Raw genomic sequence first — 53,607 nt, forward strand, 5'->3', positions numbered from 1 at the left:
CGTCGCCGCGCGGCCCGGGTCGGTAAGCGGTGCGTCAGACGCGGCGGCGCTTCGGCGGACGGCAGCCGTTGTGCGCGATCGGCGTCACGTCGCGGATCGAAGTGATGTTGAAGCCGACGGCAGCCAGCGCGCGCAGCGCCGATTCCCGACCCGAACCCGGGCCCTGCACTTCGACTTCAAGCGTCTTCACGCCGTGTTCCTGGGCTTTCTTGCCCGCGTCCTCGGCGGCCATCTGGGCGGCGTAGGGCGTCGACTTGCGCGAGCCCTTGAAGCCCATGGTGCCGGCCGACGACCACGAGATCGCATTGCCCTGCACGTCCGAGATCAGGATCTTGGTGTTGTTGAAGGACGAGTTCACATGCGCCACGCCAGCGGCGATGTTTTTCCGTTCCTTGCGCTTAACGCGGGTTTTATCACGAGCCATTGCTGATCCCTCCCCTTACTTCTTCTTGCCGGCGATCGGCTTCGCCGGGCCCTTGCGGGTGCGGGCGTTGGTGTGGGTGCGCTGGCCGCGAACCGGCAGGTTCTTGCGGTGACGCAGGCCGCGGTAGCAGCCGAGGTCCATCAGGCGCTTGATGTTCATCGAGACTTCGCGACGCAGGTCGCCCTCGACGGTCAGGTTGGCGTCGATGTATTCACGGATCGCCAGAACTTCGGCATCCGACAGGTCGTTGACGCGACGGGTCGCGTCGATGCCGACGGCGTCGATGATGGCCTGGGCGTTCTGGGCGCCGATGCCGTGGATGTATTGAAGCGCGATCGGAACCCGCTTCCCGGTGGGGATGTTGACGCCAGCGATACGTGCCACGCGTATGTCCTTTTCGTTGCGACTCCGTAGCGCCGGAGCCTTTTTTCACAACTGCGGCCCGGCGGGCGAGACGCCCCGGGCCACAACGGTCTGACTTGATTCGAAGAAAGCGAAATTCAGCAAATCAAGACGATTCTCTTGCGAGACGCCGTGACCTAGAGGGATTCCCGCCGAAGGTCAAGGCGTGTCGCGGCAGCTCGCCGCCGCGACATCGGGTCGCCCCTCCGGAGCACCCGGCGCATCGCGTCCCGTGGCCGCGCCGGCCCCTGCACCGGCGCCCGGCCGGGGCTCAGTCGGCGCTCAGTCGGTGGTTCAGCCGACCGAGGCCTCGGCCGCCTGGTCGAGCACGTTGGCGATCGACTTCGCGACGCTCTCGATCGGGGCCAGCCCGTCGACCGTGAACAGGTCGCCCAAGGCGTAGTAGTAGCCGATCAGCGGCGAGGTGCTCTTGTAATACGCGCGCAGCCGGTCGGCGAAGACGGCGGCGTTGTCGTCGGCGCGCACCGGCTTGCCCGCGGCCAGCGCCTCGGCGGCGCGGCCCTCGATGCGCGAGATCAGCGCCGCGTCGTCGACGACGAGCTGGATCACCGCATCCAGCCGCTGGCCGGTCCGCGCCAGAAGCTCGCCCAGCGCATCCGCCTGCGGCAGCGTGCGCGGGAAGCCGTCGAAGATGAAGCCGTTGCCGCCGGCCGTGGCCAGCTTCTCCTCGATCAGGCCGATGACGATCTCGTCGGTGACAAGCTCGCCCCGGTCCATGACCTCGGCCACGCGCCGGCCCATCTCGGTGCCCGAGGTCTTGGCCTCGCGCAGCATGTCGCCGGTCGAGAGCTGGACCATGCCCCGCTCGGCCACCAGGCGGGCGGCCTGGGTGCCCTTGCCGGCACCGGGAGGACCGAGGAGGATGATGTTCGGCATAGTCTTAACCTTATGTCAGCGCCGGGCCGGAGCCTTGCGCGGCCCCTTCGACGATTTACGCCCGCGGAGCTGGGACTTTTCAATCAGCCCTTCGTACTGGTGCGCCAGCAGATGGGACTGCACCTGGTTGATCGTGTCCATCGTCACCGAGACCACGATCAGCACCGATGTACCGCCGAAGTAGAAGGGAATCGCCAGCTGGTGACGCAGGATCTCGGGCAGGATGCAGACCAGCGCGAGATAGCCCGAACCGAGCACAAGGATCCGGTTGACGACGTATTCGAGGTATTCCTCGGTCCGCTTGCCCGGGCGGATGCCGGGAATGAAGCCGCCCTGGTTCTTCAGGTTGTCGGCCACGTCATCGGTCTTGAACGCCACGTTCGCCGTGTAGAAATACGCGAAGAACACGATCATCAGCACGAAGAACAGCAGGTAGAGCGGCTGGCCCGGGCCCATGTAGGCCAGGATCGTCGACATCACCGGGCCGGTCGCGCCGCCCGAGAAGGTCGAGATCGTGGTCGGCAGCAGCAGGAGCGACGAGGCGAAGATCGCCGGGATCACGCCCGCCGGGTTCACCTTGATCGGCAGGTGCGACGAGCCGCCGTCATAGACCTTCATGCCCACCTGGCGGCGGGGATACTGGATGTGGATCTTGCGCAGCGCGCGTTCCATGAACACGACGAAGGCCACCACCGCGATCACCATCACCAGCACGCCGATGATGACGGCGGGCGAGATCGTGCCCGAGCGGCCCTGGCTGAGGAACCGCGCCAGCGCCGAAGGGATCTCGGCGACGATGCCGACGAAGATGATCAGCGAGATGCCGTTGCCGATGCCGCGGGCGGTGATCTGTTCGCCCAGCCACATCAGGAACATCGTGCCGCCGACCAGCGTGATCACCACGGTGGCCTGGAAGAAGATCCCCGGCTCGTGCGCCAGGCTGCCGGCCTCGAGGCTGCGCGCAAGGCCATAGGCCTGGAACAGCGCCAGCGCCACGGTGGCATAGCGGGTGTACTGGTTGATCTTCTTGCGGCCCGCCTCGCCTTCCTTCTTCAGGTTTTCGAGCGAGGGTACCAGCGAGGTCAGCAGCTGCACGATGATCGAGGCCGAGATGTACGGCATGATCCCGAGCGCGAAGATCCCCATCCGGCCCAGCGCGCCGCCGGTGAACATCGACAGGATGCCCCCGAGGCCAGAGGCGGCGCTGTCCATGAACTGGCGCAGCGCACCACCGTCGATCCCCGGAACCGGGATATAGGTGCCCAGCCGGTAGACGATCAGCAGACCGACCGTGAAGAAGATGCGTTGGCGAAGATCGGTCGCCTTCCCGAGCGCGCCCCAGCTGAGGTTCGCGGCCATTTGCTCTGCGGCAGATGCCATGTGCGGTCTCTTCTCAAGCAACAGCGCCGCCAGACCGTGTCACGGTCGGCGGCGCCTGGAATAACACGGTGTCTGTGTAAGCGGCCTTGCGGCCGCCCACAACGACTTATTCCGCCGCAGCCGCGACCGGGGCGGCGGTGGTGAGCTTGCCACCCGCCTTCGCGACCGCTTCCACCGCCGAGGCCGAGGCGCCGGTGACGGTGATGTTCAGCTTCGAGGTGACCTCGCCCTTGTTCAGGACGCGGATGCCGTCACGCTTGTGGCCGGTGACGCCCGCGGCGACCAGCAGGTCCTCGGTGATCTCGGCCGAGATGTCGAGCTTGCCGGCGGCGACGAACTTCTCGATCAGGCCGAGGTTGATCACCGCGTATTCCTTGCGGTTCGGCTTCGAGAAGCCACGCTTGGGCAGGCGGCGGTACAGCGGCATCTGGCCGCCTTCGTAGCCGCCGAGCGCCACGCCCGAACGCGAGGTCTGGCCCTTGATACCGCGGCCGGCGGTCTTGCCCTTGCCCGAGCCGGGACCACGGGCGACGCGCTTCTTCTTGCGCGAGGAGCCGGGATTGTCGCGAAGTTCGTGAAGTTTCATGTCGCTTCTCCTTGGCCGGAAATCCCCCCGCAAGCGACAGAGGGGGACACGCGGCATATGTGATGATTCATGACCCCGCGCGGGGCCACCGGGGGCCTATAGCGGCAGGCGGTGCGGCAATCAAGCGGAACCTCATGTGCCGGACGGCTCGCGATCGGGCGGACGCCGGGGCTCTGCCCCGGACCCCGGGATATTTCGGCAAAGTCGAAAATGGGCCGGAGGTGCCGGAGGCGCCTTTAACGGAAAAGGGCGCCACTGCTGCGGCGCCCTCCCCTGTTCAGCCAGAGCGGTGAGGCTCAGGCCTTTTCTTCGATGATCACGACCATGTGGGGGATCGAGTTCACCATGCCGCGGACGGCGGGGGTGTCTTCGAGTTCACGGGTCTTGTGCATCTTGTTCAGGCCGAGACCCTTGAGGGTCGCGAGCTGCTTGGCGGGGCGACGGATCGGCGAGCCGATCTGCTTGACGACGATGGTTGCCATGTCTGCCTCTCCTTACGCTTCGACCGTTTCGGCTTCGGCACGACGCAGGATGTCGGCCACCTTCTTGCCGCGGCGTTGCGCGACCTGACGGGGCGAGGTTTCCAGCTTCAGACCGTCCATGGTGGCGCGGATCATGTTGTAGGGGTTCTGCGAGCCGAGCGACTTGGCGACCACGTCGTGGACGCCCAGCATCTCGAAGACGGCGCGCATCGGACCACCGGCGATGATCCCGGTACCGGCCGGGGCGGCACGCATCACGACGCGGCCCGCGCCGTGGCGGCCTTCCATGTCGTGGTGCAGGGTGCGGGCGTCCTTCAGCGGCACGCGCACGAGCGAGCGCTTGGCCTGCTCGGTCGCCTTGCGGATCGCTTCCGGCACTTCCTTGGCCTTGCCCTTGCCGAAGCCGACGCGGCCACGCTGGTCACCGACGACCACGAGCGCGGCGAAGCCGAAGCGCTTGCCGCCCTTCACGGTCTTCGAGACGCGGTTGATCGCGACGAGACGTTCGGCGAATTCCGGGGTTTCCTCGCGCTCGGCGCGGCGGTCCCGGCGGTTTTCACGTTCAGCCATTGAGGCCTCCGTATCTTGGGCATCTTAAGCGGCCCGTTGGATCAATCCAGGTGACGGCCCGAAGGCACTGTCCCGGATCATCGAGGGGCGCCTCCGGCAGACCCGGCCGCGCCCCTGCAAAAGGGTGCGCGGCGCCCCGGTCGGGGGCACCGCGCGATGGATCAGAACTTCAGGCCGCCTTCACGGGCGGCATCGGCCAGCGCCTTGATCTTCCCGTGGAACAGGAAGCCGCCGCGGTCGAAGTAGCACTCTTCGATCCCGGCCTTCTTGGCACGCTCGGCGATCGCCGCGCCGATCTTGGCGGCGGCTTCGACGTTGTTCTTGCCGACAACGCCCAGATCCTTCTCGAGCGACGAGGCGGCCGCGATGGTCACGCCCTTCACGTCGTCGATCAGCTGGACGCTGATGTTCTTGGACGAGCGGTGCACGCTGAGGCGCGCGCGGCCGTCGGCCAGTTTCTTCAGTTTGTTCCGAACGCGCAGGCGGCGCTTGAGGAACAGATCGCGTTTCGTGTTCGCCATTGTCGCAGCCCTTACTTCTTCTTGCCTTCCTTGCGGAAGATGAACTCGCCCTTGTAGCGGATCCCTTTGCCCTTGTAGGGCTCGGGACGGCGCCAGTCGCGGATGTTCGCGGCCACCTGGCCGACTTCCTGCTGGTCGATGCCCTCGATGACGATCTCGGTCTGCTTCGGGGTCGTGATGGTCACGCCCTTCGGCACGTCGAAGTTCACTTCATGCGAGTAGCCGAGCGAGAGTTTCAGGACGTTGCCGGCCATGGCGGCGCGGTAGCCGACGCCCTGGATTTCCAGCTCTTTCTTGAAACCGGTGGTCACGCCGGTGGCCAGGTTCTCGACCATCGAACGCGCCATGCCCCATTGCTGGCGGGCGCGCTTCGAGGTGCCGCGCGGCGTCACGGTGATCGCGCCGTCTTCCTGGGCGAGCGTGACGTCGTCGGTCGCGGTGAACGAGCGGGTGCCTTTCGGACCCTTCACCTCGATGGTCTGGCCGGAGATCGTCGCGGTCACGCCCTTGGGCAGTGCGACGGGTTTCTTGCCGATACGAGACATGAGACCCTCCTCAGAACACGGTGCACAGCACTTCGCCACCGACGTTGGCGGAGCGAGCGTGTGCATCGGACATGACGCCTTTCGGCGTGGAGACGATCGAGACACCGAGACCGTTGCGCGGCGACGGCAGGTCCTTGACGGACATGTAGACGCGGCGGCCGGGCTTGGACACGCGCTTGAGTTCGCGGATCACCGGGGTGCCTTCGAAGTACTTGAGGCTGATCTCGAGCTCCGGGTGGCCGTCAACGGTCACCGGCTCGTAGCCGCGGATGTAACCCTCGTCCTTCAGCACGTCCAGCACCCAGGCGCGAAGCTTGGAGGCGGGGGTGCGGCAGGTCGACTTGCCCCGGAGCTGTGCGTTCCGGATGCGGGTCAGCATATCGCCGAGCGGATCGTTCAACTGCATTGTGCGATCTCCTTACCAGCTCGACTTGACCATGCCCGGGATCTGGCCGAACGAGGCCAGTTCGCGCAGCATGATCCGCGACAGTTTCAGCTTGCGGTAGTAGGCGTGCGGCCGGCCGGTCAGCTGGCAGCGGTTGTGCAGACGGACGGCCGACGAGTTGCGCGGCATCTCGGCCAGCTTCAGAGTCGCCTTGAAACGCTCTTCCATCGGCTTCGACTGGTCTTCGATGACGGCCTTGAGCGAGGCGCGCTTGGCAGCGTAACGCTTCACCAGCTTCGCGCGCTTCTTCTCGCGTTCGACCATGGAAACTTTAGCCATTGGTTTTCCCTTCCCGCGATCAGCTGTTGAAGGGCATGCTGAATTGCTTCAGCAGCGCCTTCGCTTCCGCGTCGGTTTTCGCGGTGGTGCAGATGATGATGTCCATGCCGAGAACTTCGTCGACCTTGTCGAAGTCGATCTCGGGGAACACGATGTGCTCTTTCAGGCCGAAGGCGTAGTTGCCACGGCCATCGAACGAGGTGCCCTTGACGCCGCGGAAGTCGCGGACGCGCGGCAGGGCGATCGTGATCAGGCGGTCGAGGAATTCATACATCTGGTCGCCACGAAGGGTGACCTTGCAGCCCAGCGGCATCTCTTCACGGACGCGGAAGCCGGCGATCGACTTCTTGGCCTTGGTGATGACAGCCTTCTGACCGGCGATGAGCGTCAGCTCTTCGGCGGCCTGCTTGACCTTCTTGGTGTCCTTGACGGCTTCGCCGACGCCCATGTTCAGCACGATCTTGTCGAGCTTCGGGATCATCATCTCGTTCTTGTACGAGAATTCTTCCTTCAGCGCGGCGCGGATCGTCTCTTTGTAGAGCGTCTTGAAGCGCGGGGTATAGGTCGCGGTGTCCAGCATCAGATCACGTCCCCGGTGGTCTTGGCGAAACGCACCTTCTTGCCGTCTTCCATGCGGAAGCCGACGCGGGTGGCCTTGCCGTTGGCGTCGATGAGCGCGAGGTTCGACAGGTCGATCGGCATCGCCTTCGGCGTGCGGCCGCCCTGGGTCGTCTGCGTCTGGCGCTGGTGGCGGATGGCGATGTTCACGCCTTCCACGACGGCCTTGCCGTCCTTCGGGGACACCGAAGCGATCTCGCCCTGCTTGCCCTTGTCCTTGCCGGTCAGGACGACGACCTTGTCACCTTTGCGGAGCTTGGCAGCCATCACAGCACCTCCGGGGCGAGCGAGATGATCTTCATGAAGTTCTTCGCGCGCAGTTCGCGAACGACCGGCCCGAAGATACGGGTGCCGACCGGTTCGCCCTGGTTGTTCAGGATGACGGCGGCGTTGCGGTCGAAGCGGATGGCGGTGCCATCTTCGCGACGGACTTCCTTGGCGGTGCGAACGACGACGGCCTTGCGGACGTCACCCTTCTTCACGCGGCCGCGCGGAATGGCTTCCTTGACCGACACCACAATGATGTCGCCCACGGAGGCATACCGACGGTGCGAGCCACCCAGGACCTTGATGCACTGAACTCGGCGAGCGCCGGAGTTGTCAGCGACATCCAGATTGGTCTGCATCTGGATCATGGAGTTACTCCCGACCTTTGGAGACGCCTCTCACAGACTTCGGCGCCCCAGGGTTTCGATTAGAGACCGGACCTTTCGGCCGGTGTCCGCTCAGGCCTCAGGCCTGCTCGGTCACCACGGTCCAGCGTTTCGACTTCGAGATCGGCGCGCATTCGATGATGCGCACGGTGTCGCCGACCTTGAACGTGTTGTTCTCGTCGTGGGCACGGTACTTCTTGGTCACGCGCACGGTCTTCTTCATGACCGGGTGCGGGAAGCGGCGCTCGACCAGGACGGTGATCGTCTGCTCGTTCTTGTCCGAGGTGACGGTGCCTTGCAGGATACGACGGGGCATGTGTCAGCTCCTCAGTTCGCGACGGCCGCGGCGGCGGCCTTCTGGTTGAGAACGGTCTTGATGCGCGCGACGTCGCGACGCACCACGCGCATCCGCGCGGTGTTCTCGAGCTGGCCCGTCGCCTGCTGGAAGCGCAGGTTGAAGGCTTCTTTCTTGAGCGCGAGCAGCTCGTCACGGAGCTGGTCGGGGGTCTTGGACCCGAGTTCCTTGGCGTTCATGGCGCCTTTTCCTTTCGACATCACCAGAAGGCCCCTCGCAATTGAGGTCGGGTGACCTTCGGCCTGGTGGACAACACACGAGCGAATCCCCGGACGGAGCCCGGGCATCGCAGGATGCGCCCCTATAGAGGCCTCTCCCCCGCTGGGCAAGGGAAACTTGGCCCCCGCCGCCGGATTTCGCCCCGGATCTCATCCCGGGCCTCACCCCGGGTCCGGCGCCGGGGTCACTGCCGCAACGGACAGGGGCCGGGCCGTCCCGCAAGACGCCCCGGCCCCGTTTCAGGCTTGGCCCCGTTTCAGGCGCGGCCCTTTGTCAGGCGCGCACCAGCTTCTCGTAGGCCGCGGCGGTGTCGCGGGTCAGCTGGCCCACCTCGAAGGTGTACGGACCGATCTGGCCGACCGGGGTCACCTCGGCTGCGGTGCCGGTCAGCCAGCACTGCTCGAAGCCTTCCAGCTCGTCCGGCATGATGTGGCGCTCATGCACGGTGACGCCCTGCTCGCGCAGCATCGCGATGACGGTCTGGCGGGTGATGCCGTTCAGGAAGGCGTCCGCCAGCGGCGTGTGCACCTCGCCGCCCTTGACGAAGAAGATGTTCGCGCCGGTGCATTCGGCGACATAGCCGCGATAGTCCATGAACAGCGCGTCCGAGAAGCCCTTGGCCTCGGCCGCGTGCTTGGACATGGTGCAGATCATGTAAAGGCCGGCGGCCTTCGCCGCGGTCGGGATCGTCTCGGGCGAGGGACGCTTCCACTTCGCGATGTCGATCTTCGCGCCCTTCATCTTGGCATCGCCGTAATAGGCGCCCCACTCCCAGCCGGCGACCGCCAGCCGCACCGGGTTGCGCGCCGCCGAGACGCCCATGTCCTCGCCCGCGCCGCGCCAGGCCACCGCGCGCACATAGGCGTCGGTCCAGCCGTTCGCCTTCAGCATCGCGTACTTGGCTTCCTCGATCTGCTCGACCGAATAGGGGATCTCCATGTCCAGCAGCTCGGCCGACTTGCGCAGGCGGATCGAATGCTCGACGCCCTTGAAGATCTTGCCGTTGTAGCAGCGTTCGCCCTCGAACACGCTCGAGGCGTAGTGCAGCGCATGCGTCAGGATGTGCACCTTCGCGTCGCGCCACTCCACCAGCTTGCCATCCATCCAGATCTTGCCGTCGCGATCGTCGTAAGCCCCGGCCATCTCGTCACTCCTTTGCGGGTCCCGCCCGCCTGATCTCTCGCCGGAACCCCCGGCGATTTTCGAAAATTACCGCAATGCCGGCCACGAGGGACACAAAATTGCGTAAATCATGGCCGGGAGCTAACGTTTGATTCTTGGAAAGTCAACATCGCTGACATAAAATCCGCCGCGACGAAAAGAAACGTGAAGAGGGGGGAGAGCCTTGGCACGCACCATCACGGCAGCGCCGTCACCGGGCGGCGAGAACCTGCTGTTCCTGACCGACGAGCAGCTGCGCAAGGGAATCGAGGCGATGTTCTTCGCCTATCGCGGCTTCACCGCCGATCCCGACCGGATTCTCGAGACCCGTGGCTATGGCCGCGCCCATCACCGGGCGCTGCATTTCATCCACCGCGACCAGGGCCAGACGGTGACCAACCTGCTGGCGATGCTGGGGGTGACCAAGCAGTCGCTGAACCGGGTGCTGCGCACCCTGGTCGAGGACGGCCTGGTCGAGGCCCGCGTCGGCCGGCGCGACAAGCGCGAGCGCAACCTGTTCCTGACCGAGGCCGGCGAGAGCTTCGAGCGCGAGCTGTCCGAGGCGCAGCGCGCCCGGATGCGCGCGGCCTACCGCACCGCGGGCCCGGCGGCGGTGGCGGGGTTCCGTCAGGTCCTCGAGGCGATGATGGACCCGGACCTCCGGCGCTATTATCAATCTATGAAGGACGGCGCGAAGGACCCGGGCGGCCCCGGGACGGCACGGTAGACGGCAGGACAGACGAGAGATGACGGGCGACACCCACCTTCTGGTCGTGGATGACGACGAGCGGATCCGGGGACTTCTGCAGAAGTTCCTCGCCCGCAACGGCTTCATGGTGACCGCGGCGCGCGACGCGGCGCATGCCCGCCGGATCCTCGCCGGGCTGGAATTCGACCTGCTGGTGCTGGACGTGATGATGCCGGGCGAGGACGGCGTCAGCCTGACGCGCGACCTGCGTCGGACGCTGACGGTGCCGATCCTGCTGCTGACCGCGCGGGGCGAGACCTCGGAGCGGATCGAAGGGCTGGAGGCCGGCGCGGACGACTACCTCGCCAAGCCGTTCGAGCCCAAGGAGCTGCTGCTGCGGATCAACGCGATCCTGCGCCGCGCGCCGACGCCGGTCGAGGCGGGGCCGAAATTCATCCATCTCGGCCCGGTGCGCTACGACCTTGGCCGCGGCGAGCTGTGGCATGGCGAAAGCCTGATCCGCCTGACCGCGACCGAGGCGGCGCTGATGCGGATCTTCGCCAGCAAGGTCGGCGAGCCGATCAGCCGCCAGACCCTGGTCGAGGAGCTGGGCCGCGACAAGGGTTCGGCCGCCGAGACCGCGCAGGAGCGCGCCGTCGACGTGCAGATCACCCGCCTGCGCCGCAAGATCGAGGGCGACCCGCGCGAGCCGCGCTATCTGCAGACGGTGCGCGGCGCCGGCTACATGCTGATGCCGGAATAGAGACCGCCCGCGGGCTGGCCTTGCCTGCGCCGCGGCGCTATACGGGCCCGACGCGTGAAGCCCGAGGGAGCCCCCGATGGAAGACATTGCCGCGATGAGCTTCGAAGAGGCGATGAAGGCGCTCGAGCAGGTGGTGGGCCAGCTCGAACGCGGCGACGTGCCGCTCGAGGCCTCGATCGGCCTGTACGAGCGCGGCGCCGCGCTCAAGGCCCATTGCGAGGCCAAGCTGAAGGCCGCCGAGGAGAAGGTCGCCAAGATCACCCTCGGCGCCGACGGCAAGCCCGACGGCCTGTCGCCGGTGGAAGGTCTCTGAGGCCGCCCGCGCGATGGAATTCGAGACCCGGCTGTCCGACACTGCCGCCGAGATCGGCGCGGCGCTTTCGCGGTGCCTCGACGGGCGTGACGACGCGCCGGTGATCGCGGCGATGCGCTACGCGCTCGAGGGCGGCAAGCGCCTGCGCGGCTTCCTCGTGCTGGAAACCGCGGCGCTGCACGGGATCGACCGCGCCGCGGCGATGCCCGCGGCGATGGCGGTCGAGGCGCTGCACGCCTACAGCCTCGTGCACGACGACCTGCCCTGCATGGACGACGACGACCTGCGCCGCGGCCGGCCCACGGTGCATGTCGCCTGGGACGAGGCGACGGCGGTGCTGGCCGGCGATGCGCTGCAGACCCTCGCCTTCGAACTCTGCACCGACCCGCGGCTGGGCCCGGCCGAGGCGCGCGTCGCGCTGGTCGCGGCTCTGGCCCGCGCCAGCGGCGCCGAGGGCATGGTGCTGGGCCAGGCGCTCGACATCGCGGCCGAGACCGTGCTGGCGCGCGAGGGCCGCACCCTGACCCTGCCCGAGATCACCCGCCTGCAGGCCGGCAAGACCGGCGCGCTGATCGGCTTCGCGGCCGAGGCGGGCGCGATCCTGGCCGGCGCCGACCGCGCCCCCTTCGCGGCCTATGCCGCGGCGCTGGGGCTTGCCTTCCAGATCGCCGACGACATCTTGGATGTCGAAGGGGATGCGCAGACCGCCGGCAAGCGCGTCGGCAAGGATGCCGCGGCGGGCAAGGCCACCTTCGTCTCGCTGCTCGGGCTCGACGGCGCGCGCGCCCGGGCCGCGGCGCTGGCGGACGAGGCCTGCGCCGCGCTGGCCCCCTACGCCGAGCGGGCCGAACCGCTGCGGGCCGCGGCCCGCTTTGCCATTGCCCGCAAGGCCTGACCGGCCGGCGCGACGAACGGAAAGGACCGCCTCGATGGGCGAGCGACCGAAGACCCCGACCCTCGACCGGGTCACCCTGCCCTCGGACCTCAGGGCGCTGTCGGACCGCGAGCTGAAGGTGCTGGCCGACGAGCTGCGCGCCGAGACGATCAGCGCGGTCTCGGAGACCGGCGGTCACCTGGGCGCGGGCCTCGGCGTGGTCGAGCTGACGGTCGCGATCCATGCCGTCTTCGACACGCCGCGCGACAAGCTGATCTGGGACGTCGGCCACCAGTGCTATCCGCACAAGATCCTGACCGGCCGGCGCGACCGCATCCGCACGCTGCGCACCGAAAACGGCCTGTCGGGCTTCACCAAGCGCTCGGAAAGCCCCTACGACCCGTTCGGCGCCGCCCACAGCTCGACCTCGATCTCGGCCGCGCTCGGCTTCACCATGGCGCGCGAACTGGGGGCGGACCCGGGCGACGCGATCGCGGTCATCGGCGACGGCTCGATGTCGGCGGGCATGGCCTTCGAGGCGATGAACAACGCGGGCCACCTGCAGAAGCGGCTGTTCGTCATCCTCAACGACAACGAGATGTCGATCGCGCCGCCCACCGGGGCGCTGTCGACCTATCTCGCCCGGCTGTATTCCGAGGGCCCGTTCCACGAGCTGAAGGCCGCCGCCAAGGGCGCGATCGGCCTGCTGCCGCCGCCGCTGCAGGAAGGCGCCAAGCGCGCCAAGGAGATGCTCAAGGGCATCGCCGTCGGCGGCACCATGTTCGAGGAGCTGGGCTTTTCCTACATCGGCCCGGTCGACGGCCATGACCTCGACCAGCTGCTGCCGCTGCTGCGCACGGTCAAGGCCCGCGCCACCGGCCCGGTGCTGATCCACGCGATCACCCGCAAGGGCAAGGGCTATGCCCCGGCCGAGACCGCGGCCGACCGCGGCCATGCCCGCGGCAAGTTCGACGTGCTGACCGGCGAGCAGGCCAAGGCCAAGTCGAACGCCCCCGCCTATACCAAGGTCTTCGCCCGCGCCCTGATCGACGAGGCCGCGCGCGACGACCGCATCGTCGCCGTCACCGCCGCGATGCCGGACGGCACCGGGCTCGATCTCTTCGCCGAAAAGTTCCCGCGCCGCTGCTTCGACGTCGGCATCGCCGAACAGCATGCCGTGACCTTCTCGGCCGGGATGGCGGCGGGCGGCCTGAAGCCGTTCTGCGCGCTCTACTCGACCTTCCTGCAGCGCGGCTACGACCAGGTGGTGCACGACGTCGCGATCCAGCGCCTGCCGGTGCGCTTCGCCATCGACCGCGCGGGCCTTGTCGGCGCGGATGGCGCGACCCATGCCGGCGCCTTCGACGTGGCCTTCCTCGCGAACCTTCCCGGCATGGTGGTGATGGCCGCCGCCGACGAGGCGGAGCTGAAGCACATGGTCGCCACCGCCGTTGCCCATGACGAGGGCCCGATCGCCTTCCGCTTCCCGCGCGGCGAGGGCACCGGGGTCGAGATGCCCGAGCGCGGGCAGCCGCTGGAAATCGGCCGCGGCCGCATCGTGGCCGAGGGCGGGCGCGTCGCGATCCTGTCCTTCGGCACCCGGCTGTCCGAGGTGATGGCGGCGCGCGAGGCGCTGATCGGGCGCGGCCTGTCGCCCACCGTCGCCGATGCGCGCTTCGCCAAGCCCCTGGACCGCGATCTGATCCTGCGGCTTGCCCGCGACCACGAGGCGCTGATCACCGTGGAAGAGGGCGCGATCGGCGGCTTCGGCAGCCATGTCGCGCAGCTTCTGGCCGACGAGGGCGTGTTCGACCATGGGCTGAAGTTCCGCTCGATGGTGCTGCCCGACATCTTCATCGACCAGGCCAGCCCCGCCCGGATGTACGAGATCGCGGGCATGGACGCCGCCCAGATCGAGGCGAAGGTGCTGCAGGTGCTGGGCGTCGGCATGGCGCAGCCCGCGCGCGGCCGCGGCTGACCGCCGGCCGCCGCGAAACCCCGCATCCTGACGGAAAGTGAGCAGCGGCGGCGCGGACCCGCCGAGGTTGTGCCGCGTCGCGGCGAAATTCGCGGATCCGGGACTTGCCTTTCGCCGGGCGAAGGATCAGATCGCGAGACAGGGAGGCAATCCGGATTCCCTGGATCCCGTAGTCTTGAAAGTTTGATCCCCGTGTCCCAGTCCCCTGCCGACATCGCGGGTCTTGGCGCTGCGCCCGTCTCGACCCAAAGCGCGCCGGTGCCGACCTCGCCGCGGCTCGTCATCCTCGCCCTTGCCCTTGGCGGCTTCGCGATCGGCACGACCGAATTCGCGGCCATGGCGCTGGTGCCCTACTTCTCGCCCGACCTCGGCATCTCCGAGGCCAAGGCCTCCGAGGTGATCTCGGCCTATGCGCTGGGCGTCGTGGTCGGCGCGCCGCTGCTGGCGGTGCTGGGGGCGAAGATCTCGCGCCGGATGCTCCTCGTGCTGCTGATGGTGGCCTTCGGCATCTTCAACGTCCTGTCGGCGCTGGCGCCCGACTTCCGCACGATGCTGGCGTTCCGCTTCCTGTCGGGCATGCCGCACGGCGCCTATTTCGGCGTGGCGGCGCTGGTCGCGGCCTCGGTCGTGCCGGCCAACCGCCGCTCGGCCGCGGTGGCGCGGATCCTCGTGGGCCTGACCATCGCCACCACGATCGGGGTGCCCTTCGCCAGCATCCTTGGCCAGACCGTCGGCTGGCGCTGGGGCTTCGGCCTTGTCGGCGTGCTGGCGGCGCTGACCGCGGTCGCGGTTTTCCTGATGGCGCCGAAGGACCGGCCGAAGCCGGGCTCGAACCCGCTGTCGGAACTTGCCGCCCTGAAGAACCGGCAGGTCTGGCTGACGCTGGCCACGGGCGCCGTCGGCTTTGGCGGCTTCTTCGCCGTCTACACCTACCTCGCCTCGACGCTGAAGACGACGATGGGCGCGCCGCCGTCGATGGAGCCGGTGATGCTGATGGTCGCGGGGGTGGGCATGACCGCCTTCACCTTCCTCGCCGGCTGGGCCGCCGACCGCAACCAGACCGCCGCGGGCTTCGCCAGCCTGATCCTCGGCGCGATCGTGCTGGCGCTTTATCCCGTCGCCACCGGCTCGATCTGGACGATGGGGATCGCGGTCTTCTCGATGAGCGTGATCGGCGGGCTGTCCACCGTGCTGCAGACCCGGCTGATGGACGTGGCCGGCGAGGCGCAGCAGCTGGCGGCGGCCCTGAACCACTCGGCCTTCAACGTCGCCAACGCGCTCGGGCCGTGGCTCGCGGCGCAGGTGATCGCGATGGGCTACGGCTTCCCCTCGTCGGGCTATGTCGGCGCGGCGCTGTCGCTGGGCGGGCTGGTGATCTTCGCCATCACCGTGGCCGACGCGAAGCGCGCGCGCGGCCACGCGTGAGATCTGGCCCGGGAGTTGTCCCGGGGCCTGCCCCGGACCCGGGACGCGACTACCCGGGTTCGGCGGCCAGCAGCGCCGCCAGCCCCTCGCGATAGGTCGGATAGGCCAGCGTGACGCCCAGCGCCTTCATCCGGTCGTTCCGCACCCGCTTGTTTTCCATGTAGAAGCTGCGCGCCATCGGCGTCATCTCGGCCGTCGCGAAATCGACGGCCGGTGGCAGCGGCAGCCCCAGAAGCGCGGCGGCATGGGCGATCACGTCCTGCGGCGGCGCCGGATCGTCGTCGCAGACGTTGTAGACCCCGTCGCGGTCGCCCGCCCGGATCGAGGCCATCAGCACGCTGGCGATGTCCTCGACATGGATGCGGCTGAACACCTGCCCCGGCTTCAGGATCCGGCGCGCCGTGCCTTCGCGCACCTTCTCGAACGGGCCGCGCCCGGGGCCGTAGATCCCGGCCAGCCGGAACACCGTCAGCGCCAGCCCCTCGGCTTCGGCCAGCGCCCGCCAGTCGCGCTCGGCCGCGACCCGCTGGTGGCCGCGCCGGGTCGAGGGCGCCAGCGGCGTGTCCTCGCTGACCCAGCCGCCGCCGTGGTCGCCATAGACGGCCGTGGTCGAGAGATAGCCGATCCAGTCCGGCGCGATGCCACGGAAGCTGTCGCGCGCCGCCGCGAGCAGCGGATCGCCCGCCTCGCCCGGCGCCATCGACACCAGCACGTGGCTTGCCCGCGCCAGCAGCGGCGCGAGGTCGACCCCGGGCCAGACCTGCACGTCCCAGCCCTCGGCGCGCAGCCGTTCGGCCTGGTCGGGGGTGCGGGTGGTGCCGGTGACGGTGCCGCCGGCGGCGATCACCCGCCGCGCCAGCGCCTGCGCGGTATAGCCGTGGCCAAGGGTCAGAAGGTGCATCAGCCCACCGGCCCCCGGTCGAGATGGCCGAGGCTGCGCTCGGGGTCGACGGCGTCGCGGACCCGGCCCTTGAGCGCCTTCACGTCCGGGAAGCCGCCGTCGCGCTTGCGCTCCCAGATCACCAGCTCGCCGATCGTGATCTCGAACCGGCCGCCATGCGCGGGGACCAGCGTCACCCCGCCAAGGTCCTCGCCGAAGGTCGACAGCAGCTCTTGCGCCATCCAGCCGGCGCGCAGCAGCCAGTTGCACTGGGTGCAGTAGGCGATGGTCACGACAGGGGGCGAAGCGGTGTCTGTCATCGGGGCCTCCGGCGGCGTTGCGGACAGCCTAAGCCACGGCCTTGGCAGAAGAAAGCGCGCTTTCGCCAAGCAGGTGAAGAAGCCCGCGCTCGGGCGCGGCCAGCCCGTCGCGCGGCGGCGCGCCGTCGATCAGCGCCTGCCGCTCGGGCGCTTCGAGATCCGCAAGCGCCAGCACCGCGGGGTGGATGTAGCTCTTGCGGCAGACGGTGGGGGTGTTGTGCAGCCGCGCGGCCGCGGCCTCGGTCATGGCGCGGATCGTCACCGGCCCGTCGGTCATCGCCGCCTGCAGCGCCGCGACCGAGCCGTTCCAGGTGCGGAAGGTCTTGGCGGTGGCGTGCTCGTCCTCGACCAGCTCGGACAGCCGGTCGTTGACCTGGCCCGAGCTGACCGGGCGCGAGCGGCCCTCGTCGTCGATCCAGCGAAACAGCGTCCGGCCCGGCAGGTCGTCGAGATCGGCGAGCACCCGGTTCAGCGTGCGGTCGGCGACGGTCGCGCGCACCCGCTTGCCGCCCTTGGCGGTGTAGTCGAGCGTGAGCTTGCTGTCGGTCAGGCGCAGGTGGCGCCGGCGCAGGGTCGTCGCGCCGAAGCTGTTGTTTTCGCTGGCATAGGCCGGGGTGCCGACGCGCATCGACAGCCGATCGATCATCCGCAGCACCGCGGCGACGGCGAAGGCCTCGTCCCCGGCCTCGCCGCGCAGGTCGCGGGCGATGGCGCGCCGGATCCGGGGCAGCGCCGCGCCGAAGGCGGCGAGGCCGTCGAACTTCGCCAGCGACCGCATCTGGGTCCAGTCGGGGTGATAGCGGTACTGCTTGCGGGCGCGGGCATCGAAGCCCGTCGCCTGCAGGTGGCCGTTGATCCGCGGGCAGATCCAGACCTTTTCGTAGGCCGGCGGCACGGCGAGCGCGGCGATCCGCGCCCGTTCGCCGCGGTCGTCGATCGTGGTGCCGTCGGCGGCGCGGTAGCTGAAGCCGCGGCCGCAGCGGTGGCGCGAGATCCCGGGCTCGCTGTCGGGGTAATAGATCAGCCGCATGGCGCGCACCTCCGTCGCCCGGAAAACCCGCCCCCCGCCCCCGCGGTTCCGCCGGGGTCGCGACCGGGCGCGGGGGGTCCGGGGGGCCTCGCAGGCCCCCCGGCGCCTGTTTCGGGCAAGCCCTTGGCAGGGCAGGAAAACAGGGGGGTGACATCCGTGCACCCCCTGTGCACCCCCTGTGCACCCCCCGGACACCGCCGCAGTGCGGCGAGACCGTCGCAAACTGGTCACTTGCACAGCCGCCCGGGCCGGTCCAGATTTCGGCATGGAACATGCATCGCTGAAAACTTGGGCCGAGGCCGCACCGCATCTGGTGGCCGTGGCCGCGGGGCGCCGGCCGGCGGATCTGGTGATCCGCGGCGGGATCTGGGTCAACGTCCACACCCGCGAGGTGCTGCCCGACCACGACATCGCCATCGCGATGGGCCGCGTCGCCTTCGTCGGCCCCGACGCGGGCCACTGCATCGGCGTGGAGACCGAGATCATCGAGGCCGCGGGCCGCTTCATGATCCCCGGCCTTTGCGACGGGCACATGCACATCGAAAGCGGCATGCTGACACCGGCCGAATTCGCCGCCGCCGTGATCCCCCACGGCACCACCACCATGTTCACCGACCCGCACGAGATCGCCAATGTCCTCGGGCTGGACGGCGTGCGGATGATGCATGACGAGGCGCTGATGCAGCCCGTGAGCATCTTCACCCAGATGCCCTCCTGCGCGCCCTCGGCGCCGGGGCTGGAGACCACCGGCTTCGAGATCTCGGCCGAGGACGTGGCCGAGGCGATGCAGTGGCCCGGCATCGTCGGGCTGGGCGAGATGATGAATTTCCCGGGTGTCGTCGCGGGCGATCCGAAGATGCTGGCCGAAATCGCGGTCACCCAGCGGGCGGGCAAGACGGTGGGCGGGCATTACGCCTCGCCCGATCTCGGCCTGCCGTTCCACGCCTATGCCGCGGGCGGGCCGGCGGACGATCACGAGGGCACGGGCGAGGCCGATGCCATCGCCCGCGTCCGTCAGGGGATGCGGTCGATGATGCGGCTGGGGTCGGCCTGGTACGACGTGAAAAGCCAGATCACGGCGGTGACCGAGAAGGGGCTCGATCCGCGGGGCTTCATCCTGTGCACCGACGACTGCCATTCCGGCACGCTGGTCAACGACGGCCACATGAACCGCGTGGTGCGTCACGCGATCGACTGCGGCTGCGAGCCGCTGGTCGCGCTGCAGATGGCCACGATCAACACCGCCACCCATTTCGGGCTGGAGCGCGAGCTGGGCTCGATCGCGCCGGGGCGGCGGGCGGACGTGATCCTGACCTCGGATCTCGCGACGCTGCCGATCGAGGTGGTGATCGCGCGCGGCCGGGTCGTGGCCGAGGACGGCGTGCTGAAGGTCGAGTGCCCGCATTACGACTGGCCCGAGGCCGCGCGGGCGACCGTGCACCTGGGCCGCGACCTGACCGCCGCGGATTTCGAGATCGCGGCGCCCGAGGGCGCGAACAGCGTCACCGCCAAGGTGATCGGCGTGGTCGAGAACCAGGCCCCAACGAAGGCGCTGACCGCCGGGCTGACGGTGACCGAGGGCGTGGTCGAACCCGGCGCGGCGCAGGACGTGGCCCAGATCGCGCTGGTCGAGCGCCACCGCGGCACCGGCAAGGTGGTGAACGGCTTCGTCTCGGGCTTCGGCTACCGGGGCCGGATGGCGATGGCGTCGACCGTGGCGCATGACAGCCACCACATGATCGTCGTCGGCACCGACCGGGCGATGATGGCGGCCGCGGCGATGCGGCTGGGCGAGATGGGCGGCGGCATCACCGTCTGGAAGGACGGGGCCGAGACCGCGAGCGTGGCGCTGCCGATCGCCGGGCTGATGAGCGACAGCCCCGCGGCCGAGGTCGCGGCGGCGGCGGGCCGGATGGTGGCGGCGATGGCCGACTGCGGCTGCACGCTCAACAACGCCTACATGCAGCATTCGCTGCTGGCGCTGGTGGTGATCCCCGAACTTCGGATCTCGGACCTCGGGCTCGTGGACGTGACGAAGTTCGAACTGACGGAGCTGTTCGAATGACCGCGCTTGACCGCACGCCGCAGGCCGCGCGCCTGCAGACCCCGCCCGCCCGCGCCGGCGAGGCCTTCATGGACCCCGAGGCCGCCGTCGCGCGGCTCTGCACGCTTTATGACCAGGCCACGGGCTTCCTGATCGAGGGGTTCAACGCCGCGATCACCGCCGGCCGCCCGTCGGCGCGGCAGCGCGCCTTCTACCCCGAGGTGCGGATCACCACCGACAGCTACCTGCGGTCGGATTCGCGCCTGAGCTTCGGCCATGTCGCCGTGCCCGGCACCTACAGCGCCACGATCACCCGGCCGCAGCTGTTTCGCGACTATCTCGTGCAGCAGCTTGGCCACCTGATCCGCAACCACGGCGTGCCCGTCACCGTCGGCCCGTCCTCGACGCCGATGCCGGTGCATTTCGCTGTCGCGGGCCAGCCCGGCATCGCGGTGCCGCAGGAGGGGGTGCTGGACTTCTCGCTGCGCGACGTCTTCGACGTGCCCGAGCTGGCGACGATGGACGACGACATCGTCAACGGCACCAACCTGTCGCATCCCGACGGCTCGGGGCACCTCGCGCCGTTCACGGCGCAGCGGGTCGACTATTCGCTGGCGCGGCTGGCGCATTACACCGCGACCGACCCGGCGCATTTCCAGAACCACGTGCTGTTCACCAACTACCAGTTCTATGTCGACGAGTTCGAGGCCCTCGCCCGCCGGGTGCTGGCCGATCCCGCCTCGGGCTATACCGGGTTCATCGGGCCGGGGAACCTGCGGATGGATGCCGAGGGCGTGCTGCAGAGCCTTGGCAAGATGCCGCAGATGCCGGCCTACCACCTGATGCGCGAGGGCGCGCAGGGGATCACGCTGGTCAACATCGGCGTCGGCCCGTCGAACGCCAAGACCGCGACCGACCACATCGCGGTGCTGCGCCCGCATGCCTGGCTGATGGTGGGACACTGCGCGGGGCTGCGGAATTCGCAGTCGCTGGGCGATTTCGTGCTGGCCCATGCCTATCTGCGCGAGGACCACGTGCTGGACGACGACCTGCCGGTCTGGGTGCCGATCCCGGCGCTGGCCGAGATCCAGATCGCGCTGCAGGACGCGGTGGCCGAGGTGACCAAGCTGGAAGGCTACGAGCTGAAGCGGATCATGCGCACCGGCACCGTGGCGACCATCGACAACCGCAACTGGGAGCTGCGCGACCAGTCCGGCCCGGTGCAGCGGCTGAGCCAGAGCCGCGCGGTGGCGCTGGACATGGAGAGCGCCACGATCGCCGCGAACGGCTTCCGGTTCCGGGTGCCCTACGGCACGCTGCTGTGCGTGTCGGACAAGCCGCTGCACGGCGAGCTGAAGCTGCCGGGCATGGCGAGCGACTTCTACCGCACGCAGGTCAGCCGGCACCTCGAGATCGGGGTGCGGGCGATGGAGCTTTTGCGCGAGATGCCGCTCGAACGGATACACAGCCGGAAGTTGCGCAGCTTCGAGGAGACCGCGTTTCTCTGATTTCCGCCTAAACTTGGGGATTCCGGCCGGTTTCCGGTGCCGGGGCAGCGAAAACCCCTTGCCTTGCAGGGTGAAAACCTGTGATGGAGCTTGGGTGCCGGCAAAAGGCGGAAACATGACCCCGAACGGGGCAATGTGAGGAGATAGGACATGACCAAACCGATGACGAAGACCGCGCTGGTCGCCGCCGTCGCCGAAGCCATGGGCTCGGACAAGAAAACCGCGACGGCCGCGCTGGACGCGATCTCGGACGTGGTCGCGAAGGAAGTGGCCGCTGGTGGCGCCGTGACGCTGCCGGGCATCGGCAAGGTCCTGTGCCGTGCGCGCCCCGAGCGCCAGGTGCGCAACCCCGCCACCGGCGAGACCATGACCAAGCCGGCCGACAAGGTCGTCAAGGTCACCATCGCCAAGGCGCTGAAGGACGTCGTCAACGGCTGAGGCCGCTGACCGCCGCCCCCGCCCGCACGGGACCGGGGCGGCACCGGACGATCGCCGGCCCTTGCGGTCGCACTTGCGGTCGGGCACGGGTGCTGCAAGGGTCGCTGCGCATGCGCGCCGCGGCCCTTTTCGTTTCCGGGCCCCCGCGGCCGCCACTCCCTTGCTGTCACGGAGCCCCACGCCATGGACATTCGCGCGATCCTGATGGGCGTCGCCTTCGCCTTCATGTGGTCCTCGGCCTTCGCCTCGGCGCGGATGATCGTGCAGGATGCGCCGCCGCTCTGGGCGCTGGCCGCGCGCTTCGCGGCCTCGGGCATCGTCGCCTGCGCCATCGCGCGGGCCGGGGGCGCCAGCTTCCGCATCCCGCGGGCGCAGTGGCGCGCGGTGGTGATCTTCGGGCTGTGCCAGAACGCGCTCTACCTGGGGCTGAACTTCGTCGCGATGCAGCGGATCGAGGCCTCGCTGGCCGCGATCATCGCCTCGACCATGCCGCTGCTGGTCGCGGCGCTTGGCTGGGCGGTCTTCGGCGACCGGGTGCGGCCGATGGGGCTGGCGGGGCTGGCCGCGGGCGTCGTGGGCGTGGCGATCATCATGGGCGCGCGGCTGTCGGGCGGCGCCGACCTCGCCTCGATCGGGCTGTGCGTCGCGGGCGCTCTGGCGCTGGCGATCGCCACGCTGACGGTGCGCGGCGCGGCGGGCGGCGGCAGCGTGCTGATGGTCGTCGGGCTGCAGATGTTCGTGGGCGCGGCGATCCTCGCGGTGGTCGCCGCCGCGACCGAGGTGCCGCAGGTCGACTGGAATGGCCGCCTGCTGCTGGCCTTCGTCTACACCACGCTGATCCCCGGCGTGCTGGCGACCTGGGTCTGGTTCCTGCTGGTCGCGCGGATCGGCGCGGTGCGGGCCGCGACCTTCCACTTCCTCAACCCGTTCTTCGGGGTGATCGTCGCCGCGCTGACGCTGGGCGAGCACATCGGGCGCAACGACGTGATCGGTGTCGCCGTGGTCGCGGCCGGGATCCTTGCAGTGCAGCTGTCGCGGCAGAAGCCCGCGGCCCCGGCCCCCGTCCCGGGTGTCAGTGCGTCAGCGCCAGCAGCGCCGAAAGCGTGAAGAAGGCGGTGGCGGTGCCACCGAGCAGCGCGATCGAGGCCATGCCCTCCTGCCGGTGCTCGGCCGCGAGGATCGCGTAGACCCCCAGCATCGGCAGCGCGCCGGTGACGATCAGCGCGAAGTCGAAGCCGGGGCCCACCGGCGGCAGGCCCAGCATCGGGCCGAAGCGCAGCACCGCCAGCGCCATCAGCGGCATCATGAACAGCTTCATGACCACGATGGTGGTGGCGAGCGCGGTGTTGCCCCGCAGCGGCAGCCCGACCAGCGAGCCGCCGATGTAGAACAGCGCGAGCGCGCTCGACGCGGCGGCGAACAGCGCCGAGAGCCGCGAGAGCCCGACCGGCAGCGGGATCCCCGACAGGTTCACCGCCAGCCCCACCAGCAGCAGCAGGATCATCGGCCGGCGCAGCAGCCCGATCGCGATCGCCCAGATCAGCCGCAGCGGCGCGACATTGCTCTGCGGGCGCGACAGCTCCATCAGCAGGATCGCGAGCGGGACGATGAAGAAATTCTCGACGATCAGGTTCAGCGTCAGGAACGGCCCGGCATGGTCGGGCGAGGCCAGCATCATCAGCGGATAGCCGATGTAGCCCGAGTTCGAGCAGGTCATCCCCAGCACGCCCACCGCCCGCTTCTGGCCGCGCCAGCCGGCGAGGGTCATCACCAGAAAGCCGAGGCTGCCGTTCAGCAGCGCGATCAGCGCGTAGCCGATGGCATAGCCGGCGTCGAAGACCTCGCCCAGCGGGCGCGAGGTGACGCCGGTGAAGATCAGCGCCGGCAGGGCGATGTTGATGACGAAGCGCCCCAGCACCGACATGTCGCCCGGGGCGAAGAGCCCGCGCCGGGTGAGGAGATAGCCAAGCCCGATGGTCGCGAAGATCGGGAAGGTGATGCCGAGGACGCTCAGCATGGGCGGCCGGGCTGCGGCGGGAACGGGGAGAGCACGGGGAGGAGACCGGTCTGGACGGGGAGGAAGGGGAGGCACGGGCCGGCCGGTGGCCGGGCGCGGCGATCCTGCCCCCGGCCGGGCGGAAGGGCAAGGGACCCGGCTCCAGGTTTCGCGCGGCCGTTGCATCGGGCTGCCGGTCTCTACCGGGCGGGGCCGGCGGTGCGGGCGGTCCCGGCGACAGGCGGCGCGGGTTCGCCCCGGGGCCGGGATGGCCGCCACGGCGGCGGCCACCCGTCTGGCGGGGGGTCAGCGGCCGGTCGACCCGCCGATCCGGCCGCGGGCGCCGCCGGTCTGCTGGCGGTCGCGCAGCAGGTGGTCGGCCAGCACCAGCGCCATCATCGCCTCGCCCACCGGCACGGCGCGGATGCCGACGCAGGGGTCGTGGCGGCCCTTGGTGATCAGCTCTTTCTCGTGCCCCTCGGTGTCGATCGTGCGCCGGGGCGTCAGGATCGACGAGGTCGGCTTGACCGCGAAGCGGCAGACCACGTCCTGCCCCGTCGAGATGCCGCCGAGGATGCCGCCGGCATGGTTCGACAGGTAGAGCGGCGCGCCGTCGTTGCCCATGCGGATCTCGTCGGCATTGGCCGAGCCGGTGAGTTCGGCCGCCGCCATCCCCTCGCCGATCTCGACGGCCTTGACCGCGTTGATCGACATCATCGCCGCGGCGAGGTCGCCGTCGAGCTTGCCGTAGATCGGCGCGCCGAGGCCGGCGGGCACGCCCGAGGCCACGACCTCGATCACCGCGCCGACCGAATCGTGGGCCTTGCGCAGCCCGTCGAGATAGCCGGCCCAGTCCTCGGCCGCCTGCGCGTCGGGGCACCAGAAGGGGTTCTGCTCGATCTGGGTCGCATCGAAGCGGGCGCGGTCGATGCGGTGGGGGCCGACCTGCACCATGTAGCCGGTGATAGTGATCCCGGGCGCCAGCGCGTCGAGCGTCGCGCGTGCGACGCCGCCCGCCGCGACCCGCGCCGCGGTCTCGCGCGCCGAGGACCGGCCGCCGCCGCGATAGTCGCGCAGGCCGTATTTCTGGTGATAGGTGATGTCGGCATGGCCGGGGCGGAACGAGGTGGCGATTTCGCCATAGTCCTTGGAGCGCTGGTCGGTGTTCTCGATCATCAGCTGGATCGGGGTGCCGGTGGTCACGCCCTCGAACACGCCCGACAGGATCTTCACCGCGTCGGGTTCCTGGCGCTGGGTGGTGAAGCGGTTCTGGCCCGGCTTGCGGCGGTCGAGCCAGTGCTGCAGCGCGCCCGGATCCAGCGCGATGCCGGGCGGGCAGCCGTCGACGGTGGCGCCCAGCGCCGGCCCGTGGCTTTCGCCCCAGGTGGTCATGCGGAAGGCCTGGCCGAAGGTATTGAAGCTCATCACGCTCTCCGAGGATCGGTCGGCCCCGTCCCTAGCGCCCGGGGGCGCGGCGCTCAAGGGGTATGGCCGGATCGGGGGCGATGCAGGGGCCCTGTGCATCCGCACCAATTGACCCCGCACCATCCGGCGATAGGGTGGCGGCCTTCCCCTCCCGGTCCGCGCGCGGGCCCTTCCCTCGCCCGGACCGATGCCATGACTGATGCCATGACCGATGCCACCTCTGCCTGCCCCGGGCCCCGCGCCCCGTCGACGCCGCCGGTCCTGACGCGCGGGCTCGTGCTGCTGCTGGCGACCGCCTGCGGGATGATCGCGGCAAATCTCTATTACGCGCAGCCGCTGGTGGCGCCGATCGCGGCGGAATTCGCGATCTCGCCGGCGCTGGCGGGGCTGATCGTGACGATGTGCCAGCTGGGCTACGGGCTGGGGCTGCTGTTCCTGGTGCCGGTCGCGGACCTGGTCGAGAACCGGCGGCTGATCCTGTCGATCCTCGCGCTGGGCACCGTGGCGCTGGTGGGCGCGGCGCTGGCGGGGTCGGCCGCGTCGTTCCTGACCGCGGCGCTGCTGATCGGGCTCGGCTCGGTCTCGGTGCAGGTGATCGTACCCTATGCCGCGGCGCTCGCCCCCGAGGAGATGCGCGGGCAGGTCGTGGGCTCGGTCCTCAGCGGGCTGATGACCGGGATCATGCTCGCGCGGCCGGTGTCGAGCTTTCTGGCCGACGCCTTCGGCTGGCGCGCGGTGTTCTGGGTCTCGGCGGTGGCGCTGGTGGCGCTGGCCGCGGTGATCCGGGCGCGGATGCCGGCACGGGTGCCGCCGGCGGGGATGGGCTATGCGGGCCTGCTTGCCTCGATGCGGCGGCTCGCGCTGGGCGAGCCGGTGCTGCAGCGCCGGACGCTGTGCCACGCGCTGCTCTTCGCCGCCTTCTCGCTGTTCTGGACGGTGGTGCCGCTGCATCTGGCGCAGGATTTCGGTCTGAGCCAGTCGGGGATCGCGCTCTTTGCGCTGGCGGGCGCGGCGGGGGCGGTGGCGGCGCCGATTGGCGGGCGGCTGGCCGATCGCGGGCATGGCACCGCGGCGGTGATCGCGGCCTGCCTGCTGGGCATCGGCTGCTTCGTCGCGGGCTTCGCCGCCGAGGGGCCGAGCGGCGCCTGGATCGCGGTGCTGGTGCTGGCGGGCATCGCGCTCGACTTCGGGGTGGCGCTGAACCTGGTGGTCAGCCAGCGCGCGCTCTTCGCGCTGGGGGCCGAGATGCGGGGCCGGCTGAACGGGCTGTTCATGGCGGGCTTCTTCGCCGGCGGCGCCGCGGGCTCGGCGGTGGGGGGCTGGGCCTGGGCCGTGGGCGGCTGGCCGCTGGCCTCGGCCATCGGTGCAGCGCTGCCGGCGGCGGCGCTGGCCGCCTTCCTGGCCTTCCGCGCCGCCGGCGCGCGCGACTGAGCGGCCTCGCCGCGGCGCGCGGGCGCGCTATCCTTGCGGGGATCTCCCCGTCCAGAAGGCGCGCGCCCGTGCTGACCCTCATCACCCTGCAGTTCGCGGCCGTCCTCACCGGCCTGATCTCGGCCACCGGATACCTCGGTATCGCCGGGCTGATGGCGCTGGAAAGCGCCTGCATCCCGCTGCCCTCCGAGGTGATCATGCCCTTCGCCGGATCGCTGGTGGCGCAGGGCGAGATGAACCTGTGGCTGGTGGCGCTGGCGGGCGCGGTCGGCTGCAACCTCGGCTCGACGCTGGCGTATGGCGTCGGCGCGCGGGGCGGGCGCGGGATGGTGCTGCGCTGGGGACGGTGGCTGGGCCTGACCGAGCGTTCGCTTGCCCGCAGCGAGGCGCATTTCGCGCGCTGGGGCACGATCACCGTCTTCGTCGCGCGGCTTTTGCCGGTGGTGCGCACCTTCGTGTCGCTGCCGGCGGGCATCGGCCGGATGCCGGTCTGGCGCTTCCAGGTCTACACCTTCCTCGGCTCGTTCCCGTGGTGCCTGGCGCTGGCCTGGATCGGCCGGCGGCTGGGCGAGGCCTGGGACAGCTCGCCCGGCCTGCACCAGGCGATGCGCGGGCTTGATATCGTGGTGGTGCTGGGGCTGCTCGCCTGGGCCGGCCACTGGCTCTATCGCCGCCGCCGCCCGTCCTGACGCCCGGGGTCGGCGCCCGGCGCAGGGGGGGCGGGGGGGGGGGGGGGGGGCCCCCCCCCCCCCCCCCCCTCCCCCCCCCCCCCCCCCCCTCCCCCCCCCCCCCCCCCCGCCCCTGTTTCGTCAGGCTTCCCGCTTGTGCTTGATCGGGGCCCAGATCCGCTTGTTGGTCAGGTACAGCAGCACCGCCAGCAGCCCGAGGAACAGCACGGCGACGAAGCCCACCTGCTTGCGCGCCATCAGCTTCGGCTCGGCCGCCCACATCAGGAAGGCCGACACGTCCTCGGCCATGTGGCTGACGTCGTTGGGCGCGCCGTCGGCGAATTCCACCTGCCCGTCCGACAGCGGCGGCGGCATCGCGATCCAGCCGGTCGAGAAGGCGTGGTTCTCGTAGAAGGTGGTGCCGGCCTGCTCCATTGTCTCGCCGGTATAGCCGGTGAGGATCGCGTGGATGTACTCGGGCCCGCCGATGCCGCGCATCAGCTGGCTGATCCCGGTGCCGTAGGGCCCGTGGAAGGCCGCGCGGGCCTTGGCCATCAGCGACAGGTCCGGGGCATTGGGCAGCGACGAGTGCGGGAAGTGGTCCGAGGGTTTGCCCTCGCGGTCCTCGCCGGTCTCGGCGTCGGTCACGGTGAACTGCGTGGCATAGGCGCGGACCTGGTCCTCGGGCAGGTGCGGGCCGCCCTCGTCCGCCAGCGACCGGATCGGCACGAACTTCATGCCGTGGCAGGCCGCGCAGACCTCGGTGTAGACCTGCAGGCCGCGCTGCAGCTGGAACTCGTCGAACTTGCCGAAGGGCCCTTCGAACGAGAACGACCAGTCCTCGATATGGCCGCCGCCATGCTCCTGCGCGGCGGCGGGCAGCGCAAGCGCCAGGCCCGATGCCGCGGCGAGGGTCAGGGTGAGGGTGCGAATGCTCATGATCTTGTCCCTCACTCGGCCAGAACGGTCTTGGTGCCGCCGGTCGTGGGCGCGTAATGCGCGTCGAAATCCTCTTCGATCGTCGCGGGCACCGGCAGCGGCTTCTCGATCAGGCCCAGAAGCGGCAGGATCACCAGGAAGTAGGCGAACCAGTAGGCCGAAGCGATCAGCGAGATCCAGGCGGTCAGGTCGGTGGGCGTCTGGCTGCCGACCCACATCAGCACGATGAAGTCGAGCACCAGAAGCGCGAACCACCACCTGAACATCGGCCGGTAGCGGCCCGAGCGGACCCGCGAGGTGTCGAGCCAGGGCGTCAGCGCCATCACCGCGATCGCGCCGAACATCGCCAGCACGCCGAAGAACTTGGCGTCGACGATGCCGAAGGTGATCCAGTTGACCAGCATCACCACCCAGACGTCGCCGGTGAAGGCGCGCAGGATCGCGTAGAACGGCAGGAAGTACCATTCGGGCACGATGTGGGCGGGGGTCGAGAGCGGGTTGGCCTCGATGTAGTTGTCGGGGTGGCCGAGGTAGTTCGGCATGAAGCCCACGACGGCGAAGAAGATCGCCATGATCACCGCCAGGGCGAACAGGTCCTTGATCACGAAGTAGGGCCAGAACGGCACGGTGTCCTTCGCCGCCTCGGCCTTGGAGCCGCGGCGGACCTCGACCCCGGTCGGGTTGTTGTTGCCCGTCGAGTGGAAGGCCCAGATGTGCACCGCGACCAGCGCCGCGATCACGAAGGGCAGCAGGTAGTGCAGCGAGAAGAAGCGGTTGAGCGTGGCGTTGTCGACGGCCGGGCCGCCCAGCAGCCAGGTCTGGATCGACGGGCCGATGCCCGGGATCGCGCCGAAGAGGCCGGTGATCACCGTCGCGCCCCAGAACGACATCTGCCCCCAGGGCAGCACGTAGCCCATGAAGGCCGTGCCCATCATCGCGAGGTAGATCAGCATGCCGACGATCCAGGTCACCTCGCGCGGGGCCTTGTAGGACCCGTAGTAGAGGCCGCGGAAGATGTGGATGTAGACGGCGAAGAAGAACAGCGACGCGCCGTTGGCGTGCAGGTAGCGCAGCATGTAGCCGCCGTTCACGTCGCGCATGATGTGCTCGACCGACGAAAAGGCGAGGCTGACATGCGGCGTGTAGTGCATGACCAGGACGATCCCGGTCGCGATCTGCAGCACCAGGCAGAAGGTCAGGACGATGCCCCAGATCCACATCCAGTTGAGGTTCTTGGGCGTCGGGATCATCAGCGTGTCGTAGACCAGCGCCACGATCGGCAGCCGCTTGTGCAGCCAGGTCTCGGGGGCGGTCTTCGGTTCGTAGTGATCGTGCGGGATGCCGGCCATGCTGTCCTCCTCAGCCCAGCAGAATCGTCGTGTCGTCCGAGAAGGACGCGGTCGGCACCGGCAGGTTCTGCGGTGCGGGTCCGCGCCGGATCCGGCCGGCGGCGTCGTAGTGCGAGCCGTGGCAGGGGCAGAACCAGCCGTCGAAATCCCCTGCCCCGTCGCCGATCGGCACGCAGCCCAGATGCGTGCACACGCCCATCATCACCAGCCATTCGCCGGCTTCGTCCAGCGTCCGGTTCTCGTCCGTCGCCTGCGCGTCGGCGGCGATGTTGGCGTTGCGGGCATTGGTGTCGACCAGATCGCCCATCGGCACGGCGCGCGCGCTTTCGATGTCCTCGGGCGAGCGGCGGCGGATGAACACGGGCTTGCCGCGCCACTTCACCGTCAGCTGGGTGCCGGTCTCGACCCCGCTCACGTCGACGTAGATCGAGGCCAGCGCCTGCACGTCGGCCGAGGGGTTCATCTGGTTCACCAGCGTCCAGACCGCGGCGCCGGTGGCGACCGCCCCGGTGCCGGCCGTGGCATAGTAGAGAAAGTCACGGCGGGTGCCGACGTGATCGTCTGCGTGGGACACGTCTAATCTCCTTCCCTAGCCGGAAGGCGAGCGGTCGCGGGCTGTGATCCTCCCCCGCGTGCTCCCGTGGCCCTCCATCCGGGGCCGTTTTTATTCGCGAAATCAATATGCGTCCAGCGCGCAATCGGTGCGCGGCCGCCCCTGCGGGAAAACGTCGCGACGATGTCACGCCCCGGCGCGGGCGCGGTGGCGCCGGAGCGGCCGCTCACGCGGGTGTCGCAGAACCGTGATCGTTTCGTGATATCGCGTTAAATCAACGGATTGGACGGATCGGAGGCAGGGATGATCGCGACGGCGCTGCGGATCCTCGGCTGTGCGCAGGCGGTGACGGTGATTCTGGTGCTGGCGGTGAGCTTCGGCGGCTGGCGCGCGGATCGGATCGGCGACCGGCTGCAGGTGGCGCTGCCGCTGGCGGCGCTGGCCTGCCAGGCAAGCCCCGCCGCCGCGGGCGAATTCGCGCTGCGCTACGCGGCGATGTTCACCTCCGCCCATGCCGCCAAGCGCGGCCTTGGCGGCGCGGCGCTCAACCGCCGGCCGGACGGCGGGCGCAACGGCTTCCCCTCGGCCCATACCGCGACGGCGGTGCTGGGGGCGAGCGCGCTGCTGCGCGACTGCGTGGCGCGCAACCCGGTGGCGCAGGGGGTGGTGGTCTTCGCCGCGACCTTCGTCGGCGCCTCGCGCATCGAAGCCGGGCGGCACGACATCTGGCAGGTCTTTGCCGGTGCCGGGCTGGGGCTGGGCTGCGAGCGGCTGGCGCGGCGCCCGGGGCCGGCCCGGCGGCGGGCGCGGCGGGCGCTGTTGTTGATCGGCAACGCACTGCGGCGCGGCGGACACGGGGTACTTGCCGCGACGGCAGGCGGGGCGGCACCATGGCGGGAACGGCGCCGCCAAGGCGCGATGACGGCCAGAGGATGAGCAGATGCGCGCGACCACCGCGGCGCTTGCCCTCGGCGCCCTGCTGGCGCCGGGCGTCGGGCAAGCCGAGATCAGCCTGTCGTTCTACAGCGGACTGCAATCCGTCGACGGCACCCGGCTGGATGCCGGATCGCTGGGATCGAGCGACCCCGACTGGGCGGGCAGGTCGCTGTCGGCCCCGCCCTACTGGGGCGCGCGCGCGACCTGGTGGGCGGACGAGGCCTGGGGCTTCGCGGTCGAGGTCAACCACGCCAAGGCCTATGCCCGCAACCGGGCCGAGGCCGGCTATGACACGCTGGAATTCACCGACGGGCTGAACTTCGCCACCGTGAACGCCTTCCGCCGCTGGCAGGAGCCCGGGCGGCGCTGGTGGCCCTATGTCGGCGCCGGGGTCGGGCTGGCGATGCCGCATGTCGAGGTCACGCCCGCGGGCGGGCGCGACACGTTCGAGTACCAGATCACCGGCCCGGTGGTGCAGGTCGTGGCCGGCACCACCCTGGGCGTCAGCGCGCGCTGGCGGGTGTTCGGCGAGTGGAAGGCCAGCTGGTCGAAGCACGACATCGACCTGAAGGACGGCGACAGCCTGCAGACCGAGTTCACCACCAACGCGGTGAACATCGGCATCACCTACAGCTTCTGACCGCTCACTGCTTGGGCAGCGTCTCGAGCATCGAGGGGCGGGTGGCGAAGGTCTCGTACCAGGCGGTCAGCGCCGGACGGCCGTCGCGCCAGCCCCGCTCGTCGAAGCGGAAATCGAGATAGCCCAGCGCGCAGCCCAGCGCGATCGCCGGCATCGTCGCCCGGTCCGGCGGCATCCCGCCCAGCCAGCGCGTCTCGATCGTGTCGAGCGCGCGCGCGACCTTGGTCCACTGTCCCTCGACCCAGGGGGCGAATCGCAGCTCCTCGGGGCGCAGGCGGCGTTCGTAGGACATCAGCAGCGCGGCATCGAGCGCGCCCTCGACCGTGGATTCGACGATCAGCGCATCCCAGAGCGCATCGCCCGACGGATAGAGACTGCCGCCGCTTTCGGCATCGATCCAGCGGGTGATCAGCCGGCTGTCGTACAGCACCCGCCCCGGCGCGATCTCGAGCGCGGGGACCTTGCCCAGGGGGTTGGCCTCGATCGGCGCGGTGCCGGGATCGATCGGCGTGCCCGAGCCGGTGACAAGTTCGACCTTGCCGATCATGTCGGTCTCGATCAGCGCGACCATGATCTTGCGCACGAAGGGCGACAGCGGCGAGTGGTAGAGACGCATTGGGATCCCCCGTCGGTTGGCTCGTGCCGACCGTGGCCCTGCGCGGCGGGACTGTCCAGCCCGGTGTCAGACCGTCAGGCGGCCGTCGGCCACGCCGCGGATCACGAGGTCGAGGATCGTGCCCTCGGGCTGGTCGGTGTCGAAGCGCACTTCCGTGAACTGCTCGGTCCGCCCCAGCCGCGGCCCCTCGGTCAGAACGCGGTGGCGGCGGCCGACCTGCCGGCCGAGGTGGCGCTGCAGCGCGGACTCGCCCGCCGCGCGCAGCCGTGCCGCGCGGTCCTTGATCGCCGGGCCCTTCACCTGCGGCATCCGCGCCGCGGGCGTGCCCTTGCGGGGGCTGTAGGGAAAGACGTGCAGGAAGGTCAGGCCGCAGTCGGTCACCAGCTTCAGCGAGTTGTCGAACATCGCCTCGGTTTCCGTCGGGAAGCCCGCGATGATGTCGGCGCCGAAGATCATGTCGGGGCGCAGCCGGCGCGCCTCTTCGCAGAAGGCGATGGCGTCGTCGCGCAGGTGGCGCCGCTTCATCCGCTTGAGGATCATGTCGTCGCCGGCCTGCAGGCTCAGGTGCAGGTGCGGCATCAGACGCGGCTCGGTCGCGATCGCCTGCATCAGGTTCGGATCGGCCTCGATCGAATCGATCGAGGAGATCCGCAGCCGCGGCAGGTCGGGCACCAGCTTGAGGATCCGCATCACCAGATCGCCCAGCCGCGGCGTCGCCGGCAGGTCGGCGCCCCAGCTGGTGAGATCGACGCCGGTCAGCACGACCTCGTTGAAGCCCTTGCCCACCAGCCGCTTGATCTGTTCCACGACGACCCCGGCCGGGACCGAGCGGGAATTGCCGCGGCCGAAGGGGATGATGCAGAAGGTGCAGCGGTGGTCGCAGCCGTTCTGCACCTGCACATAGGCGCGGTGGCGGCCGAATCCGTCGATCAGGTGGCCCGCCGTCTCCTTCACCGACATGATGTCGTCGACGCGGATCTTCTCGGTCTCGCCGATCAGGTCACTGCCGGGGCTGCGGAACTCGCGGCCGAGATCGGACCAGGTGTCGGCCAGCATCTTCTCGTGGTTGCCGATGATGCGCGTGACCTCGGGCATGGCGGCGAAGGTCTCGGGCTCGGTCTGCGCGGCGCAGCCGGTCACGATCACCGGCGCGCCGGGATTCTCGCGCGCGAGCCTGCGGATCTCCTGCTTGGCCTTGCGCACCGCCTCGGCGGTGACGGCGCAGGTGTTGACCACCACCGCGCCCGGCAGGCCGGCGGCGGCCGACAGCTCGCGCATGGCCTCGGTCTCGTAGGCGTTCAGGCGACAGCCAAGGGTCGCGAAGACGGGCGGTTTCGCGTCCATGCTCAGCCCACCCGGTCCAGGAAATCGGGCGTCAGGACGCCGTCGAAGACATGGGCGGTGGGGCCGGTCATCCAGACCCCGTCGTCGCGCCAGTCGATCTCCAGCGTGCCGCCATCGACCTCGACCGTCACCCTGCGCCCGGTCAGGCCGCGCAGATGCGCCGCCACCGCCGTCGCACAGGTGCCCGAGCCGCAGGCCAGCGTGATGCCCGCCCCGCGCTCCCACACCCGCATCCGCAGGCGGTCGGGGCCGATGACGCTGGCGAACTCGACATTGGTCGCCTCGGGGAACAGGGGGTGATGCTCGATCGCGGCGCCGTCGCGGGCCACGTCCACGGACTCGGCATCGGGCACGAAGAAGATGCAGTGCGGGTTGCCCATGCCGATGGCGACCGGGTCGCCCTCGAGAGGCAGGTGCAGCACGTCGTTGACCGGCACGAGCGGGATCTGCGCGGGCTCGGTCATCGGCGCGCCCATGTTGACGCTGACCAACCCGTCGCTGCGCCGCCGCGCGTGCAGCAACCCGCGCGAGGTGCGCAGCGTCGTCGCCTCGGCCCCGCTCTCGCGCAGGATGAAATCGCTGACGCAGCGGGTGGCGTTGCCGCAGGCGCCGGCCTCGGAGCCGTCGGAATTCAGGAACTGCAGCCGGAAATCGGCATCCTCGGTCGGGTGGATCACGGCGAGCTGGTCGAAGCCCACGCCGCGGTTGCGGTCCGCGAGCGCGCGCGCCAGCGCGGCCGTCACCGGGCGGTCGGTGCGGCGGGCGTCGATGACGACGAAGTCGTTGCCCGCGCCGTGCATCTTCATGAACGGCAGGCCGGAATGGGAGCGCGAGTCCTTCATGCCGCGCGATATACGCGTGCCGGGAAGTTTTTTCCAGCGGCGTGAACTTTTCGCGGCGAAGGCGCTTGACCCCCGGTGCCGCTCTGCGTAGAGAGCGCCCCACGAGATGGGCCCGTAGCTCAGCTGGTAGAGCAACTGACTTTTAATCAGTGGGTCACAGGTTCGAACCCTGTCGGGCTCACCATTTCGTCCCAAAGGGGCCCGGTCGCAAGACCGGGCCCTTTCGGTTTTCGCGCCCCCGCTTTCCGCGCCGCGGCATGGCCGGACGCGGGCCCCGCAGCCGTCATGCGAGTCGCTTGACCCCGGCCCGCGCCCCGCATAGGAAGCGCGCCGTGATGGGCCCGTAGCTCAGCTGGTAGAGCAACTGACTTTTAATCAGTGGGTCACAGGTTCGAACCCTGTCGGGCTCACCACCTTCCCCGCCCCGGGCCGATGCGCGCCGGGACCGGTGGGGAAGGAGGTGCCATCACCTTCCCCCGGCCAGATCCATGCCCGCGGTGCCTTCTCCCCCGGCTCAGGCCCGCGCGTCGCGCAGCAGCAGCGCTTCCATCAGGCAGGTCGCGCCCCGCACGAGGTCGGGCAGCGCGGTCTCTTCCTCGGGGCAGTGGCTGCGGCCCTCGACCGAGGGCACGAACAGCATCGCCGCCGGGGCGAACCTTCCGACGAACATCGTGTCGTGGCCCGCGCCCGAGGCGATGGGCAGCCAGCGCTCCTGCCGGGATTCGGCGGCGCGCGACAGGCAGTCGCGCAGCGCGGCATCGCCGACATGGCCGGCCGAGCGGCTGATCTCGTCCACCGGCGCCGCCTCGCACCCCTCGGCCGCGGCGCAGGCGGCGACGAGCGTGGCCAGGCGCGTCTCGAACAGGTCGAGCAGCGCGGGATCCTCGGCGCGGATGTCGAGCACCGCCTCGGCCGCGCCGGGCACGACGTTGGCGCCGCCGGGCAGCAGCGTGCTCACGCCGATCGTGGCCACGAAATGCCCGCGCCCGAGGCCCGCGAACTCGACGCCGAGGTCGCGCACCCCGAGCGACAGCCGCGCGAGCGCGAGGCCCGCGTCGGCCCGCCCTGCCATCGGCGTGGTGCCGGCATGGCCCGCGGTGCCGGCGAAGCGCACGCCGTAGCGCCGGATCGCGACGATGGCCGAGACGATGCCCAGCCCCGCGCCGGCCTGCTCCAGCACCCGGCCCTGCTCGATGTGCAGCTCGAGGAACCCGGCGACCTCGGACCCCCGCCGCGCGGTGTCGAGCCGCGCCACGCAGCCGCCGATGCGGTCGATCGCGGCGCCCAGCGTCTCGCCGCCCGGGCCGCTGCGTGCGAGGTCGGCCGGCGACAGCGCCCCGGCCATCCCGCGCGAGCCCACGCAGGAGATGCCCCAGTCGCTTGGCTCTTCGGCGAGGAAATCGACGAGTTCGAGCGGGTGGCGGGTGGCGATGCCCGCCGCGTTCAGCGCCCGGATCGCCGCGAGGCCGCACAGGATGCCGGCGATGCCGTCGAAGCGGCCGCCATCGGGCACGGTGTCGCTGTGCGAGCCGGTCATCAGGATCGGCGCCGCGGGATCGGAGCCGGGCCGGGCACCAATCAGGTTGCCGGCGGCGTCGAGGCGCACGGCCAGCCCCTCGGCCTCGAAGGCCGCGCGCAGCCAGTCGCGCCCGGCCAGGAACCGCTGCGAGAACGAGCGCCGGGTCCAGGGCCGGTCGGGATCGGTGATCGCGGCCAGCGCGTCGAGATCGGCCTGAAGCCGGGCGGCGTCGATCGCGGGACCGCTCATCGATCCGCCGTCAGTTGACGGGCGAGACGCGGCTTTGCGGGAAGCTCACGTTCTGCAGGAAGGGATAGGCGATCGAGACCAGCTGCTTTTGCTGCGCGCCCTCGACGCGCATCATGTACCAGCTGCCGCCCTCGTTCACCGCCAGCAGCGGCTGCTCGTTCAGGGTCTTGCCCTTGGCGGTCGCCGCCTTGAAGCTGGTGGGCACGATCACCCAGGTCACGGTGGTGCCGTCCGACAGCACCGAATCCGTGGCCTCGACCCCGGTGAAGTTCGCGTTGAAGTCGCTGAAGTTCGCCGATTTCAGCAGCGCCGCGGTCTGCGCGGTCAGCGTGCGGTCAAGCTGGCCGGCCTCGATCCCGGCCGAGCCCGCGAAGATGTTCTTGATCCGCGGCGGCAGGGCGGCGACGACGCGGTCGGCCTCGCCGCGGTCGATGGCCCCGAGGTAGACGTTGACCGCGGTCTGCATCTTGCGGGCCTCGCCGCCCGCCATCGGGCGGGCGGAGGCCGGGGCCAGCGTGGCGATCGTGAGGGCGAGGGCGGTGGCGAGCGGTGCGATGGCGCGCATGTCGGTTCGGTCCTTCAAGTCGATTTGCGGGGTTTGTGGCACGGTCGGGCGCCGGTCCTCAAGTCACGATCCGGGCAGACGGCGGCGCAGCGAGGCCGCCGCAGCGCGGCATCCCGCCGAGCCGCGGGCCCGGTGCCGGCGCCGGTGGACGCCGCCGCGGCCCCCGGCTAAGGTCCGGCCCCGCCCCCTGCCCGGCCACCCCCGGCGCCCCGGGCCCCCAGACCGATCCACGACCCATCCAAGACCCATCGGAGACGCGCATGGCCTTCACCCTCGCCACCTGGAACATCAACTCGGTGCGGCTGCGCGCGGGGCTCGTGGCCAAGCTGCTGCGCGAGGAGGCGCCGGACGTGCTGTGCCTGCAGGAATGCAAGTCGCCGGTCGACAAGATGCCGCTCGAGGGGTTCCGCGCGCTGGGCTACACCCATTGCGTGGCGCGCGGCCAGAAGGGCTACAACGGCGTCGCGATCCTGTCGAAGCTGCCGATCGAGGATGCGGGCGACCGCGACTTCGCCCGGCTCGGCCATGCCCGCCACGTCGCGGCGACGCTTGAGAACGGGGTGACGATCCAGAACTTCTACGTCCCCGCCGGCGGCGACATTCCCGACCGCGAGCAGAACGACAAGTTCGGCCAGAAGCTGGATTTCCTGACCGAGATGAAGCACTGGTTCGGCGCGAACCGGCCGCACAAGTCGATCCTGGTGGGCGACCTGAACATCGCCCCGCGCGAGGACGACGTCTGGAACCACAAGCAGCTGCTGAAGATCGTCAGCCACACCCCGATCGAGGTCGAGCACCTGGCCCAGGCGCAGGAGGCCGGCAACTGGGTCGACGTGACCCGTGCCGACATCCCCTCGGGGCAGCTCTATTCCTGGTGGTCCTACCGCTCGCCGGACTGGGACGCCGCCGACAAGGGCCGCCGGCTCGACCATGTCTGGGCCACGCCCGACATCGCCACCGCCGCGCATTCCAGCCGCGTGCTGCGCGATGCCCGCGGGTGGGAGCAGCCTTCGGACCACGCGCCGGTCTTCGCCACCTTCGATCTCTGAACCGGCCGCGCCCCGCGGCCCCGGCGGGCGCCGCCGTCCCGGCGCCCCGCCGATCTTCGAGCCTTTAACCCGTCATTAACCCTGTTCGCCGACGATTCCTGCCAGGGCGGTCAAGCGGACGGAGGGGCGCGTGGCAGGCGAGACGGTGACGGTCGGCGCGAACGAGGTCGCCTCGCTTGGCGACACGCTGCTGAACCACGGGATCCCGGGGCTGGCGGCGCTGCTGTTCCTCGTGCTGTGCTACACGCTGCCGCGCTATTTCAAGGATCTGCCGCCGGCGATGCGGCTGATCGCGATCACGATGACGCTGGGCATCGCGGCGCTGTTCCTTGGCGGCGCGATCTACGCCCCGCTGGTGCAGCCGAAGATCGCGGTGAAGATCGACCTTGGCGAGCGCGAACCCAAGCTGATGGAGCTTGTCGTGTTCCGCAGCAGCGGCGGGCGCCACCTCTACACCGCCGACATGGACCTCAACCTCGTGAACCGCGAGCGGCTGAGCATCTCGCTCGACAAGATCATCGACCGGCTGCTCGAGACGCAGGCGCAGCTTTCCGCGCGCGAGGCCGAGATCCGCGACAAGGGCCGGATGATCGCTGGCCAGCAGCAGGAGCGCGCCGATGCCGTGCGCTCGCAGGTCGAAGAGGTGATCAGCGCGAATCCCGGCCTGCGCGCGGAGGGCGGCGCATGAGCGCGCGGCGGGTCGCGATGCAACGGCTGCGGCGGGCGATCGCCATGATCCTGCTGGCCGTCGCGCTGACAGTCGGCCCAGGCGCCCCGACGCCGCCCGCGCGGGCCGAAACCGCCGATCCCTGCCTGCCCGGCCCCGGGCCCGAGGCGGGCGCGCTCGCCGGGCGCAGGGTGCTGCGCGACTACCCCGAGGGCGGCGACGGGACGGCGCTGGCGGCCGCGCGCGCGGCGGCGGCGCGGCTGGCGACGCCCGATGCCGGGCCCTGCACCCGCTACGACCTCGGGCGGTTCTACCTGCGCACCGGCGACTACGACCTGGCCGCCGAGCAGCTGCGCGCGGCCCTTGCCGGGCAGGACCAGGTGCCCGGCTTCGACAGCCTCGCCGCGTGGAACGCGCTCGGCTATGCCCAGCTTCAGACCGGCGCGCTGGACGCGGCCGCGGCCAGCTTCCAGACCCAGCGCGCGCAGGCCGACCGGATCCCGCCCGAGGCCCGGATCAAGACCCTCAACAACCTTGGCTACACCCAGATGCTGGCGGGCCAGTACGACCTTGCCGAGGCGACCCTGGCCGAGGCCGAGGCGGCGGGCAGCCTTCTGGCGACCCGCAACCTCGAGGTCCTCGCCTCGATCCGCGCGACGATCGGCGCCAAGGACCCCGACATCCCGGGCACCTTCGGCGCGGTGGTCGCCAGCGCACGCAGCGAGGAGACCGCCCGGCAGGAGCTTGCCCGGATGCGCGACCGGCTGGCCGGCGCGACCGCGGCGACGGGCCCGGAGACGGGCACGGGAACGGGCACCGGGACCGGCGCGGGGGCGATGCGCCGGCTCAGCATCTTCCGGATGGGCAACGGCAGCTTCTCGATCGTGGTCGCGCCCTATTCCAGCTATCCCAAGGCCGAGGAGCTGCGGCGCGCGGCGGTGACGGCGGGGCTGGCCGGCGCCTATGTCTCGTCGCTGGGGCAGTGGGAGGACGTCACCGCACGCCTGCTGCCGCCGCAGGACGGCTAGCCGCCAAACCGGCCGAGCCTGCCACCGCCGACCTGCCACCGCTGACCTGCCACTGCCGACCTGCCACTGGCGACAGGGGCAGCGGGACGGAACCGGACGGGGCGCGGCGCCCATCCATCCGGTCCCCGCCCGCCGCGCACCCGGATGGCCCGCCTGCGGCCGGTGCCTGCGGCGGGCCTGACGCCCCCCCCTTCCGGCCCGCGCGGCGCCACAGACCTTGGCAACTGCCGCGGCGGCGCTCATATAGGGCGGCGAACAGAAACGCTTGCGAGGACGCCATGCTCGAACTCGGCCAGAAACCCAGCCCCGCCGCCGCCGACCTGATCAAGGACGTCACCGAGCGCGACTTCATGGCCGAGGTCGTGGACCGCTCGCGCGAGGTGCCGGTGATCGTCGATTTCTGGGCGACCTGGTGCGGCCCGTGCAAGACGCTCGGCCCCGCGCTCGAGGCCGAGGTCAAGGCCGCCAAGGGCAAGGTCGTGATGGTGAAGGTCGATGTCGACCAAAACCAGATGATCGCCCAGCAGATGCGCATCCAGTCGATCCCGACGGTCTATGCCTTCTGGCAGGGCCAGCCGGTCGATGGCTTCCAGGGGGCGCTGCCCGCCTCGGAGATCAAGGCATTCGTCGACAAGCTGGCGGCGCTCGCGGGGGATGGCGGCCTGGGCGAGGCGCTCGAGGCGGCCGAGACCATGCTGGCCGAGGGTGCGGCCGAGGACGCGGCCGAGACCTTCGCCGCGATCCTGGGCGAGGAGCCCGAGAATGCCGCGGCCTTCGGCGGGCTCGTGCGCGCGCAGATCGCGCTTGGCGCGGTCGAGCAGGCCGAGGCGATGCTGGCGGACGTGCCGGCCAAGATCGCCACGGCCGCCCCGGTCGAGGCCGCGCGCGCGCAGCTCGCGCTGGCGAGGCAGGCGGCGGAGGCGGGCCCGGTGGCCGAGCTGACCGCGCGGGTCGAGGCCGATCCGGCCGACCTGCAGGCGCGGTTCGACCTTGCGCAGGCGCTGCATGCCGGCGGCCGGGTCGAGGAGGCGATCGACCAGCTGCTGGAGCTGTTCCGCCGCGACCGCGACTGGAACGAGGGCGCCGCGAAGGCGCAGCTGTTCACCATCTTCGACGCGCTCAAGCCCGGCGACCCGCTGGCCGCCAAGGGCCGGCGAAAGCTCAGCTCGATGATCTTCCTCTGAGGTTGTCGCGCCGCGGGGGCGGGCTAGGTCGAAGCGCATGATCAAGCCCGCAGACCTTCCCGACAAGCTGCCGCTCTTCCCCCTGCCGGGGGCGTTGCTGCTGCCCCGGGCGCGGCTGCCCCTGCACATCTTCGAACCGCGCTACCTGCAGATGCTGGAGGACGCGCTGAAGACGCCGGGCCGGCTGATCGGCATGGTCCAGCCGCGCACGCTGCCGCCCGGGGTCGAGGCCGACCGCGCGGCGCCGCTGCAGCGCCGGCTGAACGCGATCGGCTGCGCCGGCCGCGTCACCGCCATGTCCGAGACCGAGGATGGCCGCTACATGATCACCCTGACCGGCGTGTCGCGGTTCCGGCTGGTGTCGGAGGTCGAGGGCTTCACCCCCTACCTGCGCGCCCGGGTCGACTGGGAGGGGTTCGGGCGCGACCTCGGGCGGGTCGAGGCCGATCCCGGCTTCGACCGGGCCGGGTTCCTGGGACTGCTGCGGCGCTATTTCGACAACGAGCAGCTGGCGACGGACTGGGAATCGCTCAAGGATGCCGAGGACGAGCTTTTGCTGAACTCGCTGTCGATGCTGCTGCCGTTCGAGCCCGAGGAGAAGCAGGCGCTGCTGGAGGCGCCCGACCTTGGCCAGCGGCGCGAGACCCTGGTGACGCTGATCGAATTCGCGCTGCGCAGCGGCGGCGAGGGGGAGGAGACGCTGCAATGAGCGATGGACCCAAGGCCGACCGCCGCATGCTCGAGGCGCTGGTCTGCCCGCTGACCCATGCGCCGCTGAGCTATGACGCCGCGCGCCAGGAGCTGATCTCGCGCCCGGCGCAACTGGCCTTCCCGATCCGCGAGGGGATCCCGATCCTGCTGATCGACGAGGCGCGCCAGATCGACTGACGCGCCAGGGCCGGGGGCGCTGCCCCCGGACCCCCGGGATATTTGTGCAAAGTCGAAAGAGCGCGGGCGGACCAGAGCGGGCGGTTCAGAGCGGGCGGCCGTCCATCAGCCGCGGCAGGCGGGTGCCGGGCGGGGCGGAGAGGCCGGCGGCCTGGCGCATGAAGCCGCGGCGCAGGGCCGGGATCGACTGCACGAGGCCCATGCCGAGGTCGCGCGCGCCGCGCACCAGCGGGTTGTCGGTCGCGAAGAGCCGGTTCACCCCGTCCATCCCCAGCGCCAGCGTCGTCGCGTCGAAGCGCCGCCAGCCCTGGTAGCGGTCGAGCACGGTGAGGGCGCCGATATCCTCGCCGCGGCGGTGCGCGTCGACGAGGGTTTCGGCCAGCGCCGCCACGTCGCGCAGCCCGAGGTTCAGGCCCTGGCCTGCGATCGGGTGCACGCCATGCGCCGCGTCGCCCACCAGCGCGAGCCGGTCGGCGACATAGGCATCGGCGAGCGTCAGGCCCAGCGGATAGGTGAAGCGCGGGCCGGCGAGCGCGATCGGCCCCAGCGCCTCGCCGAAGCGCGGGCGCAGCACCTCGAGGAAGGCCCGGTCGTCGAGCGCGGCGATGCGGGCGGCATTCGCGTCGGTCTCGCTCCAGACGATCGAGGACCGGTCGCCGGTCAGGGGCAGGATCGCGAGCGGGCCGCCGGGCAGGAAGACCTGCCGCGCGGTGCCGCCATGCGGCCGCTCGTGCGCGATCGCGGCGACGAGCGCGGTCTGGCCATAGCCCCAGCCGGTCCGGGTGATGCCCGCGCGCGCGGCGGTGCCGGAGGCGCGGCCATCGGCGCCGACCAGCATCCGCCCCGACAGGTGGCGCCCGTCGGCCAGCGTGACCGTGACGCCGGCGGCGCCGGCCTGCTGCGCCGTCACCGTGCAGCCCGGGTGGTGGTCGATCGCGGGGCTGTCGGCCATCGCCTGCAGGAAGGCGGCATAGAGGTGGCGGTCCTCGACCATCTGGCCGAGCGGCCCTTCCTCGATCTCGGCCGAGAGGAACTGCAGCCCGAAGGGGGCAGGCGTCTCGCCGGGGCGGGCATCGGCGGCCTCGACCGCGAGCATCGGCTGCGCCAGCGGCGCGAGCGCGGGCCAGATCCCGATCGCGCCCAGGAGCCGGACCGAGGCCAGCGCCAGCGCATAGGCGCGCCCGTCGAAGCCGGCCTCGGCGCGGGCCCGGGCGGGGCGCGCGTCGATCACGGCCGAGGTGAGGCCCGCCCCCGCGAGGGCGAGCGCCAGGGCGGGGCCGTTCAGCCCGCCGCCCACGATGAGAACGTCGCGATCCATGCGCCGGAATATGGCCGTCCGCGCGGGATTGTCCATGCCGCGCGGCAGGGCTAGCGTCGCGCCGACCAAGGACAAGGAAAGGCGTCACCGGATGCAGGACTGGCTCACCATGACCGCCGCGGAGCTCGGCCGCGGCATCGACCGCGGCGAGATCGACCCGGTGGCGCTGACCGAAACCTATCTGGCCGCGATCAAGGCCCATCCCGACACCCCGCGCATCTACGCCCGGCTGACCGAGGACCGGGCCCGGGCCGAGGCGGCGGCGGCGGCGGCGCGGGCGAAGGCCGGCCTGCGGCGCGGGCCGCTCGACGGGGTGCCGGTGTCGTGGAAGGATCTCTATGACACCGCCGGCGTCGCGACCGAGTCGGGCACGCCGCTTCTGGCGGGGCGGGTGCCCGAGACCGACGCGCTGGTGCTGCGCAACGCGACCGCGCAGGGGCTGGTGTGCCTGGGCAAGACCCATATGACCGAACTCGCGTTCTCGGGGCTGGGGATGAACCCCTCGACCGCGACGCCGCCGAACGTGATCGACCCGGCGCTGGCGCCGGGCGGCTCGTCCTCGGGCGCCGCGGTGTCGGTCGGGCTGGGGCTGGCGGCGGCCGGGATCGGGTCGGACACCGGCGGCTCGGTGCGGATCCCGTCGGCCTGGAACGGGCTGACCGGGCTGAAGACCACCCATGGCCGGCTGTCGCTAGAGGGGGTGGTGCCGCTCGCCGCGCGGTTCGACACCGTGGGCCCGCTGTGCCGCTCGGTCGAGGATTGCGCGCTGCTGCTGGCGGCGCTCGAGGGCACGAGGCCCTGCGACCTGGCGGGGGCGAGCCTCGAGGGGGCGCGGCTTCTGGTGCTGGAGGGCGCGCCCTTCGAGGACGCGCGCGAGGCGCCGGTGGCGGGCTTCGAGGCCGCGGTGGCGACGCTGGAGGCCGCGGGCGCCGCGATCGAGCGGCGCGCCTTCCCGATGGTGTCCGAGGCGCTGGCGCTGTCGGGCTTCCTGGTGGCGCCCGAGGCCTATGGCACCTGGAAGGCGGTGATCGAGGCCGCGCCCGACAAGATGTACGGCCCCGTGCTCGAGCGGTTCCGCGGGGGCGGCGCCGTCTCGGCCGCCGATTTCGTCGCGGCCTGGAACCGGCTCTACGAGATCCGGGCCGCGTGGTACGCGGCGACGGCAGAGTATGACGCCGTGCTGATCCCGACCTCGCCGATCCTGCCGCCGGACGCGCAGCGGCTGCTGGACGACCCGGCCTATTTCGCGACCGAGAACCTGCTGGCGCTGCGCAACACCCGGATCGGCAACCTGCTGGATCTGGCGGTGCTGACGCTGCCGACGGCTGTGCCCGGAACCGGCCTGTCGCTGATGGGCCCGCCGATGAGCGAGGAGCGGCTGCTGCGGCTTGGCGTCGCGGCGGAAGCGGCGCTTTGCTGAAAAGCCACAACGGCTTGCGGCCCCGCCCCGGCGGGGCCGCTTTTTCTGGACCCCGCCCGGCCGCTCGGATAGTCTCGCGGCAAAACGGGGCATCGAAACAGACCCCGGACGAGAGGCAGTCATGGCATTTCCCGAGCGGTTCTCGAACCTGCCGGATTACGCGTTTCCGCGTCTGCGGGCGTTGATCGATCACCTGCCCGCGGGCGGTGAGCCCATTGCCATGACCATCGGCGAGCCGCGCCACCCGTTCCCGGACTGGGTCGGCGAGGTGCTGGCGGGTGCGCTGGAGGGATTCGGCAAGTACCCCCCGAACGAAGGCACGCCCGGCCTGCGCGCCGCGATCGCGGGCTGGATCGACCGGCGCTATGGCGTGAGCGTCGATCCCGCGACGCAGGTCTGCAACGTCAACGGCACGCGCGAGGCGCTGTTCAACGCCTGCCTCGCCACCGCGCCCGAGATGAAGAACGGCCAGCGCCCGGTCGTGCTGATGCCGAACCCGTTCTATCAGGTCTATGCCGTGGCCGCGATCGCGACCGGGGCCGAGCCCGTCTTCGTGCCGGCGACCGCCCAGACCGGATTCCTGCCCGATTACGAGGCGCTGCCGCCCGAGATCCTGGACCGCACCACCGCCGCCTACATCTGCAGCCCGGCGAACCCGCAGGGCGCGATCGCGCCCGAGGACTATCTCGCGCGGCTGATGGCGCTGGCCGAGAAGCACGATTTCCGCGTGCTCGCCGACGAATGCTATTCCGAGATCTACTCGGACGCGGCGCCGCCCGGCGCGCTGGCGGTGATGCAGGCGACCGGAACCGACCCCGAGCGGGTGCTGATCTTCAATTCGCTTTCCAAGCGCTCGAACCTGCCCGGGCTGCGCTCGGGCTTCGTCGCCGGTGGGCCGCAGGCGATGGCGCGGGTGAAACAGCTGCGCTCGTACCAGGGGGCGCCGGTGCCGCTGCCCCTGCAGGAGGTCAGCCGCCGCGCCTGGGACGACGAGGTCCACGTGCGCGCCAACCTCGCGCTGTACGCGTCGAAATTCCGCATGACGGCCGAGGTCTTCGCCGGCGTGCAGGGCTTCGCGCTGCCGCAGGGCGGCTTCTTCCTGTGGCTGCCGGTGCCCGACACGGTCGGCACGGGCGAGGCCGCGGCGGTCAAGCTTTGGACAGAAACAGGGGTCAGGGTGCTTCCGGGTGCCTACCTGTCCCGCGACACCAGCGCCGGAAATCCCGGCGACCAATACATCAGGGTCGCGCTCGTCGCGCCCGAGGCAGAGCTGCAGGCCGGTCTGATCCGCCTGCGCGACTGCCTCTATGGCTAAGGAGAAGAGAATGGCGTCCTACCACATCAGGCAACGCGATCCGCTTCTGGACGAGAACATGCAGGCGGCGCTGGAGCGGCGCGGCAAGGAACTGCTGGGCGCGGGCCTGGTCGCGCTGGGCATCCTCGTGTCGCTGATGCTGGTGAGCTATTCGCCCGACGACCCGTCGTTCCTGTCGGCCACCGACGTGCCGCCGTCGAACCTGCTGGGCCGGATCGGCGCGGCCATCGCCTCGCCGCTTTACGTGATCGCCGGCCACGGCGCCTGGGGCATCGCAATCTGCCTCTTCGCCTGGGGCACGCGGTTCATCCTGCACCGCGGCGAGGACCGTGCCATCGGCCGGGTGATCTTCGCCCCGATCGGCATCGCCGCGATGTCGGTCTACTGTTCGACCCTGATCCCTGGCGCGGCCTGGACCCACAGCTTCGGGCTGGGCGGGCTGTTCGGCGACACGGTGCTGGGCGTGCTGATCGACGTGACCCCGGTCAAGGCCAGCTTCACGCTGAAGCTGATGTCGCTGCTGGTCGGCGCGGGCATGCTGGCCGCCGGCGCCTTCGTCACCGGCTTCAGCCGGCCCGAACTGCAGGCGATCGCCCGCTTCCTGATGATCGGCGCGATCATCATCTACAGCCAGCTTCTGCAGCTGGCCGGCATCGGGGCCGCGCTGTCGATGCGCGGCGCGCAAGGCGCCGCCGAGAAGATGCGCGAACGGCGCGAGGCCGCGCGCGGCCGGGCCGCCGAGGCGCGCGCCTGGGCGCAGGAGCAGGCCGAGGCCGAAGCGCGGATCCCCGCGCCCGCCGCCCGCCGCACCGCCGCCGTCCACCGCGCCCAGCCCACGGCCTTCGTCGAGGCCGAGGACGAGGACGAGATCTTCGAGGACTACCCCGAGCCCGCGGGCTATGCCCCGGGCCAGACGGCCGCCCATCCCGCGGCACAGCCCGCCCGCGCCGGCCTGCTGTCGCGGGTGCCCGGCCTGATGCGCCGCGCCGAGCCGGCGATGGCCGCGCCCGAGCCCGAGCTGGTCGAGCGCCCCGCCCCGCGGGCCCTGCATGCCGGCGAGGAGCCGACCGAGGACCGGATCCGCGCCCGCATCGCCGACGCGGTGCAGAACCGCTCGCGCCTTGTCGCCGACGCGCGCCACGCGCCCGAGCCGCAGCGCGCCCCCGAGCGCCACGAACCGCCGGTCGCCGCGCCGCGCCAGGGCCTGCTGGGCCGGGCCGCCGCCGCCGCGGGCCCGCTGTTCGGCGCCGCTGCCGCGGCCACGGCCGCCCCCGCGGCCGCCGCCCCCAAGCGCGCCTTCTCGGCCGAGCCGCGGTTCATGCCGCGCGGCCCCGCCACGCCGGCCCCGCGCGTGGCCGAGCCGCCGCTGACCGCGCGGCAGGCCGCGCTGCAGGCCGGCCAGATCCCCGCCGACCATGGCGCTGCCAGCCAGATCTCTGCGCGCCGCGCCGCCGCGATGCCGCCGGTCGATCAGGCGCCGCTGGTGGCCGATCCGGCCTGGGACGAGCCCGAGTGGAACGGCCAGGACTGGGAAGGCCAGGACTGGGACGAGAGCGAGGCGATCCAGGCCTTCGAGCCCGATCTCGACCCCGCGCAGTTCGCCGCCCCCGCCCCGGGCGAGGATCACCTGCCGCCGGCCTCGGTCGCGCTGGCGCACGAGGACGACTACGAGGAGAGCGAGGAAGAGGCCGCGGCCTTCGCCGCGCTCGCCGCGCAGGAGCCGCGCGCCTTTGCCCGGACGGGCGCACAGGACGCGGCCCTGGACGCCGGCCGGGCCCCCTCCCCTGCCCCGGCCGCCCCGCCGATCTTCCGTGGCCCCGAGCCGAAGAAGGTCGTGCAGCACGCGGCCAAGAAGCCCGCCGCGCCGTCGCGCCAGGCCCAGGCCGAGGCCCAGCCCAAGCTGCGCTTCGAAGATTCGGGTGCCGACGACTACGAGGCGCCGCCGCTGTCGCTGCTGGCAAGCCCCGCCACCGTCGAGCGCCACACCCTGTCGGACGAGGCGCTGGAAGAGAACGCGCGCATGCTGGAAAGCGTGCTGGACGACTATGGCGTCAAGGGCGAGATCGTCTCGGTCCGGCCCGGCCCCGTTGTCACGATGTACGAACTCGAACCCGCCCCGGGCCTGAAGGCCAGCCGCGTGATCGGCCTTGCCGACGACATCGCGCGGTCGATGTCGGCGCTGTCGGCGCGGGTCTCGACCGTGCCGGGGCGTTCGGTCATCGGGATCGAGCTGCCGAACGCGATGCGCGAGAAGGTCGTGCTGCGCGAGATCCTGGCCGCGCGCGACTTCGGCGACGGCAATGCCAAGCTGCCGCTGGCGCTTGGCAAGGACATCTCGGGCGGGCCGGTCGTCGCGAACCTGGCGAAGATGCCGCACCTGCTGATCGCCGGCACCACCGGTTCGGGCAAGTCGGTCGCGATCAACACGATGATCCTGTCGCTGCTGTACAAGCTGACGCCCGAGGAATGCCGGCTGATCATGATCGACCCGAAGATGCTGGAACTGTCGGTCTACGACGGCATCCCGCACCTTCTGTCCCCGGTCGTCACCGATCCCAAGAAGGCGGTCGTCGCCCTCAAGTGGGTCGTGGGCGAGATGGAGGAACGCTATCGCAAGATGTCGAAGATGGGCGTACGCAACATCGACGGCTACAACGGTCGCGTGAAGGAGGCGCTGGACAAGGGCGAGCTGTTCAAGCGCACCGTCCAGACCGGCTTCGACGAAGAGACCGGCGACCCGATCTTCGAGACCGAGGAATTCCAGCCGAAGTCGCTGCCCTACATCGTCGTCATCGTCGACGAGATGGCCGACCTGATGATGGTCGCCGGCAAGGAGATCGAGGCCTGCATCCAGCGCCTGGCGCAGATGGCGCGCGCCTCGGGCATCCACCTGATCATGGCGACGCAGCGCCCGTCCGTGGACGTCATCACCGGCACGATCAAGGCGAACTTCCCCACCCGGATCTCGTTCCAGGTGACCTCGAAGATCGACAGCCGCACCATCTTGGGCGAGATGGGCGCCGAGCAGCTGCTGGGCATGGGCGACATGCTCTACATGGCGGGCGGCAGCCGCATCACCCGCATCCACGGGCCGTTCTGCTCGGACGAGGAAGTCGAGGAGGTGGTGAACCACCTCAAGAGCTTCGGTCCGCCGGAGTACCTGTCGGGCGTGGTCGAGGGGCCGGACGACGACAGCGCGTCGGACATCGACGCGGTGCTGGGCCTTGGCGGCAACACCGATGCCGAGGATTCGCTCTACGACCAGGCCGTGCAGGTGGTGCTGCGCGACCGCAAGGTCTCGACCTCGTACATCCAGCGCAAGCTTGGCATCGGCTACAACAAGGCCGCCAAGCTCGTGGAGCAGATGGAGGAGCAGGGCGTCGTCTCGGCCTCGAACCACGTCGGCAAGCGCGAGATCCTGGTGCCCGAGCAGTAAGCCCGGCACCGGCGGTGACGGATCGGGGGCGGTGCCGCGGGGCGCCGCCCCTTTCGTTTTGTCCCTGTCGCCGCGCCCCTGGCTGGTCGGTGGGATCCGGCGGGCCCAGATCACGGGCCCAGATCACGGGCCCAGATCACGGGGGCGGGCGCGGGCGGCCCCCTGCCCTGCCGTCAATCGTGATACGTGCCCTCTGGGAACCGGAGGCGGGCGCGCCTAGTTTGGGGGCCATGAAACGCATTCGCGCCCTCGCGGGCCCCGCCCTCACGTTCGTCGCCGCCGCGGTCACCTCGGTTCTCGTGGCCGGTCCGGTCGTGGCCGCGCCGGTCTCGCTGGCCGCGCTGTCGAACTACATCAACGGCATCGGCTCGGTTCAGACCGATTTCACCCAGCTGAACCCGGACGGGTCGCGCTCGGAAGGGATCGTGAAGATCAAGCGGCCCGGCCGGATGCGGTTCGAATACACCAAGCCCGACAATTCGCTGGTTCTGGCCGGCGCGGGGCAGGTCGCGATCTTCGACGCGAAGTCCAACCTGCCGCCCGAGCAGTACCCGCTGTCGCAGACGCCGCTGAACCTGATCCTGCGCTCGACCGTCGACTGGCGGGTCTCGCGCTCGGTCGTCGGCCATGGCGAGCAGGACGGCATGACCACGGTCACGGTGCAGGACCCCAATCGCCCCGAGATCGGCACCATGACGATGTTCTTCGAACCCTCGCCGATCCGGCTGGCGCAATGGATCGTCACCGACGAGTCGGGCGGCAGGACGCTGGTGAAGCTGGGCAAGATGACGGCCGCGGACTTCCCGCCCTCGACCTTCTCGATCACGAACGAGGCCCGCAACCGCTGAGGCCCGGGCCGGGCCCCGGACATCGCGGGGCCCGCGACCGGCGGCGCGGCGCGGGCCCCGGTCGACCTTGGGTCGGGTATCGGCGCGGTGTCAGCCGCGGCAGAACTGCAGCTGGGTGTCGTAGAGCACGGCGCGCTGCGCGACCTGCCCCGAGACGCCCATCAGCCAGCCCTTCTTCAGGTGGCTGCCGCGGGAAAAGCCGGTGCGGCCCTCGTGATAGGCCAGGTACTGGTTCTGCGCGTCGGTCTTCGGGATGCCGAGGCGCGACGCGCTCTGGTCCATGTACCAGCCCATGAAATCGGTGGCGTCGTCGATCCGGTCGCGGCGCGCCGACCAGCGCCCGGTGGCCGCGACATAGTCGTCCCAGGTCCCGTCCAGCGCCTGGCTGTAGCCATAGGCCGAGCTTGACCGCCCCATCGGGATCACGCCCAGCGCATAGCGGTGCGGCGTGCGCGCGTTACCGATGAACTTGGATTCCTGGTAGATCGTCGCCATCTGGATGGCCACGGGAACGCCCCAGCGGGCTTCGGTCCTGCGCATCGCGCGCAGGTAGTCCGGTCTTTGGCTTACGATGGCGCAGGCATCATCCAGCCGCGACGGCGCGGAGTAGTTTCCGCCGCAGGCGGCGACCAGAAGAAATACCGATGCGCGAAGAAGTCTGCTCATGGCCCCTCGCATTGTCTTATTTTGGCGGGAGTTTACGCGACTTCTGCCGGTGAGGAAATCCGATTCCGCTGCGCGGCGGCGGCTTGTGGCCGCCCTGCCGATGCGCCGGCGGCCCCGTGCCGGCGACCCGTGCCGGCGACCCGTGCCGAGGGCCGATTTGTGCGATGCGGTCCGACACACTGTTTCAGCCGCGATGCGGCAGCGCGGCATGTGACCCGTGGACTCGGGCCGTGGTCAGTATTAGGTAAAGAATAGGAGTTCCAGATGCAGCCGACCCGCGCCAAGTACAACATCGGACAGGTGGTGCGTCACCGCCGCCATCCCTTCCGGGGGGTGGTGTTCGACGTGGACGCGAAATTCTCGAACACCGAGGAATGGTACGACGCCATCCCCGAAGACAGCCGCCCCGAGCGCGAGCAGCCGTTCTATCACCTGCTGGCCGAGAATGACGACAGCTACTACGTCGCCTATGTCTCTGAGCAGAACCTCGTCGAGGACGAGACCGGCGAGCCTGTCGATCACCCCGACCTTCCCGACCTGTTCGGCGAGTTCGAGGATGGCCGCTACCCGCTGCACTTCCAGCTGAACTGACGATGGCCGAGCCCGGCGGCGCGATGGTGCCCGAGCTGTCGGTCACCGACTGGCAGGCCTCGCGCGCCTTCTACTGCGATCTGCTCGGCTTCGCCTGCCTCTACGATCGCCCGGACGAGGGGTTCGCCTATCTCGCGCTGGGCGAGGCGCAGCTGATGCTCGACCAGTACGATCTCGGGCGCAGTTTCGATCCCGGCCTCGGGCCGGCCGACCGCCCGTTCGGGCGCGGCATGAACCTGCAGATCCGGGTGCCGGCGCTGGCGCCGCTGCTGGGTCGGCTTGCCGACGCCGGGGTCGCGCCGCATCTCGGCCCCGAGGACCGGTGGTACCGGCGTGGCGCGGAAGAGGTCGGGAACCGGCAGGTGATCGTCGCCGATCCCGATGGCTATCTGCTGCGTCTCTACGAGGATCTGGGGGCCCGGCCGCTGGCGGCTGGCGGTCTGGCTGGCGATGCCTCTGGCATCTGTCCGGCCTAGGAACTGCACGACCTCGACGCCGCGAACTGGGTGGGGGCTGTTGAAACGCGGCGCCGAGGGAAGCCTGTGCAGCTACCCGTCTCTTTTCGCCGGGCAATCCGGCGCCCATTGGCCCCTATTGGGGAAAGTTCGTGGCGAATACCGCAGTGGCCGATGCCATCTTCGGCGCCGGTCGCAGCCGGCCGCCGACGGCACGACCGGGGCCGGATCGGTGGCGGGAAGGGTGGCCCGGGGCATGGGCCGTACCGCTGCGTGACACGATGCCGCGAAGCAAACGTGTCAGGCGGTGAAGCGGAGCGATGAGGAAAAGCGCCGTGATGGCGCGGGTCAGCCGGCGGGCAGTCGCAGCGGCAGGCAGAACCGCAGCCGGTTCCAGCGTCCGACCCGCCGATAGCTGAGCCGCCGCGCGAAGTGATGGATGATCGGCCAGCCAAAGCCACCCTCGGCCAGTCGCGGATCCGGGCCATCGCCCCGGGTCAGCACCTGCAGCGGCAGCTCGCGCCCGCAGTCCGAGATCGACACGACCATCACCCCGGCGCTGTGGCGCATCCGCAGGACCACGGGCCCGCCGCGCCCGGCATAGGCATGTTCGACGATATTGTTCAGCACCTCGGCGATCACCAGCTGCGCGGTCTCTGCCGCGACCGGGTTCATCACCGACGAGGCCCGGTGCACGACCAGCCCCAGAAGCTGCCGCACGGCGCCGACATCGGCATGGGCGCAGATCCTGACCGGCCCGTTCCAGGTCACCGGCTCCGGCGTGCGGGCCATGCCCCGCAATGGCGGCACCGGCCGATCCGCGCCCGGGGCATCCGTCCCGGCCCCGTGGCCTCCCGCAAGTGCCCCGCGCTCCGGCCCGGCGCCCTGCCCAACGCCCTTCCCGGTACCCTGCCCGGTAGCTTGCCCAGCGCCCTGCCCGGTGCCCTGCCCAGCGCCCTGCCCGCTGTCGCAGGCGGTCCCAATACCTGTCGCCCCCGGTGTCCCGGGTGCCCGCCGTCCGGCGCCGTCGCCCCGGGCCGCCTGCGCTGCGGCCTGAACCGGTTTGGCGCATCCGGGCGCGTCGTGATCAGCCTGTGACGCCGCGCCCGCCGCCCCTGCGCCCACGGGCTGCGGGCGCGCAGGGACGACGCCCTCGCACGTGCTGCCCCGTGCCGCGGCACGGTCCGGCCGATCCGCCTGCGCCCCGCGGTCCCGCGGCGCCACCCTCTGGCCCGCGGCCGCTGCCGGCGCCGTGACGGGCCCGGCCGGGCGCGGCGCATCGCCTGCCGTGACGTCCGGAGGCCGCCCGACCGGCTTCACCCCGGGGCTCCGCCGCCCTGCGCCGCCCCGCCGCCGGCCGCCGCCGGTGGCCCGGGGTCAGGCCCCGCCTCTGCGTCCTGCCCAGCGCCGGAGTCGTCCAGCCCAGCACCGGAGGTGTCCTGCGCACCGCCACCGCCGGAGGCCTCCTGTGCAGCACCGGAGACGCCAGGATGCAGCCGGAAGAACTCGACCATCCGGGTCAGCTGGAACAGCCGTTCGACCGGCGGGGTCAGCGCCGCGAGGTCCAGCGCCGCCGGGTCCAGCGCCCGCTTCACCGCGACGATCGCACCAAGCCCCGAGCTGTCGATGAAATCGACCGCGCCCAGCTCCAGCATCACCCGCTCGATCCCCGGCGCCTCGGCGATCAGCGCCCGCATCCGGTCCTTGAACTGGATCGCGACCGCCGCGTCGATGCGCGGCTCGCCGACCCGGACCACCAGCACCGGGCCCTGCCGCAAGCTCTGAAGGTTCATGCCGCCTCTCCCGCCGCCGCGGCCCCGACCGCGCCGCGGCGGGACTGACATCGCGTCACCCCGCCCCGGCACCGCCCGA

At 70.7% G+C, this 53,607-nt stretch carries 60 protein-coding genes and 2 tRNA genes; 28 read left to right on the forward strand and 34 right to left on the reverse strand.

Features of this window, described 5'->3' with window-relative positions; genetic code table 11:
• Positions 1-34: 34 nt before the first annotated feature.
• The 17 genes from rpsK to V8J39_RS10715 form a co-directional block, all read right to left on the reverse strand.
• A complete protein-coding gene (gene rpsK, locus V8J39_RS10635; RefSeq protein ID WP_336460856.1) occupies positions 35-424 on the reverse strand; it encodes a 30S ribosomal protein S11 in 390 nt (129 codons plus the stop codon).
• Positions 425-439: 15 nt separating this feature from the next.
• Positions 440-808, reverse strand: a complete 369-nt coding sequence (gene rpsM, locus V8J39_RS10640) for a 30S ribosomal protein S13 (RefSeq protein WP_336460857.1) — start codon at positions 806-808, stop codon at positions 440-442.
• Positions 809-1,120: 312 nt separating this feature from the next.
• Positions 1,121-1,723, reverse strand: coding sequence for an adenylate kinase (locus tag V8J39_RS10645; RefSeq protein WP_336460858.1), 603 nt, complete (start codon positions 1,721-1,723; stop codon positions 1,121-1,123).
• Positions 1,724-1,738: 15 nt separating this feature from the next.
• Positions 1,739-3,103 (reverse strand): preprotein translocase subunit SecY, encoded by a 1,365-nt coding sequence (secY, locus tag V8J39_RS10650; RefSeq protein ID WP_336460859.1) that lies wholly within the window; start codon positions 3,101-3,103, stop codon positions 1,739-1,741.
• Between the two features lie 106 nt (positions 3,104-3,209).
• Positions 3,210-3,689 (reverse strand): 50S ribosomal protein L15, encoded by a 480-nt coding sequence (gene rplO / locus V8J39_RS10655; protein WP_336460860.1) that lies wholly within the window; start codon positions 3,687-3,689, stop codon positions 3,210-3,212.
• 296 nt (positions 3,690-3,985) lie between these two features.
• Entirely contained in the window at positions 3,986-4,171 is a 186-nt protein-coding gene (rpmD, locus tag V8J39_RS10660; RefSeq protein WP_336460861.1) for a 50S ribosomal protein L30, read from the reverse strand.
• 12 nt (positions 4,172-4,183) lie between these two features.
• Positions 4,184-4,741, reverse strand: a complete 558-nt coding sequence (gene rpsE / locus V8J39_RS10665; protein WP_336460862.1) for a 30S ribosomal protein S5 — start codon at positions 4,739-4,741, stop codon at positions 4,184-4,186.
• 161 nt (positions 4,742-4,902) lie between these two features.
• On the reverse strand, positions 4,903-5,262 hold the full coding sequence (gene rplR / locus V8J39_RS10670; RefSeq protein WP_336460863.1) for a 50S ribosomal protein L18: 360 nt from the start codon (positions 5,260-5,262) through the stop codon (positions 4,903-4,905).
• A gap of 11 nt (positions 5,263-5,273) precedes the next feature.
• Positions 5,274-5,807, reverse strand: coding sequence for a 50S ribosomal protein L6 (gene rplF / locus V8J39_RS10675; protein ID WP_336460864.1), 534 nt, complete (start codon positions 5,805-5,807; stop codon positions 5,274-5,276).
• A gap of 10 nt (positions 5,808-5,817) precedes the next feature.
• Positions 5,818-6,213 (reverse strand): 30S ribosomal protein S8, encoded by a 396-nt coding sequence (rpsH, locus tag V8J39_RS10680; RefSeq protein WP_336460865.1) that lies wholly within the window; start codon positions 6,211-6,213, stop codon positions 5,818-5,820.
• Between the two features lie 12 nt (positions 6,214-6,225).
• Positions 6,226-6,531, reverse strand: a complete 306-nt coding sequence (rpsN, locus tag V8J39_RS10685; protein ID WP_336460866.1) for a 30S ribosomal protein S14 — start codon at positions 6,529-6,531, stop codon at positions 6,226-6,228.
• 19 nt (positions 6,532-6,550) lie between these two features.
• Positions 6,551-7,111, reverse strand: coding sequence for a 50S ribosomal protein L5 (gene rplE / locus V8J39_RS10690; protein WP_336460867.1), 561 nt, complete (start codon positions 7,109-7,111; stop codon positions 6,551-6,553).
• Positions 7,111-7,416, reverse strand: a complete 306-nt coding sequence (gene rplX, locus V8J39_RS10695) for a 50S ribosomal protein L24 (RefSeq protein WP_336460868.1) — start codon at positions 7,414-7,416, stop codon at positions 7,111-7,113. The genes rplE and rplX overlap by 1 nt, the downstream gene beginning before the upstream one ends.
• Positions 7,416-7,784: a 50S ribosomal protein L14 gene (rplN, locus tag V8J39_RS10700; protein ID WP_022705624.1), complete on the reverse strand. Its 369-nt coding sequence runs from the start codon at positions 7,782-7,784 to the stop codon at positions 7,416-7,418. The genes rplX and rplN overlap by 1 nt, the downstream gene beginning before the upstream one ends.
• A gap of 97 nt (positions 7,785-7,881) precedes the next feature.
• A complete protein-coding gene (rpsQ, locus tag V8J39_RS10705) occupies positions 7,882-8,118 on the reverse strand; it encodes a 30S ribosomal protein S17 (protein ID WP_336460869.1) in 237 nt (78 codons plus the stop codon).
• A gap of 11 nt (positions 8,119-8,129) precedes the next feature.
• Positions 8,130-8,336, reverse strand: coding sequence for a 50S ribosomal protein L29 (gene rpmC, locus V8J39_RS10710; protein WP_336460870.1), 207 nt, complete (start codon positions 8,334-8,336; stop codon positions 8,130-8,132).
• Between the two features lie 313 nt (positions 8,337-8,649).
• Positions 8,650-9,519 (reverse strand): branched-chain amino acid aminotransferase, encoded by an 870-nt coding sequence (locus V8J39_RS10715; protein WP_336460871.1) that lies wholly within the window; start codon positions 9,517-9,519, stop codon positions 8,650-8,652.
• Between the two features lie 202 nt (positions 9,520-9,721).
• Here V8J39_RS10715 and V8J39_RS10720 point away from each other — a divergent pair, with 202 nt between their 5' ends.
• The 6 genes from V8J39_RS10720 to V8J39_RS10745 all read left to right on the forward strand — a co-directional run bounded on the left by V8J39_RS10720 (position 9,722) and on the right by V8J39_RS10745 (position 15,578).
• Complete coding sequence (locus tag V8J39_RS10720; protein WP_336460872.1) at positions 9,722-10,264, forward strand: MarR family winged helix-turn-helix transcriptional regulator; 543 nt, start codon at positions 9,722-9,724, stop codon at positions 10,262-10,264.
• A 19-nt stretch (positions 10,265-10,283) separates the two neighbouring features.
• Complete coding sequence (locus V8J39_RS10725; protein WP_336460873.1) at positions 10,284-10,988, forward strand: response regulator; 705 nt, start codon at positions 10,284-10,286, stop codon at positions 10,986-10,988.
• A gap of 76 nt (positions 10,989-11,064) precedes the next feature.
• Positions 11,065-11,301, forward strand: a complete 237-nt coding sequence (locus tag V8J39_RS10730; protein ID WP_336460874.1) for an exodeoxyribonuclease VII small subunit — start codon at positions 11,065-11,067, stop codon at positions 11,299-11,301.
• 13 nt (positions 11,302-11,314) lie between these two features.
• Positions 11,315-12,196: a polyprenyl synthetase family protein gene (locus V8J39_RS10735; RefSeq protein WP_336460875.1), complete on the forward strand. Its 882-nt coding sequence runs from the start codon at positions 11,315-11,317 to the stop codon at positions 12,194-12,196.
• Positions 12,197-12,230: 34 nt separating this feature from the next.
• On the forward strand, positions 12,231-14,153 hold the full coding sequence (gene dxs / locus V8J39_RS10740; RefSeq protein WP_336460876.1) for a 1-deoxy-D-xylulose-5-phosphate synthase: 1,923 nt from the start codon (positions 12,231-12,233) through the stop codon (positions 14,151-14,153).
• A gap of 192 nt (positions 14,154-14,345) precedes the next feature.
• Positions 14,346-15,578: an MFS transporter gene (locus tag V8J39_RS10745; protein ID WP_336460877.1), complete on the forward strand. Its 1,233-nt coding sequence runs from the start codon at positions 14,346-14,348 to the stop codon at positions 15,576-15,578.
• Between the two features lie 49 nt (positions 15,579-15,627).
• Here the strand turns inward: V8J39_RS10745 and V8J39_RS10750 are convergent, their stop codons facing one another.
• Genes V8J39_RS10750 through V8J39_RS10760 form a run of 3 tightly spaced genes read right to left on the reverse strand, consistent with a single transcriptional unit; the run spans position 15,628 to position 17,808 of the window.
• The gene (locus V8J39_RS10750) at positions 15,628-16,479 is read right to left on the reverse strand and encodes an SDR family oxidoreductase (RefSeq protein ID WP_442902576.1); all 852 of its coding nucleotides are present in this window, start codon (positions 16,477-16,479) and stop codon (positions 15,628-15,630) included.
• Entirely contained in the window at positions 16,479-16,778 is a 300-nt protein-coding gene (locus V8J39_RS10755; RefSeq protein ID WP_336460878.1) for a SelT/SelW/SelH family protein, read from the reverse strand. The genes V8J39_RS10750 and V8J39_RS10755 overlap by 1 nt, the downstream gene beginning before the upstream one ends.
• A 28-nt stretch (positions 16,779-16,806) precedes the next feature.
• The gene (locus tag V8J39_RS10760; protein WP_336460879.1) at positions 16,807-17,808 is read right to left on the reverse strand and encodes a DNA topoisomerase IB; all 1,002 of its coding nucleotides are present in this window, start codon (positions 17,806-17,808) and stop codon (positions 16,807-16,809) included.
• Positions 17,809-18,073: 265 nt separating this feature from the next.
• On the opposite strand from V8J39_RS10760, the gene V8J39_RS10765 reads away from it, so the two are divergent.
• From V8J39_RS10765 to V8J39_RS10780, 4 genes are all read left to right on the forward strand, one after another.
• Entirely contained in the window at positions 18,074-19,873 is a 1,800-nt protein-coding gene (locus tag V8J39_RS10765) for an adenine deaminase (RefSeq protein WP_336460880.1), read from the forward strand.
• On the forward strand, positions 19,870-21,360 hold the full coding sequence (locus tag V8J39_RS10770) for an AMP nucleosidase (RefSeq protein ID WP_336460881.1): 1,491 nt from the start codon (positions 19,870-19,872) through the stop codon (positions 21,358-21,360). The genes V8J39_RS10765 and V8J39_RS10770 overlap by 4 nt, the downstream gene beginning before the upstream one ends.
• Positions 21,361-21,510: 150 nt before the next feature.
• Entirely contained in the window at positions 21,511-21,798 is a 288-nt protein-coding gene (locus tag V8J39_RS10775; RefSeq protein ID WP_336460882.1) for an HU family DNA-binding protein, read from the forward strand.
• 183 nt (positions 21,799-21,981) lie between these two features.
• On the forward strand, positions 21,982-22,905 hold the full coding sequence (locus V8J39_RS10780; RefSeq protein WP_336460883.1) for a DMT family transporter: 924 nt from the start codon (positions 21,982-21,984) through the stop codon (positions 22,903-22,905).
• Here the strand turns inward: V8J39_RS10780 and V8J39_RS10785 are convergent.
• Both V8J39_RS10785 and aroC read right to left on the reverse strand, forming a co-directional pair.
• Positions 22,871-23,815 (reverse strand): AEC family transporter, encoded by a 945-nt coding sequence (locus V8J39_RS10785; protein ID WP_336460884.1) that lies wholly within the window; start codon positions 23,813-23,815, stop codon positions 22,871-22,873. The genes V8J39_RS10780 and V8J39_RS10785 overlap by 35 nt on opposite strands.
• A gap of 285 nt (positions 23,816-24,100) precedes the next feature.
• Entirely contained in the window at positions 24,101-25,219 is a 1,119-nt protein-coding gene (gene aroC, locus V8J39_RS10790; protein ID WP_336460885.1) for a chorismate synthase, read from the reverse strand.
• A 192-nt stretch (positions 25,220-25,411) separates the two neighbouring features.
• Here aroC and V8J39_RS10795 point away from each other — a divergent pair, with 192 nt between their 5' ends.
• Positions 25,412-26,650 (forward strand): MFS transporter, encoded by a 1,239-nt coding sequence (locus V8J39_RS10795; RefSeq protein WP_336460886.1) that lies wholly within the window; start codon positions 25,412-25,414, stop codon positions 26,648-26,650.
• 68 nt (positions 26,651-26,718) lie between these two features.
• Positions 26,719-27,339 (forward strand): DedA family protein, encoded by a 621-nt coding sequence (locus tag V8J39_RS10800; RefSeq protein ID WP_336460887.1) that lies wholly within the window; start codon positions 26,719-26,721, stop codon positions 27,337-27,339.
• A gap of 120 nt (positions 27,340-27,459) precedes the next feature.
• Here the strand turns inward: V8J39_RS10800 and V8J39_RS10805 are convergent, their stop codons facing one another.
• The 3 genes from V8J39_RS10805 to petA are packed head-to-tail and all read right to left on the reverse strand — an operon-like array spanning position 27,460 to position 30,180.
• Positions 27,460-28,257 carry a cytochrome c1 gene (locus V8J39_RS10805; protein ID WP_336460888.1) on the reverse strand — a complete coding sequence of 266 codons (798 nt, stop codon included), beginning with the start codon at positions 28,255-28,257 and terminating at the stop codon, positions 27,460-27,462.
• 11 nt (positions 28,258-28,268) lie between these two features.
• Complete coding sequence (gene petB, locus V8J39_RS10810) at positions 28,269-29,606, reverse strand: cytochrome b (protein ID WP_336460889.1); 1,338 nt, start codon at positions 29,604-29,606, stop codon at positions 28,269-28,271.
• A gap of 10 nt (positions 29,607-29,616) precedes the next feature.
• Positions 29,617-30,180, reverse strand: coding sequence for a ubiquinol-cytochrome c reductase iron-sulfur subunit (petA, locus tag V8J39_RS10815; RefSeq protein ID WP_336460890.1), 564 nt, complete (start codon positions 30,178-30,180; stop codon positions 29,617-29,619).
• 282 nt (positions 30,181-30,462) lie between these two features.
• On the opposite strand from petA, the gene V8J39_RS10820 reads away from it, so the two are divergent.
• Both V8J39_RS10820 and V8J39_RS10825 read left to right on the forward strand, forming a co-directional pair.
• The gene (locus V8J39_RS10820; protein WP_336460891.1) at positions 30,463-31,095 is read left to right on the forward strand and encodes a phosphatase PAP2 family protein; all 633 of its coding nucleotides are present in this window, start codon (positions 30,463-30,465) and stop codon (positions 31,093-31,095) included.
• A 4-nt stretch (positions 31,096-31,099) separates the two neighbouring features.
• A complete protein-coding gene (locus V8J39_RS10825) occupies positions 31,100-31,735 on the forward strand; it encodes a lipid A oxidase (protein WP_336460892.1) in 636 nt (211 codons plus the stop codon).
• A gap of 4 nt (positions 31,736-31,739) precedes the next feature.
• Here V8J39_RS10825 and V8J39_RS10830 read toward each other — a convergent pair whose 3' ends face one another.
• The 3 genes from V8J39_RS10830 to dapF all read right to left on the reverse strand — a co-directional run bounded on the left by V8J39_RS10830 (position 31,740) and on the right by dapF (position 34,537).
• Positions 31,740-32,351 (reverse strand): glutathione S-transferase family protein, encoded by a 612-nt coding sequence (locus tag V8J39_RS10830; RefSeq protein ID WP_336460893.1) that lies wholly within the window; start codon positions 32,349-32,351, stop codon positions 31,740-31,742.
• Between the two features lie 66 nt (positions 32,352-32,417).
• Positions 32,418-33,695 (reverse strand): tRNA (N(6)-L-threonylcarbamoyladenosine(37)-C(2))-methylthiotransferase MtaB, encoded by a 1,278-nt coding sequence (mtaB, locus tag V8J39_RS10835; protein WP_336460894.1) that lies wholly within the window; start codon positions 33,693-33,695, stop codon positions 32,418-32,420.
• Between the two features lie 2 nt (positions 33,696-33,697).
• Complete coding sequence (gene dapF / locus V8J39_RS10840) at positions 33,698-34,537, reverse strand: diaminopimelate epimerase (RefSeq protein WP_336460895.1); 840 nt, start codon at positions 34,535-34,537, stop codon at positions 33,698-33,700.
• Positions 34,538-34,645: 108 nt separating this feature from the next.
• Here dapF and V8J39_RS10845 point away from each other — a divergent pair.
• Positions 34,646-34,721 (forward strand) — tRNA-Lys (locus V8J39_RS10845).
• Positions 34,722-34,874: 153 nt separating this feature from the next.
• Positions 34,875-34,950 (forward strand) — tRNA-Lys (locus tag V8J39_RS10850).
• 101 nt (positions 34,951-35,051) lie between these two features.
• On the opposite strand, the gene V8J39_RS10855 is transcribed toward V8J39_RS10850, so the two are convergent.
• Both V8J39_RS10855 and V8J39_RS10860 read right to left on the reverse strand, forming a co-directional pair.
• On the reverse strand, positions 35,052-36,305 hold the full coding sequence (locus V8J39_RS10855; RefSeq protein ID WP_336460896.1) for a hydantoinase/carbamoylase family amidase: 1,254 nt from the start codon (positions 36,303-36,305) through the stop codon (positions 35,052-35,054).
• A 10-nt stretch (positions 36,306-36,315) separates the two neighbouring features.
• Positions 36,316-36,870, reverse strand: a complete 555-nt coding sequence (locus V8J39_RS10860; RefSeq protein ID WP_336460897.1) for a hypothetical protein — start codon at positions 36,868-36,870, stop codon at positions 36,316-36,318.
• 260 nt (positions 36,871-37,130) lie between these two features.
• Here V8J39_RS10860 and V8J39_RS10865 point away from each other — a divergent pair, with 260 nt between their 5' ends.
• From V8J39_RS10865 to V8J39_RS10890, 6 genes are all read left to right on the forward strand, one after another.
• Positions 37,131-37,919: an exodeoxyribonuclease III gene (locus tag V8J39_RS10865; protein ID WP_336460898.1), complete on the forward strand. Its 789-nt coding sequence runs from the start codon at positions 37,131-37,133 to the stop codon at positions 37,917-37,919.
• 130 nt (positions 37,920-38,049) lie between these two features.
• A complete protein-coding gene (locus V8J39_RS10870) occupies positions 38,050-38,607 on the forward strand; it encodes a hypothetical protein (RefSeq protein WP_336460899.1) in 558 nt (185 codons plus the stop codon).
• Positions 38,604-39,614: a tetratricopeptide repeat protein gene (locus V8J39_RS10875; protein ID WP_336460900.1), complete on the forward strand. Its 1,011-nt coding sequence runs from the start codon at positions 38,604-38,606 to the stop codon at positions 39,612-39,614. The genes V8J39_RS10870 and V8J39_RS10875 overlap by 4 nt, the downstream gene beginning before the upstream one ends.
• 278 nt (positions 39,615-39,892) lie before the next feature.
• Positions 39,893-40,798 carry a thioredoxin gene (gene trxA / locus V8J39_RS10880; RefSeq protein WP_336460901.1) on the forward strand — a complete coding sequence of 302 codons (906 nt, stop codon included), beginning with the start codon at positions 39,893-39,895 and terminating at the stop codon, positions 40,796-40,798.
• Positions 40,799-40,835: 37 nt separating this feature from the next.
• Positions 40,836-41,507 carry an LON peptidase substrate-binding domain-containing protein gene (locus V8J39_RS10885; protein WP_336460902.1) on the forward strand — a complete coding sequence of 224 codons (672 nt, stop codon included), beginning with the start codon at positions 40,836-40,838 and terminating at the stop codon, positions 41,505-41,507.
• The gene (locus V8J39_RS10890) at positions 41,504-41,686 is read left to right on the forward strand and encodes a Trm112 family protein (protein ID WP_336460903.1); all 183 of its coding nucleotides are present in this window, start codon (positions 41,504-41,506) and stop codon (positions 41,684-41,686) included. The genes V8J39_RS10885 and V8J39_RS10890 overlap by 4 nt, the downstream gene beginning before the upstream one ends.
• A gap of 85 nt (positions 41,687-41,771) precedes the next feature.
• On the opposite strand, the gene V8J39_RS10895 is transcribed toward V8J39_RS10890, so the two are convergent.
• Positions 41,772-43,040 (reverse strand): FAD-dependent monooxygenase, encoded by a 1,269-nt coding sequence (locus tag V8J39_RS10895; RefSeq protein WP_442902591.1) that lies wholly within the window; start codon positions 43,038-43,040, stop codon positions 41,772-41,774.
• A 55-nt stretch (positions 43,041-43,095) separates the two neighbouring features.
• Here V8J39_RS10895 and V8J39_RS10900 point away from each other — a divergent pair, with 55 nt between their 5' ends.
• From V8J39_RS10900 to V8J39_RS10915, 4 genes are all read left to right on the forward strand, one after another.
• Positions 43,096-44,424: an amidase gene (locus V8J39_RS10900; protein ID WP_336460905.1), complete on the forward strand. Its 1,329-nt coding sequence runs from the start codon at positions 43,096-43,098 to the stop codon at positions 44,422-44,424.
• 121 nt (positions 44,425-44,545) lie between these two features.
• The gene (locus V8J39_RS10905) at positions 44,546-45,739 is read left to right on the forward strand and encodes an aminotransferase class I/II-fold pyridoxal phosphate-dependent enzyme (protein WP_336460906.1); all 1,194 of its coding nucleotides are present in this window, start codon (positions 44,546-44,548) and stop codon (positions 45,737-45,739) included.
• Positions 45,740-45,749: 10 nt separating this feature from the next.
• Positions 45,750-49,175, forward strand: a complete 3,426-nt coding sequence (locus tag V8J39_RS10910) for a DNA translocase FtsK (protein WP_336460907.1) — start codon at positions 45,750-45,752, stop codon at positions 49,173-49,175.
• 230 nt (positions 49,176-49,405) lie between these two features.
• Positions 49,406-50,023 (forward strand): LolA family protein, encoded by a 618-nt coding sequence (locus tag V8J39_RS10915; RefSeq protein ID WP_336460908.1) that lies wholly within the window; start codon positions 49,406-49,408, stop codon positions 50,021-50,023.
• Between the two features lie 90 nt (positions 50,024-50,113).
• Here V8J39_RS10915 and V8J39_RS10920 read toward each other — a convergent pair whose 3' ends face one another.
• On the reverse strand, positions 50,114-50,689 hold the full coding sequence (locus V8J39_RS10920) for a transglycosylase SLT domain-containing protein (RefSeq protein WP_336460909.1): 576 nt from the start codon (positions 50,687-50,689) through the stop codon (positions 50,114-50,116).
• A 264-nt stretch (positions 50,690-50,953) separates the two neighbouring features.
• On the opposite strand from V8J39_RS10920, the gene hspQ reads away from it, so the two are divergent.
• Positions 50,954-51,280, forward strand: coding sequence for a heat shock protein HspQ (hspQ, locus tag V8J39_RS10925; RefSeq protein ID WP_336460910.1), 327 nt, complete (start codon positions 50,954-50,956; stop codon positions 51,278-51,280).
• Between the two features lie 2 nt (positions 51,281-51,282).
• Positions 51,283-51,756, forward strand: coding sequence for a bleomycin resistance protein (locus tag V8J39_RS10930; protein WP_336460911.1), 474 nt, complete (start codon positions 51,283-51,285; stop codon positions 51,754-51,756).
• Between the two features lie 327 nt (positions 51,757-52,083).
• Here the strand turns inward: V8J39_RS10930 and V8J39_RS10935 are convergent, their stop codons facing one another.
• Both V8J39_RS10935 and V8J39_RS23565 read right to left on the reverse strand, forming a co-directional pair.
• Complete coding sequence (locus V8J39_RS10935; protein ID WP_336460912.1) at positions 52,084-52,527, reverse strand: ATP-binding protein; 444 nt, start codon at positions 52,525-52,527, stop codon at positions 52,084-52,086.
• 524 nt (positions 52,528-53,051) lie between these two features.
• Positions 53,052-53,528: an STAS domain-containing protein gene (locus tag V8J39_RS23565; protein ID WP_442902577.1), complete on the reverse strand. Its 477-nt coding sequence runs from the start codon at positions 53,526-53,528 to the stop codon at positions 53,052-53,054.
• Positions 53,529-53,607: the final 79 nt, after the last annotated feature.

It is taken from the genome of Frigidibacter sp. MR17.24, assembly GCF_037095655.1.
Lineage (GTDB): Bacteria > Pseudomonadota > Alphaproteobacteria > Rhodobacterales > Rhodobacteraceae > Frigidibacter.

Bases quoted from the DNA above. Each gene is read 5' to 3' on its own strand.
- rpsK (WP_336460856.1), bottom strand. From the start codon at position 424: ATGGCTCGTGATAAAACCCGCGTTAAGCGCAAGGAACGGAAAAACATC.
- V8J39_RS10645 (WP_336460858.1), bottom strand. From the start codon at position 1,723: ATGCCGAACATCATCCTCCTCGGTCCTCCCGGTGCCGGCAAGGGCACC.
- secY (WP_336460859.1), bottom strand. From the start codon at position 3,103: ATGGCATCTGCCGCAGAGCAAATGGCCGCGAACCTCAGCTGGGGCGCG.
- rplO (WP_336460860.1), bottom strand. From the start codon at position 3,689: ATGAAACTTCACGAACTTCGCGACAATCCCGGCTCCTCGCGCAAGAAG.
- rpmD (WP_336460861.1), bottom strand. From the start codon at position 4,171: ATGGCAACCATCGTCGTCAAGCAGATCGGCTCGCCGATCCGTCGCCCC.
- rpsE (WP_336460862.1), bottom strand. From the start codon at position 4,741: ATGGCTGAACGTGAAAACCGCCGGGACCGCCGCGCCGAGCGCGAGGAA.
- rplR (WP_336460863.1), bottom strand. From the start codon at position 5,262: ATGGCGAACACGAAACGCGATCTGTTCCTCAAGCGCCGCCTGCGCGTT.
- rplF (WP_336460864.1), bottom strand. From the start codon at position 5,807: ATGTCTCGTATCGGCAAGAAACCCGTCGCACTGCCCAAGGGCGTGACC.
- rpsH (WP_336460865.1), bottom strand. From the start codon at position 6,213: ATGCAGTTGAACGATCCGCTCGGCGATATGCTGACCCGCATCCGGAAC.
- rpsN (WP_336460866.1), bottom strand. From the start codon at position 6,531: ATGGCTAAAGTTTCCATGGTCGAACGCGAGAAGAAGCGCGCGAAGCTG.
- rplE (WP_336460867.1), bottom strand. From the start codon at position 7,111: ATGCTGGACACCGCGACCTATACCCCGCGCTTCAAGACGCTCTACAAA.
- rplX (WP_336460868.1), bottom strand. From the start codon at position 7,416: ATGGCTGCCAAGCTCCGCAAAGGTGACAAGGTCGTCGTCCTGACCGGC.
- rplN (WP_022705624.1), bottom strand. From the start codon at position 7,784: ATGATCCAGATGCAGACCAATCTGGATGTCGCTGACAACTCCGGCGCT.
- rpsQ (WP_336460869.1), bottom strand. From the start codon at position 8,118: ATGCCCCGTCGTATCCTGCAAGGCACCGTCACCTCGGACAAGAACGAG.
- rpmC (WP_336460870.1), bottom strand. From the start codon at position 8,336: ATGAACGCCAAGGAACTCGGGTCCAAGACCCCCGACCAGCTCCGTGAC.
- V8J39_RS10715 (WP_336460871.1), bottom strand. From the start codon at position 9,519: ATGGCCGGGGCTTACGACGATCGCGACGGCAAGATCTGGATGGATGGC.
- V8J39_RS10725 (WP_336460873.1), top strand. From the start codon at position 10,284: ATGACGGGCGACACCCACCTTCTGGTCGTGGATGACGACGAGCGGATC.
- V8J39_RS10730 (WP_336460874.1), top strand. From the start codon at position 11,065: ATGGAAGACATTGCCGCGATGAGCTTCGAAGAGGCGATGAAGGCGCTC.
- V8J39_RS10735 (WP_336460875.1), top strand. From the start codon at position 11,315: ATGGAATTCGAGACCCGGCTGTCCGACACTGCCGCCGAGATCGGCGCG.
- dxs (WP_336460876.1), top strand. From the start codon at position 12,231: ATGGGCGAGCGACCGAAGACCCCGACCCTCGACCGGGTCACCCTGCCC.
- V8J39_RS10750 (WP_442902576.1), bottom strand. From the start codon at position 16,479: ATGCACCTTCTGACCCTTGGCCACGGCTATACCGCGCAGGCGCTGGCG.
- V8J39_RS10755 (WP_336460878.1), bottom strand. From the start codon at position 16,778: ATGACAGACACCGCTTCGCCCCCTGTCGTGACCATCGCCTACTGCACC.
- V8J39_RS10760 (WP_336460879.1), bottom strand. From the start codon at position 17,808: ATGCGGCTGATCTATTACCCCGACAGCGAGCCCGGGATCTCGCGCCAC.
- V8J39_RS10765 (WP_336460880.1), top strand. From the start codon at position 18,074: ATGGAACATGCATCGCTGAAAACTTGGGCCGAGGCCGCACCGCATCTG.
- V8J39_RS10770 (WP_336460881.1), top strand. From the start codon at position 19,870: ATGACCGCGCTTGACCGCACGCCGCAGGCCGCGCGCCTGCAGACCCCG.
- V8J39_RS10775 (WP_336460882.1), top strand. From the start codon at position 21,511: ATGACCAAACCGATGACGAAGACCGCGCTGGTCGCCGCCGTCGCCGAA.
- V8J39_RS10780 (WP_336460883.1), top strand. From the start codon at position 21,982: ATGGACATTCGCGCGATCCTGATGGGCGTCGCCTTCGCCTTCATGTGG.
- V8J39_RS10785 (WP_336460884.1), bottom strand. From the start codon at position 23,815: ATGCTGAGCGTCCTCGGCATCACCTTCCCGATCTTCGCGACCATCGGG.
- aroC (WP_336460885.1), bottom strand. From the start codon at position 25,219: ATGAGCTTCAATACCTTCGGCCAGGCCTTCCGCATGACCACCTGGGGC.
- V8J39_RS10795 (WP_336460886.1), top strand. From the start codon at position 25,412: ATGACTGATGCCATGACCGATGCCACCTCTGCCTGCCCCGGGCCCCGC.
- V8J39_RS10805 (WP_336460888.1), bottom strand. From the start codon at position 28,257: ATGAGCATTCGCACCCTCACCCTGACCCTCGCCGCGGCATCGGGCCTG.
- petB (WP_336460889.1), bottom strand. From the start codon at position 29,606: ATGGCCGGCATCCCGCACGATCACTACGAACCGAAGACCGCCCCCGAG.
- V8J39_RS10820 (WP_336460891.1), top strand. From the start codon at position 30,463: ATGATCGCGACGGCGCTGCGGATCCTCGGCTGTGCGCAGGCGGTGACG.
- V8J39_RS10825 (WP_336460892.1), top strand. From the start codon at position 31,100: ATGCGCGCGACCACCGCGGCGCTTGCCCTCGGCGCCCTGCTGGCGCCG.
- V8J39_RS10830 (WP_336460893.1), bottom strand. From the start codon at position 32,351: ATGCGTCTCTACCACTCGCCGCTGTCGCCCTTCGTGCGCAAGATCATG.
- mtaB (WP_336460894.1), bottom strand. From the start codon at position 33,695: ATGGACGCGAAACCGCCCGTCTTCGCGACCCTTGGCTGTCGCCTGAAC.
- dapF (WP_336460895.1), bottom strand. From the start codon at position 34,537: ATGAAGGACTCGCGCTCCCATTCCGGCCTGCCGTTCATGAAGATGCAC.
- V8J39_RS10855 (WP_336460896.1), bottom strand. From the start codon at position 36,305: ATGAGCGGTCCCGCGATCGACGCCGCCCGGCTTCAGGCCGATCTCGAC.
- V8J39_RS10860 (WP_336460897.1), bottom strand. From the start codon at position 36,870: ATGCGCGCCATCGCACCGCTCGCCACCGCCCTCGCCCTCACGATCGCC.
- V8J39_RS10865 (WP_336460898.1), top strand. From the start codon at position 37,131: ATGGCCTTCACCCTCGCCACCTGGAACATCAACTCGGTGCGGCTGCGC.
- V8J39_RS10875 (WP_336460900.1), top strand. From the start codon at position 38,604: ATGAGCGCGCGGCGGGTCGCGATGCAACGGCTGCGGCGGGCGATCGCC.
- trxA (WP_336460901.1), top strand. From the start codon at position 39,893: ATGCTCGAACTCGGCCAGAAACCCAGCCCCGCCGCCGCCGACCTGATC.
- V8J39_RS10885 (WP_336460902.1), top strand. From the start codon at position 40,836: ATGATCAAGCCCGCAGACCTTCCCGACAAGCTGCCGCTCTTCCCCCTG.
- V8J39_RS10890 (WP_336460903.1), top strand. From the start codon at position 41,504: ATGAGCGATGGACCCAAGGCCGACCGCCGCATGCTCGAGGCGCTGGTC.
- V8J39_RS10895 (WP_442902591.1), bottom strand. From the start codon at position 43,040: ATGGACAATCCCGCGCGGACGGCCATATTCCGGCGCATGGATCGCGAC.
- V8J39_RS10900 (WP_336460905.1), top strand. From the start codon at position 43,096: ATGCAGGACTGGCTCACCATGACCGCCGCGGAGCTCGGCCGCGGCATC.
- V8J39_RS10905 (WP_336460906.1), top strand. From the start codon at position 44,546: ATGGCATTTCCCGAGCGGTTCTCGAACCTGCCGGATTACGCGTTTCCG.
- V8J39_RS10910 (WP_336460907.1), top strand. From the start codon at position 45,750: ATGGCGTCCTACCACATCAGGCAACGCGATCCGCTTCTGGACGAGAAC.
- V8J39_RS10915 (WP_336460908.1), top strand. From the start codon at position 49,406: ATGAAACGCATTCGCGCCCTCGCGGGCCCCGCCCTCACGTTCGTCGCC.
- V8J39_RS10920 (WP_336460909.1), bottom strand. From the start codon at position 50,689: ATGAGCAGACTTCTTCGCGCATCGGTATTTCTTCTGGTCGCCGCCTGC.
- hspQ (WP_336460910.1), top strand. From the start codon at position 50,954: ATGCAGCCGACCCGCGCCAAGTACAACATCGGACAGGTGGTGCGTCAC.
- V8J39_RS10930 (WP_336460911.1), top strand. From the start codon at position 51,283: ATGGCCGAGCCCGGCGGCGCGATGGTGCCCGAGCTGTCGGTCACCGAC.
- V8J39_RS10935 (WP_336460912.1), bottom strand. From the start codon at position 52,527: ATGGCCCGCACGCCGGAGCCGGTGACCTGGAACGGGCCGGTCAGGATC.
- V8J39_RS23565 (WP_442902577.1), bottom strand. From the start codon at position 53,528: ATGAACCTTCAGAGCTTGCGGCAGGGCCCGGTGCTGGTGGTCCGGGTC.